This window comes from Pseudomonas sp. P4_B4 (assembly GCF_056402255.1).
Map to the genome: position 1 here is coordinate 57,672 of NZ_JBFUHS010000007.1, position 56,627 is coordinate 114,298.

51 protein-coding genes and 1 pseudogene (2 of these 52 cut by a window edge) are annotated in these 56,627 nt (G+C 60.0%); 27 read left to right on the forward strand and 25 right to left on the reverse strand.

Annotated features, from left to right (window positions below):
* The 6 genes from dibA to AC1DVE_RS10530 form a co-directional block, all read left to right on the forward strand.
* Positions 1-559 carry the final stretch of a phosphodiesterase DibA gene (gene dibA, locus AC1DVE_RS10505; RefSeq protein ID WP_223457269.1) on the forward strand. The gene continues 1,361 nt to the left of window position 1, outside the view, so only the last 559 of its 1,920 coding nucleotides appear in the window; the start codon falls outside the window, past its left edge; the stop codon is at positions 557-559.
* A 225-nt stretch (positions 560-784) separates the two neighbouring features.
* The gene (gene oscA / locus AC1DVE_RS10510) at positions 785-967 is read left to right on the forward strand and encodes a sulfur starvation response protein OscA (RefSeq protein WP_007975618.1); all 183 of its coding nucleotides are present in this window, start codon (positions 785-787) and stop codon (positions 965-967) included.
* Between the two features lie 74 nt (positions 968-1,041).
* Complete coding sequence (locus AC1DVE_RS10515; protein WP_223457271.1) at positions 1,042-2,055, forward strand: sulfate ABC transporter substrate-binding protein; 1,014 nt, start codon at positions 1,042-1,044, stop codon at positions 2,053-2,055.
* Positions 2,056-2,124: 69 nt separating this feature from the next.
* Positions 2,125-2,943 carry a sulfate ABC transporter permease subunit CysT gene (cysT, locus tag AC1DVE_RS10520; RefSeq protein ID WP_007972956.1) on the forward strand — a complete coding sequence of 273 codons (819 nt, stop codon included), beginning with the start codon at positions 2,125-2,127 and terminating at the stop codon, positions 2,941-2,943.
* A 12-nt stretch (positions 2,944-2,955) separates the two neighbouring features.
* On the forward strand, positions 2,956-3,825 hold the full coding sequence (gene cysW, locus AC1DVE_RS10525; RefSeq protein WP_060543939.1) for a sulfate ABC transporter permease subunit CysW: 870 nt from the start codon (positions 2,956-2,958) through the stop codon (positions 3,823-3,825).
* 3 nt (positions 3,826-3,828) lie between these two features.
* Positions 3,829-4,818, forward strand: a complete 990-nt coding sequence (locus tag AC1DVE_RS10530; protein WP_085717793.1) for a sulfate/molybdate ABC transporter ATP-binding protein — start codon at positions 3,829-3,831, stop codon at positions 4,816-4,818.
* A gap of 108 nt (positions 4,819-4,926) precedes the next feature.
* Here AC1DVE_RS10530 and AC1DVE_RS10535 read toward each other — a convergent pair whose 3' ends face one another.
* Positions 4,927-5,451: an Mpo1 family 2-hydroxy fatty acid dioxygenase gene (locus AC1DVE_RS10535; RefSeq protein ID WP_223457273.1), complete on the reverse strand. Its 525-nt coding sequence runs from the start codon at positions 5,449-5,451 to the stop codon at positions 4,927-4,929.
* 83 nt (positions 5,452-5,534) lie between these two features.
* Here AC1DVE_RS10535 and AC1DVE_RS10540 point away from each other — a divergent pair, with 83 nt between their 5' ends.
* The 3 genes from AC1DVE_RS10540 to AC1DVE_RS10550 all read left to right on the forward strand — a co-directional run bounded on the left by AC1DVE_RS10540 (position 5,535) and on the right by AC1DVE_RS10550 (position 7,810).
* Positions 5,535-6,221 carry a Crp/Fnr family transcriptional regulator gene (locus tag AC1DVE_RS10540; RefSeq protein WP_223457275.1) on the forward strand — a complete coding sequence of 229 codons (687 nt, stop codon included), beginning with the start codon at positions 5,535-5,537 and terminating at the stop codon, positions 6,219-6,221.
* A gap of 115 nt (positions 6,222-6,336) precedes the next feature.
* Positions 6,337-6,585: a helix-turn-helix domain-containing protein gene (locus tag AC1DVE_RS10545; protein WP_104450798.1), complete on the forward strand. Its 249-nt coding sequence runs from the start codon at positions 6,337-6,339 to the stop codon at positions 6,583-6,585.
* On the forward strand, positions 6,578-7,810 hold the full coding sequence (locus AC1DVE_RS10550; protein WP_223457277.1) for a type II toxin-antitoxin system HipA family toxin: 1,233 nt from the start codon (positions 6,578-6,580) through the stop codon (positions 7,808-7,810). The genes AC1DVE_RS10545 and AC1DVE_RS10550 overlap by 8 nt, the downstream gene beginning before the upstream one ends.
* Here AC1DVE_RS10550 and AC1DVE_RS10555 read toward each other — a convergent pair whose 3' ends face one another.
* The gene (locus tag AC1DVE_RS10555) at positions 7,811-8,815 is read right to left on the reverse strand and encodes an AraC family transcriptional regulator (RefSeq protein WP_223457279.1); all 1,005 of its coding nucleotides are present in this window, start codon (positions 8,813-8,815) and stop codon (positions 7,811-7,813) included.
* A 100-nt stretch (positions 8,816-8,915) separates the two neighbouring features.
* Here AC1DVE_RS10555 and AC1DVE_RS10560 point away from each other — a divergent pair, with 100 nt between their 5' ends.
* Complete coding sequence (locus tag AC1DVE_RS10560) at positions 8,916-9,989, forward strand: fatty acid desaturase (protein WP_223457281.1); 1,074 nt, start codon at positions 8,916-8,918, stop codon at positions 9,987-9,989.
* 123 nt (positions 9,990-10,112) lie between these two features.
* On the opposite strand, the gene AC1DVE_RS10565 is transcribed toward AC1DVE_RS10560, so the two are convergent.
* Genes AC1DVE_RS10565 through AC1DVE_RS10575 form a run of 3 tightly spaced genes read right to left on the reverse strand, consistent with a single transcriptional unit; the run spans position 10,113 to position 14,148 of the window.
* Complete coding sequence (locus AC1DVE_RS10565; RefSeq protein WP_223457283.1) at positions 10,113-11,723, reverse strand: arylsulfatase; 1,611 nt, start codon at positions 11,721-11,723, stop codon at positions 10,113-10,115.
* Positions 11,724-11,737: 14 nt separating this feature from the next.
* Entirely contained in the window at positions 11,738-12,553 is an 816-nt protein-coding gene (locus tag AC1DVE_RS10570; protein ID WP_223457285.1) for an ABC transporter ATP-binding protein, read from the reverse strand.
* A complete protein-coding gene (locus AC1DVE_RS10575; protein ID WP_223457286.1) occupies positions 12,550-14,148 on the reverse strand; it encodes an ABC transporter permease in 1,599 nt (532 codons plus the stop codon). Before AC1DVE_RS10575 ends, AC1DVE_RS10570 begins: the two co-directional genes overlap by 4 nt.
* A gap of 279 nt (positions 14,149-14,427) precedes the next feature.
* On the opposite strand from AC1DVE_RS10575, the gene AC1DVE_RS10580 reads away from it, so the two are divergent.
* Positions 14,428-15,441: an ABC transporter substrate-binding protein gene (locus AC1DVE_RS10580; RefSeq protein ID WP_223457288.1), complete on the forward strand. Its 1,014-nt coding sequence runs from the start codon at positions 14,428-14,430 to the stop codon at positions 15,439-15,441.
* Positions 15,442-15,564: 123 nt separating this feature from the next.
* Here the strand turns inward: AC1DVE_RS10580 and AC1DVE_RS10585 are convergent, their stop codons facing one another.
* The gene (locus AC1DVE_RS10585; RefSeq protein ID WP_223457290.1) at positions 15,565-16,485 is read right to left on the reverse strand and encodes a LysR family transcriptional regulator; all 921 of its coding nucleotides are present in this window, start codon (positions 16,483-16,485) and stop codon (positions 15,565-15,567) included.
* A 183-nt stretch (positions 16,486-16,668) separates the two neighbouring features.
* Here AC1DVE_RS10585 and AC1DVE_RS10590 point away from each other — a divergent pair, with 183 nt between their 5' ends.
* From AC1DVE_RS10590 to AC1DVE_RS10625, 8 genes are all read left to right on the forward strand, one after another.
* Positions 16,669-17,589 carry a TauD/TfdA dioxygenase family protein gene (locus tag AC1DVE_RS10590; RefSeq protein ID WP_223457292.1) on the forward strand — a complete coding sequence of 307 codons (921 nt, stop codon included), beginning with the start codon at positions 16,669-16,671 and terminating at the stop codon, positions 17,587-17,589.
* Positions 17,590-17,702: 113 nt separating this feature from the next.
* Positions 17,703-20,063 carry a TonB-dependent receptor gene (locus AC1DVE_RS10595; RefSeq protein WP_223457294.1) on the forward strand — a complete coding sequence of 787 codons (2,361 nt, stop codon included), beginning with the start codon at positions 17,703-17,705 and terminating at the stop codon, positions 20,061-20,063.
* Between the two features lie 259 nt (positions 20,064-20,322).
* Positions 20,323-21,132, forward strand: a complete 810-nt coding sequence (locus AC1DVE_RS10600; RefSeq protein ID WP_223457295.1) for an energy transducer TonB — start codon at positions 20,323-20,325, stop codon at positions 21,130-21,132.
* Positions 21,133-21,176: 44 nt separating this feature from the next.
* The gene (locus AC1DVE_RS10605; protein ID WP_223457297.1) at positions 21,177-21,902 is read left to right on the forward strand and encodes a MotA/TolQ/ExbB proton channel family protein; all 726 of its coding nucleotides are present in this window, start codon (positions 21,177-21,179) and stop codon (positions 21,900-21,902) included.
* Position 21,903: 1 nt separating this feature from the next.
* The gene (locus tag AC1DVE_RS10610) at positions 21,904-22,305 is read left to right on the forward strand and encodes an ExbD/TolR family protein (protein WP_007972930.1); all 402 of its coding nucleotides are present in this window, start codon (positions 21,904-21,906) and stop codon (positions 22,303-22,305) included.
* 287 nt (positions 22,306-22,592) lie between these two features.
* Complete coding sequence (locus tag AC1DVE_RS10615) at positions 22,593-23,174, forward strand: alpha/beta hydrolase (RefSeq protein ID WP_223444204.1); 582 nt, start codon at positions 22,593-22,595, stop codon at positions 23,172-23,174.
* A gap of 55 nt (positions 23,175-23,229) precedes the next feature.
* Positions 23,230-24,162 (forward strand): sigma 54-interacting transcriptional regulator, encoded by a 933-nt coding sequence (locus tag AC1DVE_RS10620; protein WP_223457300.1) that lies wholly within the window; start codon positions 23,230-23,232, stop codon positions 24,160-24,162.
* A 162-nt stretch (positions 24,163-24,324) separates the two neighbouring features.
* Positions 24,325-25,107, forward strand: a complete 783-nt coding sequence (locus tag AC1DVE_RS10625) for a MetQ/NlpA family ABC transporter substrate-binding protein (RefSeq protein ID WP_046040746.1) — start codon at positions 24,325-24,327, stop codon at positions 25,105-25,107.
* Positions 25,108-25,609: 502 nt separating this feature from the next.
* On the opposite strand, the gene AC1DVE_RS10630 is transcribed toward AC1DVE_RS10625, so the two are convergent.
* Positions 25,610-26,806 carry an AAA family ATPase gene (locus AC1DVE_RS10630; protein WP_223457302.1) on the reverse strand — a complete coding sequence of 399 codons (1,197 nt, stop codon included), beginning with the start codon at positions 26,804-26,806 and terminating at the stop codon, positions 25,610-25,612.
* A 177-nt stretch (positions 26,807-26,983) separates the two neighbouring features.
* Here AC1DVE_RS10630 and AC1DVE_RS10635 point away from each other — a divergent pair, with 177 nt between their 5' ends.
* Genes AC1DVE_RS10635 through AC1DVE_RS10645 form a run of 3 tightly spaced genes read left to right on the forward strand, consistent with a single transcriptional unit; the run spans position 26,984 to position 32,195 of the window.
* Complete coding sequence (locus AC1DVE_RS10635) at positions 26,984-28,087, forward strand: efflux RND transporter periplasmic adaptor subunit (protein WP_223457304.1); 1,104 nt, start codon at positions 26,984-26,986, stop codon at positions 28,085-28,087.
* Positions 28,084-29,148: an efflux RND transporter periplasmic adaptor subunit gene (locus AC1DVE_RS10640; RefSeq protein WP_223457306.1), complete on the forward strand. Its 1,065-nt coding sequence runs from the start codon at positions 28,084-28,086 to the stop codon at positions 29,146-29,148. The genes AC1DVE_RS10635 and AC1DVE_RS10640 overlap by 4 nt, the downstream gene beginning before the upstream one ends.
* Positions 29,145-32,195: an efflux RND transporter permease subunit gene (locus tag AC1DVE_RS10645; RefSeq protein WP_223457308.1), complete on the forward strand. Its 3,051-nt coding sequence runs from the start codon at positions 29,145-29,147 to the stop codon at positions 32,193-32,195. The genes AC1DVE_RS10640 and AC1DVE_RS10645 overlap by 4 nt, the downstream gene beginning before the upstream one ends.
* A 120-nt stretch (positions 32,196-32,315) precedes the next feature.
* On the opposite strand, the gene AC1DVE_RS10650 is transcribed toward AC1DVE_RS10645, so the two are convergent.
* The 3 genes and pseudogenes from AC1DVE_RS10650 to AC1DVE_RS10660 all read right to left on the reverse strand — a co-directional run.
* The gene (locus AC1DVE_RS10650; protein WP_223457310.1) at positions 32,316-32,942 is read right to left on the reverse strand and encodes a class I SAM-dependent methyltransferase; all 627 of its coding nucleotides are present in this window, start codon (positions 32,940-32,942) and stop codon (positions 32,316-32,318) included.
* Between the two features lie 196 nt (positions 32,943-33,138).
* Positions 33,139-33,495 carry a DUF6124 family protein gene (locus AC1DVE_RS10655; RefSeq protein WP_223457312.1) on the reverse strand — a complete coding sequence of 119 codons (357 nt, stop codon included), beginning with the start codon at positions 33,493-33,495 and terminating at the stop codon, positions 33,139-33,141.
* A 513-nt stretch (positions 33,496-34,008) separates the two neighbouring features.
* Positions 34,009-34,116, reverse strand: a pseudogene (locus AC1DVE_RS10660) (ABC transporter permease); the annotation flags it as partial.
* A 152-nt stretch (positions 34,117-34,268) separates the two neighbouring features.
* Here AC1DVE_RS10660 and AC1DVE_RS10665 point away from each other — a divergent pair.
* Complete coding sequence (locus tag AC1DVE_RS10665) at positions 34,269-36,986, forward strand: RHS repeat domain-containing protein (protein ID WP_477783909.1); 2,718 nt, start codon at positions 34,269-34,271, stop codon at positions 36,984-36,986.
* A 38-nt stretch (positions 36,987-37,024) separates the two neighbouring features.
* On the opposite strand, the gene AC1DVE_RS10670 is transcribed toward AC1DVE_RS10665, so the two are convergent.
* The 11 genes from AC1DVE_RS10670 to AC1DVE_RS10720 all read right to left on the reverse strand — a co-directional run bounded on the left by AC1DVE_RS10670 (position 37,025) and on the right by AC1DVE_RS10720 (position 48,610).
* Entirely contained in the window at positions 37,025-37,669 is a 645-nt protein-coding gene (locus tag AC1DVE_RS10670; RefSeq protein WP_223536341.1) for a methionine ABC transporter permease, read from the reverse strand.
* The gene (locus tag AC1DVE_RS10675) at positions 37,659-38,780 is read right to left on the reverse strand and encodes a methionine ABC transporter ATP-binding protein (protein ID WP_477783910.1); all 1,122 of its coding nucleotides are present in this window, start codon (positions 38,778-38,780) and stop codon (positions 37,659-37,661) included. The genes AC1DVE_RS10670 and AC1DVE_RS10675 overlap by 11 nt, the downstream gene beginning before the upstream one ends.
* Before the next feature lie 2 nt (positions 38,781-38,782).
* A complete protein-coding gene (locus AC1DVE_RS10680) occupies positions 38,783-39,592 on the reverse strand; it encodes a MetQ/NlpA family ABC transporter substrate-binding protein (RefSeq protein WP_223457320.1) in 810 nt (269 codons plus the stop codon).
* A gap of 119 nt (positions 39,593-39,711) precedes the next feature.
* The gene (locus AC1DVE_RS10685; RefSeq protein ID WP_223457322.1) at positions 39,712-41,064 is read right to left on the reverse strand and encodes an LLM class flavin-dependent oxidoreductase; all 1,353 of its coding nucleotides are present in this window, start codon (positions 41,062-41,064) and stop codon (positions 39,712-39,714) included.
* Positions 41,064-42,257 (reverse strand): SfnB family sulfur acquisition oxidoreductase, encoded by a 1,194-nt coding sequence (locus AC1DVE_RS10690; protein WP_223457323.1) that lies wholly within the window; start codon positions 42,255-42,257, stop codon positions 41,064-41,066. Before AC1DVE_RS10690 ends, AC1DVE_RS10685 begins: the two co-directional genes overlap by 1 nt.
* Positions 42,258-42,280: 23 nt before the next feature.
* A complete protein-coding gene (locus AC1DVE_RS10695; protein ID WP_223457325.1) occupies positions 42,281-43,513 on the reverse strand; it encodes an SfnB family sulfur acquisition oxidoreductase in 1,233 nt (410 codons plus the stop codon).
* A 257-nt stretch (positions 43,514-43,770) separates the two neighbouring features.
* Entirely contained in the window at positions 43,771-44,535 is a 765-nt protein-coding gene (locus AC1DVE_RS10700) for a hypothetical protein (RefSeq protein WP_223457327.1), read from the reverse strand.
* Between the two features lie 485 nt (positions 44,536-45,020).
* Positions 45,021-45,776 (reverse strand): L-cystine ABC transporter ATP-binding protein TcyN, encoded by a 756-nt coding sequence (gene tcyN / locus AC1DVE_RS10705; RefSeq protein ID WP_223457335.1) that lies wholly within the window; start codon positions 45,774-45,776, stop codon positions 45,021-45,023.
* A 4-nt stretch (positions 45,777-45,780) separates the two neighbouring features.
* Positions 45,781-46,446 (reverse strand): cystine ABC transporter permease, encoded by a 666-nt coding sequence (gene tcyL, locus AC1DVE_RS10710; protein WP_046040764.1) that lies wholly within the window; start codon positions 46,444-46,446, stop codon positions 45,781-45,783.
* Positions 46,446-47,246, reverse strand: coding sequence for a cystine ABC transporter substrate-binding protein (gene tcyJ, locus AC1DVE_RS10715; RefSeq protein ID WP_223457337.1), 801 nt, complete (start codon positions 47,244-47,246; stop codon positions 46,446-46,448). Before tcyJ ends, tcyL begins: the two co-directional genes overlap by 1 nt.
* Before the next feature lie 365 nt (positions 47,247-47,611).
* A complete protein-coding gene (locus tag AC1DVE_RS10720; RefSeq protein WP_477783911.1) occupies positions 47,612-48,610 on the reverse strand; it encodes a D-cysteine desulfhydrase in 999 nt (332 codons plus the stop codon).
* A 191-nt stretch (positions 48,611-48,801) separates the two neighbouring features.
* Here AC1DVE_RS10720 and epsC point away from each other — a divergent pair, with 191 nt between their 5' ends.
* Positions 48,802-49,728 carry a serine O-acetyltransferase EpsC gene (gene epsC, locus AC1DVE_RS10725; RefSeq protein ID WP_223457340.1) on the forward strand — a complete coding sequence of 309 codons (927 nt, stop codon included), beginning with the start codon at positions 48,802-48,804 and terminating at the stop codon, positions 49,726-49,728.
* 371 nt (positions 49,729-50,099) lie between these two features.
* The gene (gene betT / locus AC1DVE_RS10730) at positions 50,100-52,055 is read left to right on the forward strand and encodes a choline transporter BetT (RefSeq protein WP_223532864.1); all 1,956 of its coding nucleotides are present in this window, start codon (positions 50,100-50,102) and stop codon (positions 52,053-52,055) included.
* Between the two features lie 8 nt (positions 52,056-52,063).
* Here the strand turns inward: betT and AC1DVE_RS10735 are convergent, their stop codons facing one another.
* On the reverse strand, positions 52,064-52,324 hold the full coding sequence (locus AC1DVE_RS10735) for a hypothetical protein (RefSeq protein WP_223457342.1): 261 nt from the start codon (positions 52,322-52,324) through the stop codon (positions 52,064-52,066).
* Positions 52,325-52,389: 65 nt separating this feature from the next.
* A complete protein-coding gene (locus AC1DVE_RS10740) occupies positions 52,390-53,130 on the reverse strand; it encodes an SDR family oxidoreductase (protein ID WP_223457344.1) in 741 nt (246 codons plus the stop codon).
* Between the two features lie 120 nt (positions 53,131-53,250).
* On the opposite strand from AC1DVE_RS10740, the gene AC1DVE_RS10745 reads away from it, so the two are divergent.
* Positions 53,251-54,165: a LysR family transcriptional regulator gene (locus AC1DVE_RS10745; protein WP_223457346.1), complete on the forward strand. Its 915-nt coding sequence runs from the start codon at positions 53,251-53,253 to the stop codon at positions 54,163-54,165.
* 111 nt (positions 54,166-54,276) lie between these two features.
* On the forward strand, positions 54,277-55,314 hold the full coding sequence (mgrA, locus tag AC1DVE_RS10750) for an L-glyceraldehyde 3-phosphate reductase (protein WP_223532859.1): 1,038 nt from the start codon (positions 54,277-54,279) through the stop codon (positions 55,312-55,314).
* A gap of 175 nt (positions 55,315-55,489) precedes the next feature.
* Here the strand turns inward: mgrA and tauD are convergent, their stop codons facing one another.
* Together tauD and tauC are read right to left on the reverse strand one after the other, a co-directional pair.
* Positions 55,490-56,332, reverse strand: coding sequence for a taurine dioxygenase (gene tauD / locus AC1DVE_RS10755; protein ID WP_223532857.1), 843 nt, complete (start codon positions 56,330-56,332; stop codon positions 55,490-55,492).
* A 45-nt stretch (positions 56,333-56,377) separates the two neighbouring features.
* A protein-coding gene (gene tauC / locus AC1DVE_RS10760; protein WP_154910735.1) for a taurine ABC transporter permease TauC crosses the window boundary here: on the reverse strand, positions 56,378-56,627 show its 3' end. It continues 584 nt past the right edge of the window; 250 of the gene's 834 nt are visible here — the last part of the coding sequence; its start codon lies off the right edge, out of view; it ends in the stop codon at positions 56,378-56,380.

Genomic DNA, 56,627 nt, shown 5'->3' on the forward strand with positions numbered 1-56,627 from the left:
CATGGCGCAGGCGTGCCGGCAGATGTGCCAGTGGCAGCAGGGCGGAGTGGTGCTGTCGTTCGTCGCGGTCAACGTTTCTTCGCGCCTGTTCGCCCGTCGTGAGCTGTATCAGCAGGTGGCGCAAGTCCTGCGCGAAACCGGGCTGGAGCCGGCGTTTCTCGAGCTGGAAGTCACCGAAAGCGCGGTGATGGAAGACCCGGAAGTCGCGCTGGAGCAGATGCATCGCCTGCGCGAGCTGGGTGTGCGCCTGGCCATCGACGACTTCGGCACGGGCTATTCATCGCTGCTGCGACTCAAGCGTCTGCCGGTGCAAAAGTTGAAAATCGACCAGGGCTTCGTTGCCGGTTTGCCGTGGGATGAGGACGATGCGGCGATTTCACGGGTGATCATTGCCCTGGCGCAAAGCATGGGCATGCAGGTGCATGCCGAAGGGATCGAGCAGGTCGAACAGGCTGCTTTCCTCCTCGAACAGGGATGTGATCTTGGTCAGGGTTACTGGTTCGGGCGGCCGGTACCAGCGGCGCAGCTGGATTGGGCTCATGCGCCGGTGATTGGATAGGCGCAAACCCTGTGGGAGCAGCCGGTCGACGCTCCCACAGGTTTTTTTGTGTGCTTGAAAGAGGGCTATTCACCTCAAGCCCTTGTCCCTTCAGTTAATCTCTTCTGGTTATATAAACATTCTTAAATAGTCTTTTTAAGAATATCTGTGTCTCTCTAGTATTGCTCTCAAGCCGCAAGCAGTGCCGACACTGCGAGGCAACCTCTCAGTTGAAGGAGCAGCAATATGAGCGCATCCCTGCGTAGCGTCGACGGTCAAGACGAAGCCACCATCCTGCGTGAAATCCAGAGTGCCCTGCGCGACCTGCGCTTTGGCGCCGTGGAAATTACCGTGCACAACGCCCAGGTGGTGCAGATCGAACGCAAAGAAAAATTCCGTTTGCAGCAGCCGGGCAACAAGCCGGGCTGAGGCGAATCAGGCACCGCGATTTCCGATATCCCATAAGAAAAGCCAACACACCAAGAATTCCAGGAGCTTTCACCATGTCGTCGATTCGTCATTTCGCTTTGGCCGCCCTGGCCAGCGCCCTTTTTGCCGGTTCCGCCGTTGCCAAGGACTACGAGCTGCTCAACGTGTCGTACGACCCGACCCGCGAGCTGTACCAGGACTACAATGCTGAGTTCATCAAGTTCTGGCAGAAAGATCACGCCGGCGACACCGTGAAGGTCCAGCAATCCCACGGCGGTTCGGGCAAGCAAGGTCGGGCGGTGATCGATGGCCTGCGTGCCGACGTCGTGACCCTGGCCCTGGCCGGTGATATCGACGAAATCGCCAAGCTCGGCAAAACCCTGCCGGCCGACTGGCAAAAACGCTTGCCGGAAGCGAGCACGCCTTACACCTCGACCATCGTGTTCCTGGTGCGCAAGGGTAACCCTAAAGGCATCAAGGACTGGGGCGACCTGGTCAAGAACGACGTCTCGGTGATCACGCCGAACCCGAAAACCTCCGGCGGTGCACGCTGGAACTTCCTCGCGGCGTGGGCCTATGGCCTGAAAGCCAATGGCGGCGACGAAGCCAAGGCCAAGGAATACGTACAGACCCTGTTCAAGCACGTGCCAGTGCTGGACACCGGCGCTCGCGGTTCGACCATTACCTTCGTCAACAACGGTCAGGGCGACGTATTGCTGGCCTGGGAAAACGAAGCCTTCCTGGCCCTGAAAGAAGAGGGCGGCGCCGACAAGTTCGACATCGTCGTGCCTTCGCTGTCGATTCTCGCCGAGCCACCGGTGGCGGTAGTCGACAAGAACGCCGAGAAAAAGGGCAACGAGCAGATCGCCGAAGCCTACCTCAAGCACCTGTACAGCCCGGCCGGCCAGGAAATCGCGGCGAAGAACTTCTATCGTCCACGTGACAAGGACGTGGCCGCCAAGTACGCCCAGCAGTTCCCGAAACTGGAACTGGTGAGCATCGACAAGGACTTCGGCGGCTGGAAAACCGCTCAGCCGAAATTCTTCAATGACGGGGGCGTGTTCGACCAGATCTACCAGGCGCAGTAATCTTAAATAGCCATCAACGAGCCCCGGATTTATCTCCGGGGCTTATTGCGTTCTCAACCAAGGACTTTTATGTCGCGTCGTATCTCCCCCGTCATACCCGGCTTCGGGCTGACGCTGGGCTACACCTTGGTGTACCTCAGCCTGATTGTGCTCATACCACTGGCGGCGATGTTCGTGCATGCCGCTCAACTCACCTGGGATCAGTTCTGGGCAATCATCTCGGCGCCACGGGTGCTGGCCGCGTTGAAGCTCAGCTTCGGCACGGCGCTTTGTGCCGCGATCATCAACGGCATCATCGGCACGCTGCTGGCCTGGGTATTAGTGCGCTATACCTTCCCTGGACGAAAAGTGATCGATGCAATGATCGACCTGCCATTCGCATTGCCCACGGCGGTGGCCGGTATTGCGCTGACGGCGTTGTACACCCCCACCGGTCTAGTCGGTCAATTTGCAGCGGATCTGGGTTTCAAGATCGCCTACACCCCTCTGGGCATCACCCTTGCCCTCACTTTTGTGACACTTCCATTCGTAGTACGTACCGTACAGCCAGTATTGGCGGATATCCCCCGTGAAGTGGAAGAAGCGGCAGCGTGCCTGGGAGCAAAGCCCTTGCAGGTTTTCCGCCATATCCTGTTGCCGGCACTGCTTCCGGCATGGCTGACCGGTTTCGCTCTGGCCTTTGCCCGTGGGGTCGGCGAGTACGGTTCGGTGATTTTCATCGCCGGCAACATGCCGATGAAAACCGAGATTCTGCCGCTGCTGATCATGGTCAAGCTCGACCAATACGATTACACCGGCGCTACCTCCATTGGTGTACTGATGCTGGTGGTTTCCTTCGTCTTGTTGCTGCTGATCAACTTGTTGCAGCGGCGCATCGAAACCCCATAAGGAGGCGCACCCATGTCCCAATCATCTATTGCTGCCGCTTCCTCGAACGCTGCCCGCCGTGGCAGTGCGACTTCGCGGCGAATCCTGATCGGCCTTGGCTGGCTGATTTTTGCGCTGTTCCTGTTGTTGCCGCTGTTCATCGTGGTGTCCCAGGGACTGAAGCTCGGCCTCGGGGCGTTTTTCACCGCGATCTTTGAACCGGACGCGCTGTCGGCGCTGAAGCTCACGGTCATCGCCGTATTGATTTCGGTGCCGCTGAATCTGGTATTTGGCGTCAGCGCCGCGTGGTGCGTGAGCAAGTACTCGTTCCGCGGCAAGAGCATGCTGGTGACCCTGATCGACCTGCCGTTCTCGGTGTCGCCGGTGATCGCGGGCCTGGTCTATGTGTTGATGTTCGGCGCCCAGGGTCTGTTCGGGCCGTGGTTGCAAGATCACGACATCCAGATCGTCTTTGCCCTGCCGGGCATCGTGCTGGCGACGATCTTCGTCACCGTGCCGTTCGTGGCCCGTGAACTGATCCCGCTGATGCAGGAGCAAGGCACTCAGGAAGAGGAGGCCGCGCGCCTGCTCGGGGCCAACGGCTGGCAGATGTTCTGGCACGTCACTGTGCCCAACATCAAATGGGGCCTGATCTACGGCGTGGTGTTGTGCACCGCGCGGGCCATGGGGGAGTTCGGTGCGGTGTCGGTGGTTTCCGGGCACATTCGCGGGGTGACCAACACCCTGCCGTTGCACGTCGAGATCCTCTACAACGAATACAACCACGTGGCCGCGTTCGCCGTGGCGAGCCTGTTGCTGATCCTGGCGCTCTTCATCCTGCTGCTCAAGCAGTGGAGCGAAAACCGTATTAACCGCCTGCGCACCAGCGCCGCGGAGGAATAATTCATGTCGATCGAAGTGCGTAACGTCAGCAAGAACTTCCATGCCTTCAAGGCGCTGGACAACATCAGCCTGGACATCCAGAGCGGCGAACTCGTCGCACTGCTCGGTCCGTCGGGCTGCGGCAAGACCACGCTGCTGCGGATCATCGCAGGCCTGGAAACTCCGGATCAGGGCAACATCGTGTTCCACGGTGAAGACGTTTCCGGCCATGACGTGCGTGATCGCAACGTCGGTTTTGTGTTCCAGCACTACGCCTTGTTCCGCCACATGACGGTGTTCGACAACGTCGCGTTCGGCCTGCGCATGAAACCGAAAAACCAGCGCCCGAGCGAAAGCCAGATCGCAACCAAAGTCCACGAACTGCTGAACATGGTGCAACTGGACTGGTTGTCGGATCGCTACCCGGAGCAACTCTCCGGCGGTCAGCGCCAGCGCATTGCCCTGGCCCGAGCGCTGGCGGTGGAGCCGAAAGTGCTGCTGCTCGACGAACCTTTCGGCGCCCTCGACGCCAAGGTCCGTAAAGAACTGCGCCGCTGGTTGGCGCGTCTGCACGAAGACATCAACCTGACCTCGGTGTTCGTGACCCACGACCAGGAAGAAGCCATGGAAGTCGCCGACCGTATCGTGGTGATGAACAAGGGTGTGATCGAGCAGATCGGTTCACCGGGGGACGTGTACGAAAACCCGGCCAGCGATTTCGTCTATCACTTCCTAGGTGATTCGAACCGTCTGCACCTGGGCGAAGACAAGCACGTGCTGTTCCGCCCGCACGAGGTGTCGCTGTCGCGCCATGAACTGGAAGACCACCACGCGGCTGAAGTGCGCGATATTCGTCCGCTGGGCGCGACGACGCGGGTGACGTTGAAGGTCGAGGGGCAGAGCGATCTGATCGAAGCCGAAGTGGTAAAGGATCACGATAGCCTGATCGGGTTGGCGAAGGGAGAGACGCTGTTCTTCAAGCCGAAGGTCTGGCAGAAGGTCGCGAACATTTAAAATCAAAAGCTTCGCGAGCAAGCCCGCTCCCACAGAGGATCGGTGTTGAGCACAAAACTTGTGGCCAACCTCAAAACCTGTAGGAGCGGGCTTGCCCGCGAATGTGATCTAAACAGCAGCACGCTTCGGATTGACTCGCACCCCACCCGCCCGCGCCTCGATCTGCTCTTTCAGGTCATGCCGCATCCCCAGCATGAACGCCAACTCGGCCACCACGAACAACGGCCCGACAATCAACCCGGTCACGTCATCGACAAATGCCGGTTTTCGCCCTTCGTAGTGATGGCCGACAAACTGGATCGCCCAACCGATCACGAACATTGCCACGCCGCTGCCTAGCCAGACCAGCGTGCCTTGCTGCGCCAGCGCATGACCTGCCCACAGGGACAGCCCGAGCAACACGGTCATCAACACGCCCAGGCGCAACTCCAGGCGCAGGTAAAACCATGCCGATGCCAGCGAGACGAGCACCGCCGGTGACATCCATACGCCGCCCAGCGACCACTGCGGCCGCGACAGCAACACCGCGACGGCCACCACGATCAGCGGAATGCCGATAAAGTGCGAGGCGATGTTGCGCGGGTCACGGTGATAGGCGGCGTATTGACTGAGGTGGTCGACGAGGCTTTTCATTGTTGTTCTCCTGTGGAGTGATTGATCATGCCCCGGGGTCACTTCCCGCTCTGTCAGCCAGGCGACAATCTCTAGGAGTTTTCATGGATATGCAGGTCTGGCGTCCACGCCTGATGAGCGGTCAGTGGTTCAGCCATTTGCCTGATTCCCTACAGGATAGACTGCTGTCGGCGGCCAGGCTGCGGCGGCTGTCGCCGGGCCAGCGGCTGTTCAAACGTGGCGATCCGCCCTGTGGCCTGTACGCGGTGCTTGAAGGCGCGGTGCGCGTCGGTGCCGTGAGCGAGCAGGGCAAGGAAGCGTTGCTGAGCCTGGTGGAGCCGCCGCACTGGTTCGGCGAAATCTGCCTGTTCGACGGCCAGCCACGCACCCACGATGCCTACGGCGTGGGCCAGTGCGCGCTGCTGCACATCCCCCAGAACACCTTGCTGGCGCTGCTCGACGAGCATCCGCAGCACTGGCGGCAACTGGCGTTGCTGATGAGCCAGAAGCTGCGCATGACCTTCATCAATCTCGAACAATTGAGTCTGTTGCCGGCCCCGGCCAGGCTGGCGCACCGCTTGCTGATGATCGCCGAAGGCTATGGCGAGACCGCTCCACCGCGCCGCGTCCTGCAACTGCCCCAGGAGCAGCTTGCCGCCATGTTGTCGCTGTCGCGCCAGACCACCAACCAGATCCTCAAGGAGTTGCAGGGGCAGGGGGTCATCGGGTTGAGTTACGGCGAAATCGAAATCCTCGATGCCGAGCGGTTGCGGGTGTTGGCGATGGTTTGATGATTGAAATGGGCGTCAGCAAATGTAGCTGGACTTCAGTCAGTATCTGCACTAAATACAATGCATAACCATTAATCTAACAAATTATGCACTGTATACGATGCATGGCGGTGAAATGGAAAACCTTGGCAAGTTGATCCGAACGTTACGCAAGGAAAGAAAACTCTCCCAGCAGGCATTGGCACAGCAGTACGGAATGAGCCGGGCGACGATCTCCGGTATCGAAAACAACACCCTCTCCGAAATTGGTCTGCGCAAGGTCGAGGCGATCCTCAATGGCTTCGGTTATGAACTGACAGCAGTGCCGCGACAGTCGAAGCGGCCAACGCTGGACACCCTCAAAAAGGTGGATTTCCATGGATGAGCCGCAGGAGAAGGATCGACTGGCTATCAGCGTTTCCAACAGTGCGGTGGGAGTCCTTGGTCGTGGCCAGCCTCCCATCGACACCGTGTTTGCCTACGCCGAAAACGCGTCAGAACAAAACGCCGTCTCGTTGACCATGCCGGTGCGGCTGGAGAGTTACGCGTGGGAACCAGGTGTTCCACCGGTTTTTGAAATGAATTTGCCAGAGGGAGCCCTGCGCGATGAACTGACTCGTCGCTTCAGCAAGGCCGTCCGGGGGTTTGACGATTTTTCGATGCTTGCCATAGTCGGCCCGCACCAGCTCGGAAGAGTCGGCATTTCAAAGGCCCCGGGGCCGGTCGACCAGCCACCTGAAACCAGCCTGGCGGAGCTTCTTGTACATGACGGCGCGCAAGGTCTGTTCGAAGGCCTCTTGCAGACCTATGGCCAGTATTCAGGCGTTTCCGGTGTGCAACCGAAGGTACTGGTGCGTGACAGCGCGTCAACCATCGATCGGCTGTCCCATCGGGGGGCCACGCATCTGGTCAAAGCCTTTCGTCCAGAGCAATACCCGGAACTCGCTGGCAATGAATACTTCTGCATGCGGGCGGCGTTGCATTCGGGTCTTGAGGTGCCGAAGTTTGAACTCAGTGAGCACGGCAAGTTTTTGATCGTTGAACGCTTCGACTTGAATGAAAAAGGTTACCTGGGGTTCGAGGACTTCTGCGTGCTCAATGCCTGGCCATCAAAAGCCAAATACGATGGTTCGTACGAAGGTGCGGCCAAGCAGATCAAGGCCTTTGTTTCTCCGCCTTTGCTCAATCAGGCACTGGAGTCGTTTTTCAAAATCGTCGCGCTGTCATCGGGTTTGAAGAATGGCGACGCGCACCTGAAAAACTTCGGTGTTCTGTACGAAGACTGTGGTGTCGATGCACCAATCAGCCTGGCACCTGCCTACGACATCATCACCACGTCGGTCTACATCAAGACCGATAGCATGGCGTTGCTATTGGGCGGATCGAAGGCGTGGCCCAAGTACAAAATGCTGATGCGGTTTGGCCGCTCCGCCTGCAATTTGACCGAGGGACGCTGCAACGAATTGCTGCAACAAGTCATCCATGGGATGGCAATGGCGATGGGCGAGATGGGCCAACACATAAAGGCAAACAGTGCCTTTGCCGAGGTTGGAGAGGCGATGCTGGAACAGTGGAACGAGGGTATGGCGCGCAGCCTGGTCAAAGGCTGATCAGCGCAACCCATCCCGAAACTGCCCCGGTGTCATCCCCGTCCAGCGCTTGAAGGCGCGGCTGAAGCTGCTGGTGTCGGCAAACCCGAGCAGATAACTGATCTCGCTCAACGAACATTGCGGGTCACGCAAGTGCAGCAGCGCCAGGTTTTCACGACTTTCATTGAGCAGCGTATCGAACCGGCAGCCTTCATCGGCCAAGTGCCGTTGCAGGCTGCGCAGGCTCAGGTGCAGGGCCTTGGCGATGTGTTCGGCGCTGGGTTCGCCTTCGGGCAGTTGTTCTTCAATCGCATCGCGGACCTTGCGTTCCCACGTCAGCAACTTGAGTTGCGCCAGGGTGCGCTTGAGCACGGTTTCATTGTGTTCGGCCAGCTCCGGATTGGCATCGTCCAGGTGGCTGTCGAAATCGACGAGGGCGAATTCCAGCCGATCCTCGTCGGCGCCGAAGTGCACGGGCGAGCGAAAGACTTTATGCCATTGATGCGCGTCTGCCGGCTCCGGGCGGCGCAGGTAGGTCGCCAGCGGCGCGTAGTCGCGACCCAGGCGATTGCGGCAGGTGCGCACGTAAATCGCCATGAACGCATCAATGGCCTCGAGGGCCGGGGCCGGGTTGCCGGAAGGGATTTTCAGGCGGAAACAGTAGCGATCCTCGGCGCGGGTCAGTTCCAGTTCCAGGGCATCGCTGACCACCTGGTGATAGCGCACGATGCGCTCGAACACTTCCCGCAGGCTGCCGCTGGCCACCAGCGCATAACCCAGCGCGTGGAAGGTAGTCGGGCTGACGAAACGCGACACCCGCAAACCGATCGCCGGATCACCGCTGGCCTGCACCGCCAGATTCCACAGGTGCGTGGTGCCCGACAGCGGGTAGCGCGCATTCGGGTCGTCCATCAGTTGTGGGTCGAGCCCCGATTGCTGGCACAGGGCGGTGCTGTCGATGCCCAAGGCATCGAGTTGCTTGCGCAGGGCGCGGGTCCAGCTGGCGAGGGAGGTCGGTTCAGTCATGCTGATTGGCGCTTCCAGTCAACAGGTTGGCGTTCTCGGCTACCGCGTTGCGAGGGTTCGCAAGGCAGGATGCAACCATCAATAACCAGAGGATGGAAGCATGGACCGTACTTCTGCAAGCCCCCAACGACTGAATGCAGCCCAACGATCGGCCCATATCCGTGAAGTGGTGCTGGCCAGAGGCGTCGAGCTGCGCGAGCAATACCCGATTCTCAAGCATCAGGACGCCCTCGGCGCGGGCATTCTGGCCTTCGCCCTGGCCGGCATGATCGGTTCGGCGGCGCTCTATATGAGCGGGCACATGGCGTGGTGGGCGTGCCTGCTGCTCAACGCGTTTTTCGCCTCGGTGACCCATGAGCTGGAACACGACCTGATCCACAGCATGTACTTCCGCAAGCAGAAGGTGCCGCACAACCTGATGATGGGGTTGGTGTGGCTGGCACGGCCGAGCACCATCAACCCGTGGATTCGCCGCCATCTGCACCTCAATCACCATAAGGTGTCGGGTTCTGAAACCGACATGGAAGAACGCGCCATCACCAACGGCGAGCCATGGGGCATCGCACGATTCTTGATGATTGGCGACAACATGATGTCGTCATTCATCCGCATGCTGCGGGCCAAGACCTGGGCGCAAAAGATCAGCATCGTCCAGCGCACCCTGAAGGTCTACGCACCGCTGGCGCTGATGCATTGGGGCGCGTGGTACGTGCTTCTCGGTTTCCACGCAGCGAACGGCATTGCGCATCTGATGGGCGCACCGATCGAGTGGTCGGCGACCACGTTGTCGGTGATGCAGGTGATCGACATCGCGGCGGTGGTGATCATCGGTCCGAATGTGTTGCGCACGTTCTGCCTGCACTTCATCAGCTCGAACATGCATTACTACGGCGATGTGGAACCGGGCAACGTGATGCAGCAGTGCCAGGTACTCAATGCCCCGTGGCTGTGGCCGTTGCAGGCGTTCTGCTTCAACTTCGGCAGCAGCCACGGCATCCATCACTTTGTGGTGAAGGAGCCGTTCTACATCCGCCAGTTGACCGTGCCGGTGGGGCATAGGGTAATGCGTGAGATGGGCGTGCGGTTCAATGATTTCGGCACGTTTGCGCGGGCTAACCGGTTTGAGCGCAAGGAAGAGGCGGTAGGTGTTAGGACACAAACCGCTCAAGTCTGACTCGTACTTGTGGCGAGGGGGCTTGCTCCCGTTGGGCTGCGCAGCAGCTCCCTTCGTTTTCGGGATAAGGGGGCCGCTTCGCGACCCAGCGGGAGGAAGCTCCCTCGCCACAGGGGGTAATGTTTAGTCTGGCTGAAACGGCGACTCACTCAGAATCACCCCAGTCTCATCCACATACCGCTGCCAATGCTCGATCAAGGCACCAAGCTTCTGCGGTTGGCTCGACGCCAGGTCATGAATCTCCCCCGGATCATTGCCCAGGTCATACAGCTGCCAGGTCGCCGGCCCCACCGGTCCCGGGATGTACACCGCCTTCCATTGCCCCTGTCGAATGGCGCGCCGACCGAACAGTTCCCACCCGGTGACGGTGTGCTCGTCATGCACTTGCGCCGTCTCGCCCGACAGGAACCCAAGCCACGACTTCCCGCGAACTTCCGCCACGGGTTTGCCGTGCCATTGCTTGCCCGGATGGCGCACACCGGCAAGATCCAGAATGGTTGGCGTGATGTCCATCACCGTGCCAAACCCGTGGCTGATCTGGCCCTTGAGCGGCAGCTGCGGATAGTGCACCAGCGCCGGAACACGGATCCCGCCTTCGGTGGTGAAGGCTTTGAACAGCCGCGACGGCGCGGTCGCCACTTGCGCCCAGTTCGGCCCGTACCAGACGTAGGAGTTGGCGCGGCCGATGTTGTCCAGGCTGTTGTCGTAATGCTGGTTGAGGTAGGTCAGCAACTGCGGGCCGAATTTCGGAAAGGCCTCCAGCAACGCCCCTTCGGCACCGTTATCGGACATGAACAGGATGAAGGTGTTGTCCAGTTGCCCTTGCTGGCGCAAGTAATCGACGACGCGCCCGATGTTCCAGTCCATGCGCTCGACCATCGCCGCATAAACTTCCATGGCCCGCGCGGAGATCTGTCGTTGCTCGTCGCTCAGGGCATCCCATTGTGCGGTCAGCTGGATCAACGGATGCGGCTCGACATCGGCCTCGATCAGCCCCAGTTTTTTGAGTTTTTCCAGGCGCTCAAGTCGCAGCACTTCAGGGCCGGCGTCATAACGCCCGCGGTATTTTTCCACCACCTCGGCCGGCGCCTGCAATGGCCAGTGGGGTGCGGAAAACGGCAGGTAGGCGAAGAACGGCCGGGTCTGGTCGCGCTCCTTGAGGTATTGCAGCAGCTTGTCGCCAAAGGCATCGGAGGAATAGAAATCCTTCGGTAGTTCATCGATGAATTGGTCGTCTTCGATGTACAGCGCCGGGGTGGATTTCAGTAGCCGTGGCGTCGTTTCATCGTAGGTCGGCTCGAAGCCGTAATGGTTGGCGGCACCGGGCAGCAGCGAAAACGAACGCTCGAAACCCCGGGCGTGGGGCGCCAGTTCGGCGGTCAGGCCCAGGTGCCATTTGCCGCTCATCAAGGTCTGGTAACCGGCCTCGCGAAGCAGCTCGGGCAGGGCGACCACGCGATCGTTCAGGTGCCCTTCGTAACCCGGTTTGCCGATCAGGTCCGGGGTCAATGCTTCGGCCATGGTGCCGATGCCGGCGATGTGGTGGTCGGTGCCGGTCAGGAGCATCGAACGGGTCGGCGAGCAGGTCGGCGCGGTGTGAAAATCGGTCAGGCGCAGGCCATTGCTGGCCAACGCATCGAGGTTCGGCGTGTTGATTTCGCCACCGAAGGCGCCGAGGTCGGAAAAGCCCAGGTCATCGGCCAGGATCACTAGAAAGTTGGGACGTTGCGGCATCAAGAATTTCCTTTTCAGTAGGCAATGAAGGACAGCGGCAGATCGCGGACCTGCACCGGCACGGGGGGCTGGTAGTGATCGTCGCTGGTGAGTTCGTGAAGCAGTTCTTCGCGCAATTGGTGGAAGTCGAAACTGCTGCGCTGGCGCGGATGGGGCAGGGCAATGTCGACCACTTGCTTGATCCGCCCCGGACGGGGCTCCATCACCACCACGCGGTCGGCGAGGAAGATCGCTTCCTCGACATCGTGGGTGACCAGCACGGTGGTGATTTTTGCCCTGGCGCGGATCGCCAACAGTTCGTCCTGCATTTGCTGGCGGGTCAGCGCATCGAGGGCCCCGAAGGGTTCGTCCAGCAGCAGAATACGTGGGCTGGCCACCAGGCCGCGGGCGATGGCTACGCGCTGCGCCATGCCGCCGGAGAGTTGGTGCGGATAGGCGCGGGCGAAGTCGCTCAAGCCCACCAATTCGATAAAATCGCTGATGCGCTTGTGCTTTTGTGCAGCGCTGAGTGGCTCGTTGACCAGGCCCAGGCCGATGTTGTCGGCCACGCTCAGCCACGGGAACAAGCGGTGTTCCTGGAAGACGATGCCGCGCTCGCCGCCGATGCCGGTGACGGCTTTTCCGTCCACACTGATCTGCCCGCGAAATTGCGTATCGAGGCCCACCAGCAGCCGCAGCAATGTTGATTTGCCGCAACCGCTGGAGCCGACGATGGCGACGAACTCGCCCTCGGCGATGTCCAGATTGAATTCGCGAATGGCCTCCAGTTCGAAGCCGTCGACGTCGAAGGTTTTGCCCACGTGATTGAAGCTGACAATCGGTGCGTTCATGCGTGTCTCCAGCGAGTGGCGCGGATTTCCAGGCGTTGGCCAATGAGGTTGAGCAGGGCACCGGTCAGGCCCACCAGCAGCATGCCGGCCATGATCAGGTCCATGCGCAGCAGTTGCTGGGCGCCGATCATCTGGCTGCCGATGCCGCCGTTGGACGGCATGAAATATTCAGCGCCGATGGTGCCGAGCCAGGCGTAGATCAGGCTCAGCCGAAGCCCTGCAAAAATTCCCGGCGCCGCGCCCGGTAGCACCAGTCGACCAAGGCGCTGGCGCAGATTGAGGCGCAACACCTGCGCGGCCTCGTTGAGTTGCGGCGACAGGTGGGCGACGCTGCGTTGGGTGGCGATAAACAGCGGGAAAAAGGCGGCGAGGGCAACGAACACCCACTTGGCCAACTCCCCCAGACCGAACCACGCGGTGAGCAGCGGCACCCAGGCGAAAATGGCGATCTGGCGGACGGCGGCGAGGGTTGGGCCGAGCACGCGTTCACTGGTGCGCGACAACCCCAGCAGCAACCCCAAGGCAAACCCGAGCCCGCCACCGAGCAGCAATCCGCCAAGGGTTCGGCCCAGGCTCAGGGCCATGCCGCCAAGCAGCGTGCCGTCGAGCAGGCCATTCCAGGTGGTGTGCAGGACGGCCAGCGGGCTGACCAGAATGTTCGCGTCAATCCATTGCTGATCCGAGGTCAGTTGCCACAACGCCAGGAGCGCCAGCGGCAGCAGCCACGGTTGCAATCGCTGCCAACCGTGATAACGCGGCCCGCGACGGATTTCGGCAGTGGCCGGGTGCGGCCAGTGCACCAGTTTCCTGTCCAGCAGACCGATGCCGCGATCCATCGCCACGCCGATCAAGCCGATCACCACGATGCACACGAACACGATGTCGAGCATGAACAGCTGACGCGCCCAGACCATCAGGTATCCGATGCCTTCGCTGGAAGCGAGCAGTTCGACAGCGAGCAGTGAAGTCCAGCCGGCGGCCAGCGCGAGGCGCACACCGGCCATGAATGCCGGCAGCGCGGCAGGTAGCACCAAGCGCCGGATCAACAGGTGCCTGGGCAGGCGCAACACCGCGGCGGCTTCGCGCAGCTTGGGTTGTGCATCGCGCACACCGACCAGCGTATGCAGGGTTACCGGCACTACGATGGCCTTGATCAGCACCACCAGTTTCAGCACTTCGCCAATGCCGAAAAACACCATGAACAATGGAATCCAGGCCAGCGTCGGGACTTGGGCCAGCCCGGCGAAGGTCGGAAACACCAGGTGCTCCAGTCGACGACTGAAACCCAGTGCCGCACCCAAAACAGCACCAGCGCTGATCCCGGCCAGCAGCCCCCAGAACAAGCGTTGCAGGCTGATCCACAAATGGCTCCACAACTCGCCTTGGGACAATTCCACCGCGCTGTTCCAGACCAGGGGCGGCGCCGGCAGGATCTGCTCGCTCATCCAGTGATTGCGGCTGGCGAGACACCAGAGCGTGAACAGGGTGATCGGCAGCAACCAAGGCAACAGCCGACGATTCAGACTGGGCCAAAGGCGCTGGTTTTCCAGTGGTGGCGCGGCCAACGGCAGGCTGAGAAGAGAAACACGGGTCATGGATGACCTCCGTTGTCGGTGTATGCAAAAACGATCTATAAAAAATAAAATCAATGCTATTGAGAGATAAGCAAAGCCATTTAAGGCCCCCAGCTCAGCTGCATCCAATGCATTCGAAGAATATTTTCGATGCCGTTCCTGCATACTTGGCCAAGAGCCCCGGATGCGCTGATATAGATCTAAACGATCTAAAAATGTGAATTTATAGTATTTAAGTGTTGGTTCAACTTCGGCCTACTTTCGGCTCCTCAACGCCCGTTGCCCCAAGGAGCCGCACCCATGAACCTTCCCTTCAAACGTGTCATCAGTCTGTTCGCCGCACCGGCCTTGGCGGGGCTGCTGGCTTTCACGGCCAACGCCGGTGAACTCAAGGAAATCCGCATCGCCGTGCCGGACCTGAGTGCCGGGCCCCTGCACAGTGGTGGCGGTGTCGTGGATGTGCTGCGTGATCAACAGATCTTCGAAAAGGCTTTCGCCGATCAAGGCATCAAGATTCAGTGGAGCTTCTTCAAGGGCGCAGGTCCGGTGATCAACGAGGCGTTCGCCAACGGTCAAGTGGACCTGGCCTACCTCGGCGATCTGGCGGCCATCATCGGCAAGTCCAATGGTCTGGATACGCGACTGCTCAGTGCCTCGGCGCGGGGGGTGAAGCATTACCTCGGCGTGGTGCCGGGTTCGGGGATCAAGACCCTGCAGGACCTCAAGGGCAAACGCGTGGCCATCTTCCGTGGCACCGCCAGCCAGCTGTCCTTCGATGCGGCGCTGGCCAGCCAGGGGTTGAGCGAGAAGGATGTGAAAGTCATCAATCTCGACTTCAACGCGGCGGTCGCAGCACTGGCGGCGAAGCAGATCGATGCCTCGTGGGGCGGTTCCGGGCTGACGGCGTTGCAAGCCAAGGGGTTGGCCGAGTTGCCGCTCAATACCAAGGATCTGGGTGGCGCCGGCAGCGTGCAGGCGGTGCTGATAGGGACCGGGAAATTTGTCGACGAGCATCCGGAGGCGGTGGCGAAACTGCTCAAGGCCCAGCAGCAGGCCGTGGAGTGGCTGACCCAGGACAGCAACAAGGACGCCTACATTCAGTTGGTGTCGGGGCTGGCGAGTTATCCACCGGTAATTCTTTCTCAGGATTTGAAGGATCAGAAACTGAGCGAGGTGTTCCCCTCGACGCTCGACCCGGTATTCCTTGGCAAATTGCAGGATGCCGTGGACCTGGCGTCGCAGCAGAAGCTGATTCGCAAGTCGTTCAAGGTCAGTGATTGGGTGGCGCCGGAGTTGGTTGCGGCGAAGCTTTGAATCTCAAGCGTCTATGCGGACGCTTTCGCGAGCAAGCCCGCTCCCACGCTGGTTCTGCGGCGTACACAAATTTTGTGTTCGCTGGAAATCAAATGTGGGAGCGGGCTTGCTCGCGAAGAGGCCCTAAACCGCGACGCTGATCTGCTGCCTGTCCACCGCCACCAACGTCTCGATCATCGCCCGCGCCGCCGGTGACAAGCGGAACCCGGTGCGACTGACGATCCCGCACCGTGCATTCATGCTCTCGATGTTCTGCGGAAGGTTGCGCCAGTGCAGCAGCGCCAGCGAGCCCTGTGCGATGTCTTCAACAAACGCTTCTTCAGTCCCCACACCAATCGCATTCGATTGCAGCACCACTTTCACCAGCGCCGGGAAATGTTCGGTCTCGATGGTCGGCGAAAAATCCACCCGTCCACTGAGGTTCGCCAGCAGTTTGCGAATGCCTGGCGGGATCATCGTGGTTGCCAGCGGGTAATCGAACATGTCGTTGGTCGACAGGCTCTCCTTGGCCAGCAGCGGGTGCCCCGGCCGGCAGAAAAACACACCGCGCTTGGGTGTCAGGGCCTGGGTCTGGAAGTTCGGGTCGGACTCGAAATGACGGATGTCGGCGATGAAGAATTCGATCTCCTCACGGCTCAGCGCACGGCTGAGTTTCTCCCAGTTATCCACCTCGAAACAGGTGCGCACTTTTGGATGCGCATTGATGAATTGCGCCACCGCATCCGGCACCAGTTTCACCGCCGGTGCCGGGCCGCAGCCGAAGCGCAGCTCACCGGCATCGAGCTTGGTCATCTGCGTCACTTCGCAGCTGAGCAACGCAGCACCCTGCACCAGGCTGCGGGCATGTTGCAGCACCACCAGGCCTTCGGGGGTGGGGCGCAAATCCTTGTTGCCACGGTCCACCAGGACGCAGCCGAACTCGTGTTCGAGCCCCTGAATGCTGCGGCTGAAGGCAGGCTGGGTAATGCCCATGGCCTCGGCCGCACGCACGAAACTGCGGTGTTCGTCGAGGGCGATGAAGTAACGCAACTGGCGAAGATCCATATGCTTTTCCGGCATCCTAAAAATAGCTCGAAGGCATTTGCGACGAGGGTTGACTGAGGTTTTAAATGTAACCTCTTATTCCGTCAACGAAGCATGTAGATATCTATTAGATCTAAATAGAATATATATAGAGCAGTGTTTCGCGGCCGGTTCAACCGCAAGCAGTCTGATGAGGGTCTACCCATGAGCAATGCCGCTTTCGCAGTACAACCCGCTGTTCACACGCTTGAAATCCATCCGGTGGCCGGTCGCATCGGTGCCGAAATTCGTGGCGTACAGCTTTCGGGCGAGCTGGATGCCGCCACTGTTGAAGCCATTCAACAGGCACTGCTGCAATACAAAGTGATCTTCTTCCGCGAGCAGACCCAGCTCGACGATCAGCGCCAGGAGGCGTTCGCCCACCTGCTCGGTGAACCTGTGGCACACCCGACCGTACCGGTGCGCGAAGGCACGCGTTTTCTGCTGGAACTGGACGGTGCCGAGGGCCAGCGCGCCAGCTCCTGGCACACCGACGTGACCTTCGTCGAGGCCTACCCCAAAGCCTCGATCCTGCGCTCGGTGGTGGCCCCGGCTTTCGGCGGCGACACCCTGTGGGCCAACACCGCCACTGCCTATGACGGGTTGTCGGTGGAGCTGCGTGAGCTGGCCGACAAACTGGTCGCCGTGCACAGCAACGAATACGACTACGCCGGCACCAGGCCTGACGTCTCGGCCGAGAAGCTCGAGCGCTATCGCAAGATCTTCACCTCGACTGTCTACGAGACCGAGCACCCGGTGGTCCGCGTGCACCCAATCAGCGGTGAGAAGAGCCTGTTGTTGGGGCATTTCGTCAAACGCATCAAGGGCTATTCCCAGGCCGATTCGGCGCACCTGTTCGGCTTGCTGCAAAGCCATGTGATCCGCCAGGAAAACATCGTGCGCTGGCGCTGGAGGGCCGGTGATGTGGCGATCTGGGACAACCGCTCCACCCAGCATTACGCGGTGGATGACTACGGGACCCAGGACCGCATCGTGCGGCGAGTGACGCTCAAGGGTGAAGTACCGGTGGGTGTGAACGGGCAGGTCAGCCAGACGGTGAAAGGGCCGGATATCGACGGCGTCTGAGCCGACGCTATCGCGAGCAGGCTCGCTCCCCCACTGACCGAGTGAACACAGATCAACCACTGTGCGAGCCTGACAAGCAATAAAGCATTTATTTTGATCGGGAACCCCGCCTTATGAGTCCGTTGCACGTCGCTTCAACCTCTTCACCCCAACGGCTCAAACGCCTGCCACTGGCCTTGTTGCTGGCAGGCACTGCCAGTTGGACCCAAGGCTATGCGGCCGACAGCACCACCCCTGAAACCACCTCCGCAAAAACCGCCACGGCCGACAGTGCGCAACTGGAAACCGTGACGGTCACCACTCGCCGTCGCGAAGAAAGTTCGCAGGATGTGCCGACACCGATGAGCGTGGTCAGCGGCCAGACCCTGGAAATCCAGCGGGTTTATCGCATCCAGGATCTGCAACAGTTGGTGCCTAGCGTCAACGTCGCCTACATGCATGCGCGCCAGTCCAGCGTGTCGATCCGTGGCCTGGGCAACAACCCGGCCAGCGATGGCCTGGAAGGCAGTGTCGGCCTGTACATCGACAACGTTTACCTCGGCCGCCCCGGCATGGCCGTATTCGATCTGATGGACATCGAGCAGCTCGAAGTGCTGCGCGGTCCGCAAGGCACCTTGTTCGGCAAGAACACCACCGCCGGCGTGATCAACATCAGCACCCGCGCGCCGACCTTTACCCCCGAACGCAGCATCGAATCTTCGGTGGGCGAGGACGGATACTTCCAGACCAAGGGCACGATTTCCGGCCCGCTGAATGACGAACTCGCCGGACGCTTTTCTGCGTATCGCACCCGCAGCGACGGCGATATCAAGAACGAATTCGATGGCCACGATTTGAACGGCGGCTCGCGCGATGGCTTCCGTGGCCAGTTGCTGTTCAAGCCCAACGAGTCGTTCAACCTGCGCTGGATCGGCGACTACAACGAAGAGGATTCCAGCGCCGGCACCCGGGTGTTGTTCAACACCGGGCCGACCATCAATGGCTTCAATCTCTATCAATCGCGGGCCAATGCGGCGGGCGCGACACTGGTCGACGGCACGCACCGCAAGGTCAACCTGAACAACGACCAGCACGTCACCGTGCATCAGGGCGGCACGTCGGTCGAGGCCAACTGGACGCTGCCGAGCGACTTCACCCTGACCTCCATCAGCTCCTATCGCTGGTGGAATTTCACCCCGCGTAATGATGACGGCCTGAACGTCTCCACCTTCTTCAACGCCGGCGTTTCGGTGGAGGATAAGCAGTATTCCCAGGAGTTTCGCCTGGCGTCGCCTAGCGGTGGATTCTTCGATTACGTGCTCGGCGCCTACTACTTCGGTTCCGACCTGGACAACAAATCCTTCACCTTTTACGGCCCGCAAGCGGACATCTGGAACGGCACGCCCAACGGTGCATTGAACAACATCGACAGTGTCGGTAACGGTCATATCGAAACCAACAGTTTCGCGCTGTTCGCTCAAGGCACCTGGCACCTGACTGAGCGCCTGGATTTCACCGCCGGCCTGCGCGGTACCTATGAAGAGAAAAACGCCAGGGTGACCCGTGATGCACCCGTTGGTGGTGCCGCGGTCGCCGGTGCGGCGGCCGCGGCACGACGCGCCCGTGCGGGGGCCTTCGATTCCGGCGATCTGAACCAGTACAGCTCCAGTCCCTCGGGCCTGTTGAACCTCAGCTACCGCCTCACCGACGACCTGCTCACTTACGCCACGTTGTCCCACGGCGAAAAATCCGGCGGGATCAATCTGGCCGTCGGCACGGCGCCGGTGGCCGGTGCCGATTCGCTGCTGATCGGCACCGAGCGCGCCAACAACGCCGAACTCGGTTTCAAGAGCACCCTGTGGGACCGTCGCCTGCAACTCAATGCCAACCTGTTCTGGACCCAGGTTAACGGCTATCAGACCAACGCCTTCGACGACGTCAACCGCGTGCAGTTCCTGACCAACGCCGGCTCGGTGCGCTCACGCGGCGTGGAGTTAGAAAGCACCCTGATCCCGCTGCGTGGCCTGACGCTGAACATCAATGGCTCGTACAACGACGTCAGCTACCTCTCCTACAAGGATGCGCCGTGCCCGCCGGAAGTCAGCCTGGCGCCGGGTGCTCCAGCGTCCTGCGACCTCAGCGGCCATCAAGTAGTCGGTGCTTCGAAATGGATCGGTAACGCCAACGGCGAATACAAATGGAACCTGAGCAACGGCTTTGAAGAGTACGTCACCGCCAGCTATGCGTTCCGCTCCAAGGCGGTGGGCACGGTAGAGGATTCAGACTTCGGGCAGATCCCGAGTTATGCGGTGGTCAACCTGTCCACCGGCCTTCGCGGCGACTTCAACCAAGGGCAGTGGGACGTTTCGTTGTGGCTGAAAAACGCCTTCGACAAAACCTACTACACGACGCTGTGGACGGCCGCCAATGGCGGTTATGAAGGCTTGCTCGGCACACCGCGAACGCTGGGCGTGACCGGTCGATACGACTTCTGACGGCGAAAAACCATGCCTTGGATGAATACTTTCAATGCGGGAAAGGCATCGGTTTTTTTCCGCTACGCCGGAGCCCTTGAACGGCGGGCTCTGGCGGTGGGTTGTTGGTTTTATATATTCGATTTGGGTCTAAACATAACTTTAAACATTGCTTTAAGAGCTAATCGTTCAAGCCAATGATTGCTCTACCAGGACGTCGTCGGGGGATGTTCAGTACGACGTTCCGGTAATCCGCAAAGAGACCGCAGGGAGTTAAACAATGGGCAATGTCCAGATCGCCGCCGGTGCACATGAGGTGCTGTGGCGCCAGGCACCCGGTGGTGAGTTGGTCGACCTCGGCCGACCGCACCGGGTGCCCTTGGGCCAGTTGCGTTTGCAGCGTACGCCCAAGGGCGTCCTTCGCCGACGGGAAGCGATCGTGCTGGGCGTGCTGGCGTTGCTGGTGCATGGCGCGGTGATCTATTGGGTCAATCAGCAACCGACCACCGTGCTGCCCATCGTGCCGCCGGAGATACCGCCGATGACCATCGAGTTTTCGCGTCCGGCGCCACCGGTGGTCGAGCCGCCGCCACCGCAACCTGTCCAGCCCGTGGTGGAGCCGCCTGCGCCCGTGGAAGACGAACTGGCGGTGAAACCACCTCCACCGAAGCCGGTTCCCAAGCCCAAGCCGGTGGCCAAACCGGTAGCGAAACCGGCGCCAAAAGCCGTTGAACAACCACCTGCGCCGCCACAACCGGCAGCGCCTGTCGCGGCCCCGGCGCCACCTGCACCGCCGGCGCCCGCGCCTGTGACACCAGCCTCGGCCACCGCCGGTTACTTGAAAAACCCGGCGCCGGAATACCCGTCGCTGGCCCAGCGTCGCGGCTGGGAAGGCACGGTGTTGTTGCGCGTGCATGTGCTGGCCAGCGGCAAGCCCGGCGAGATCCAGCTCCAGAAAAGCAGCGGTCGCGATGCACTGGACGAAGCCGCGCTGAACGCGGTGAAACGCTGGAGTTTCGTGCCGGCCAAGCAAGGTGATGTCGCCCGGGACGGCTGGGTCAGCGTGCCCATCGATTTCAAGATTCATTAAACCGAAACCAAATTCGCGCGAAACGTTTACACGAGGAATACACCATGACGTTACTGGCATCTCCACTTGAATCCATCGAAAGCGCGGTGATCTGGCTGCTGGTGGTTTTTTCCGTCGCGACCTGGGGTCTGGCATTGCTCAAGGGCGTGCAGTTCGGTCGCCTCAAGGCACAGGATCGAAAGTTTCATCAACAGTTCTGGGCCGCTTCGAGCCTCGACTCGGCGGCCGAACTGAGCGAAACCCGGCCCGGTGCCGCGGCCCGTGTCGCACAGGCCGGTTATGCGGCAATCCAGGTGGGCGAGGCGCCACAGGCGGCGGACTTGAGCCAGGCGATCAATCATCAGGATCGTCTGGAGCGTGCCTTGCGTCAGCAGATCGTGCGTGAGCGCCGGTCGCTGGAAACCGGGTTGGCGGTGCTCGCGAGCATTGGCAGCACCTCGCCGTTCATTGGTTTGTTCGGCACGGTGTGGGGAATCATGGAAGCGTTGAAAGGCATCAGCGCGGCGGGCTCGGCAAGCCTTGAAACGGTCGCAGGACCGATTGGTGCGGCACTGGTCGCCACCGGCGTAGGGATCGCCGTCGCCGTGCCGGCGGTGCTGGTTTACAACTATTTTTTGCGTCGTTTGAAACTGACGGCGGCGGACCTGGATGATTTCGCCCACGACTTCTACAGCCTGGCGCAGAAGAGTTCGTTCCGTGTGCTGATCCACCCGACGGCGCACAAGGCGGTAGCCCATGGCAATGCGCAGAAAGTGAAGGAGGCGTCCTGATATGGCCTTCTCCACGCAAGACACTGATGAGGTGCTCAGCGAGATCAATGTGACGCCGCTGGTGGATGTGATGCTGGTGTTGCTGGTGGTGTTCATCGTCACCGCGCCACTGCTGACCAACGCCATTCCGATCAACCTGCCCAAGACCGAAGCGGTGGCGCCGGTGGAACAGAAAGACCCGTTGGTGGTGAGCATCGACGGTGCCGGCAAATTGTTTATCAACAAGGACGAGATACAGCCGGACTTGCTGGAGTTCAACCTCAAGTCGGCGAAGGCCAAGGACCCCGAGGTGCGCGTGCAGTTGCAGGCGGACGATGGGGTGAATTACGGCGAAGTGGCGCGGGCCATGGCGTCGATTGAGCGGGCAGGGATTACCAAGTTGTCGGTGATTACTGCGCGTTAACAGATTTTCGTTTTCCGGGGCCGTCTCCTTGGCAGGGTGCGGCCCTTTTTTTGCCTCGATTTTCGCAACGCCGCAGTACCCCGGTGGGAGCGAGCCTGCTCGCGAAGACGTCTTCAAATTCAACATCAAGGGTGGCTGATCCACCGTTATCGCGAGCAGGCTCGCTCCCACAGGGATTTGTTTTATATTCGATATAGATCTTAATAAATAGCTTCTTATTCCTTAACGAATATAAATCCTCTCCCTATACTCGACCGGGAACAGACACGCAGCAGGAGAGCTCCCCCATGCGCAACGAATCAATTCGCTACCTGATTGTGCCGGGCTGGCAAGGATCGCCAGAAGATCATTGGCAAAGCCACTGGCAGAACAGTCTGCCGAACAGCGCACGGGTGGAACAGGCCGACTGGCTGACACCGCGCCGTGAAGACTGGGTCGCGGCGCTGGCCGAGGCGATTGCCGCCGACAGCACGCCGGTGATTCTCATTGCCCACAGCCTGGGTTGCATCACCGTCGCCCATTGGGCCGCGAGCGCCCCCGTGCAGTTTTTGCGTCAAGTGCGCGGCGCCTTGCTCGTAGCGCCGGCCGATGTCGAACGCCCGGCTTGCGCGCCGGCCTTGCGCAACTTCGCACCGATCCCGACGGACCTGCTGCCATTCCCCAGCCAGATCGTCAGCTCCGACAACGACAGCGCCGTCAGTGCACCGCGAGCCCTGGAACTGGCGCGCCACTGGGGCGCCGAGGCGGGGATTCTGGCGGGGGCAGGGCATATCAACGTGAAGTCCGGTCACCAGCGTTGGGAGCAGGGTTTTGCCTATCTCTATCGCCTGCAAAACCGCATGGAACACCACGCCCTGCGCCGCGCTTGAACACTTTTTTTATTTAACGCCCCCGTCTCCCGGCGGTTTTGGGCGGGAGTCTGCCATGAGTTTTGAAACCTTCGGTCAGCCGCTGCTGACCTTTCCCGATGCCGAAAAAAGTCCCCTGAGCATTCGCGCCAAGGCGCTGGTGTTTGTCGATCCACGTTCACGGAAATTACGTGAAGACCTTGAGCAACTGGCCACGCGTTCAGTGTCAGTGCTGATCCGTGGCGAAACCGGCACCGGCAAGGAATTGCTGGCCCGCCATATCCACCGCGCCAGTGATCGCGGCGGGTTGTTCGTGTCGGTCAACTGCGGCGCCATCAGCCCGACCTACGCCGACGCCGAGTTGTTCGGCTATGCGGCGGGCAGTTACAGCGGCTCGGCGAGCAGTCGTGCCGGGTGGTTCGGTTCGGCCAACGGCGGCACGCTGTACCTGGACGAAATCGGCGACCTGCCGCTGCCGATCCAGACCAAACTGCTCGCTGCGCTGGAAAACCACGAAGTCACCCGCGTCGGTGCCCAGCAGCCGAGCCCGGTGGATGTGCGGCTGGTGGCGGCCACCAGCATCGATCTGGCCCAGGCGGTCGCCGCCGGAAAATTCCATGAACGGCTCTATCACTACCTCAGCGAAGGCCAGCTCGAACTGCCGGCACTGCGCGAGCGCACGGGTGACATCCTGTCGCTGGCCGAATACTTCCTCGGGATCTACAGCCAGCGCCTCGACTTGCCAGTGCCGCTGATCAGCGAAGCGGCGCAGCTTGTGCTGGAACGTCACAGTTGGCCGGGCAATACCCGGGAGCTGGAAAACATCATTCACTTTGCGCTGCTGGTGAGTACGGGCGACGAAATTTTGCCGGAGCATCTGAACCTGCCGGAGCCCTCGATTTCGCTGGAAAAAATCGAGCAACACATTGTTTATACAAGCAAAAATGGCACTGCTGGCGAGCGTTCGGCACTCAAGCGCTTGCTGGAAAGCCTGACGCAGACGCTTTAACGCTCTGTATGAACAAAATGGAATATGAAGCTGAATAAACGTTATTGTTCGGGAATAAAAAATCCCGGTATTGTCCGCTTCACGCCAGCGATAGCACTTCACTGGCACTCTCATATTCAAGCCGTCGCCACAAGCGACTGTGATTCTCGATAAGGACACTGCATGAAAAAGGTTCTGTTGTTCACCGCACTGGCGGCTGCCCTGACCACGGGCCTGGCCCAGGCTGGCGAGAAACTGGTGGTTGCCGCGACCCCGGTTCCACACGCCGAGATTCTCGAGCTGATCAAGCCAACCCTCGCCAAAGAAGGCGTGGACCTGGAAATCAAGGTGTTCACCGACTACGTTCAACCGAACGTGCAGGTCGACCAGAAGCGTCTGGACGCCAACTACTTCCAGACCCTGCCGTACCTGAAGAGCTTCAACGAAGGCAAAGGCACTCACCTGGAAACCGTGATCGGTGTTCACGTTGAACCCTTCGGTGGCTACTCGAAGAAAGTCAAAACCCTGGCTGAGCTGAAAGACGGCGCGACCATCGCCATCCCGAACGAAGGCAGCAACAGCGGCCGTGCCCTGATCCTGCTGCAGAAAGCTGGCCTGATCGAGTTGAAAGACCCGAAAAACGCCCTGGCCACGCCGAAAGACATCGCCAAGAACCCGCACAACTTCAAGTTCAAGGAGCTTGAGTCCGCGATGTTGCCGCGCGTGCTGGATCAGGTCGACCTGGACATGATCAACACCAACTACGCACTGGAAGCGGGTCTGAACCCGGCTAAAGACGCCCTGGTGATCGAAGGTGCCGATTCGCCTTACGTGAACTTCCTGGTGGCCCGTCCGGACAATAAGGACAGCGTTGCCATCCAGAAACTGGCCAAAGCCCTGACCAGCCCGGAAGTGAAAGCCTTCATCGAGAAGAAGTACAGCGGCGCGGTACTGCCGGCGTTCTGATTCGCGAAGCAAACCCCTTCAAGGTTTCAAACGCCGACGGCTGATTTAGCGTCGGCGTTTTTTTTGGCGTTCGATTTACTTGTAGCGAGGGCGCTCTTGTGGCGAGGGAGCTCGCTCCCGTTCGGCTGCGCAGCAGTCGCAAATACCGGCAAAGCGGTGTGTCTGGATCTGGAAGAGTCTGATCGCAGGTTTTGGGGTTGCTCCGCAACCCAGCGGGAGCAAGCTCCCTCGCCACAAAAAAACAACTCCAGAACCTGCTGAAAACCTTCAAACCGGCCCGGCCTTCAACGCCCTGCGCAACGCCATCAATAATTTCAGAATGTCCTGCGGATCCAGCCGTTGCGGCGTTGGTTCGTCTGCCATGTTCTCGTCCCTGTGAGATTTTGCCCGGGAGTCTGGCCAAAAGTGGTTCGTCCTTGGCGCTGTGTTTCGAAAAAAAGATCCTTCCTGCGGTGCAAGGGAAAATAGACGTCTTCCATTGCCTCGGCAAATCAGGCTCCGCTCAATCCGGCCAATACCATGCCGGCTCATCCAGCATGCGCTGGCCCAGGATCCCGGTCTGGCCAAGATTTTTCTCCAGCACGATGCAGTTGCAGTCGGGGTCCTGCTGCAAGGCCGAAATCAAACGCCGGGCATGGGACACCACCCACACCTGGCACTGCTCGGAGGCGCGGATGATCAAGCGTGCCAACGCCGGCAGCAGGTCCGGATGCAGGCTGGTTTCCGGTTCGTTCAATACCATCAGCGTCGGCGGCCGTGGCGTCAGCAGCGCCGCGACCAACAGTAGGTAGCGCAACGTTCCGTCCGACAACTCGGCGGCCGACAGCGGCCGCAACAAACCTTCCTGAAAGAACTCGATGGCGAAGCGCCCGCCCGGCAGTGGTTCGATGTTCAGTCGTGCGCCGGGGAAGGCGTCGCTGATCGCCGCCCGCAAAGCCTCGGGGTCGCCAATTTCGATGATTGTCTGCAAGGCCGCCGCCAGATCGCGTCCGTCGTGGTGCAGCACCGGCGTGCGGGTGCCCAGTTGCGGTTGCCGCGCCGGGGCGTCGGCATCGCTGCGAAAGTGATCGTAGAAGCGCCAGCGGCGGATGAACTCGCGTATCTCCAGCACTTCCGGCGAACCGCGCAGGCTACCGACCTGATCGAACAGGCTGTCGAAAGTCGGCGTGTGTTGCGCCAATACATCCCAGCGGCGATCGGCGCGGGCACGGATCATTGGGCCGTCACGATCGACCAGCAGACTGGCTGGGCGATAGAACACCCCGGCCCAGAGGCATTCGCGTTTGATCTGCGGGTCGAGGCTGAAATAAGACGGTGTCGGCGTGCTGCGTCCGGGCAGCATGAAATGGCCATTGGAATCGGGCAGGCCGAGGCTGATCGAGTAGCCGAAATCCTCTCCCGCGAACCCCAGGCGCAGGCGTTTGACGCCCTGGCGCACGGTGGGCTCGATGGCGACTTCGCCGGTGCGCATACGCCGGGAGAGGGTTTCCGGGCCGGCCCAGAAGGTCGAATCCAGGCCACCTTCACGGGCCAGGGCATTGACCACGCCGCCGTGGGCGGTTTCCGCCAGCAGGCGCAGCGCGCGATACAGGTTGGATTTGCCGCTGCCGTTGGGGCCGGTGATCAGATTCAGCCGGCCCAGCGGGATCACCAGTTTGTTGATCGAGCGGTAATTGGCCACCGCGAGAGTTTTGAGCATGTGGGTTCCTGAGGCGGGATCGACCGGGGCTCATTGTCAGGCATGCGCAGGCGTCTATGGCAAGTGTTTGAGGGCCAAAATGGTGCGGATTTTTTCTTCATAAGACGCTCGTGCAAGGTTTAGATCCTGTTCTAAGCTCTCTGTCGTGTTGTACATGGAAAAGGCCAAGGAGTTTGCATGGTGGTTCCCGGATTGAAAGTAGTAATGGCCTTGAGTGTCGTCACCCTGCTGACGGCTTGCGACGAGAAAAAACCCGTGCAGGAATACCTGCCCCGGGTGTTCGTACAAGTCGTCAAACCAGCGGATTACGCGGCCTCGGTTACCCTCACCGGTGATATCCAGGCGCGGATACAGACGGAGCTGTCTTTTCGTGTGGGTGGCAAGATCATCCAGCGTTCGGTTGACGTCGGTGATCGAGTGACAGCCAAGCAAGTGCTGGCCCGGCTCGACCCGAAGGATTTGCAGACCAGTGTCGATTCGGCCCAGGCGCAAGTCGTCGCCGAACAGGCGCGGGTGACGCAGAGTGCGGCGGCGTTCGTGCGTCAGCAAAAATTGCTGCCCAAGGGCTATACCAGCCAGAGCGAATACGATTCGGCCCAGGCCGCCTTGCACAGTAGTCAGAGTGCCCTGAGCGCCGCCCAGGCGCAGTTGGCCAACGCCAAGGATCAGCTGAGCTATACGGCGCTGATCGCCGATGCGCCGGGGATCATTACCGAGCGTCAGGCCGAAGTCGGCCAGGTGGTGCAGGCGACCATGCCGGTCTTCAGCCTGGCCCGTGACGGCGACCGGGATGCGGTGTTCAACGTCTATGAATCACTGCTGGCCGAGAAGCCGAAAGATCAAACCATCGTCCTCAGCCTGCTCGACAACCCGGCGATCAAAACCACCGGCACCGTGCGCGAAGTCACCCCCTCTGTATCGGCGCAATCCGGCACCGTGCAGGTCAAGGTCGGCCTCGACAAACTGCCCGACGGCATGCAGTTGGGCTCGGTGGTGAGTGCCACGGCCAGGGGATCGGGCAAGTCGGTCATCGAGTTGCCGTGGTCGGCGCTGACCAAAAACATCAGTGCCCCCGCTGTCTGGATTGTCGACGACAAGGGCAAGGCCCAATTGCATTCGGTCACGGTCAGCCGCTACCTGACCGGCAAGGTCATCATCAGCGACGGCTTGAAGGACGGGGACAAAGTCATCATCGCGGGCGGACAACTCTTGCACCCGGACATGGAAGTCGAAATTGCCGAAAACACTTACAAGGATCTGACGTGGGGAGCCAAGCCATGAAGCCTTTATGGGCGTTGTCCATCGGGCTGGTGCTGAGCGCCTGTTCCAAAAGCGAACCGCCGCCGGCACCGGTACGGCCGGTGCTGTCGATCAAGGTCCAGACCTTGAACGAAGAGGACCTGGGCCGCTTCGCCGGCAGCATCCAGGCGCGCTATGAAACCGATACCGGCTTCCGTGTGGGCGGGCGAATCGCCAGCCGTAACGTCGATGTCGGCACCGAGGTGGAGAAGGGTACGCTGCTCGCCACCCTCGATCCTTCCGACCAGCAGAACCAATTGCGCTCGGCCCAGGGCGACCTGGCGAAAATCCAGGCGCAACTGATCAACGCCAAGGCCACGGCCCAGCGTCAGCAAGCCTTGTTTGACCGCGGGGTTGGCGCGCAAGCGCAACTCGACGAGGCCAACACGGACCTGAAAACCACCCAGGCCTCACTCGATCAGGCCCGGGCGGCCGTCAACCAGAGCAAGGACCAATTGGGCTACACCGAGCTGCGCGCAGACCATAAAGCGGTGGTCACCCAGTGGAGCGCCGAGGCCGGGCAAGTGGTGTCGGCCGGTCAGCAAGTGGTGACACTGGCGCAACCGGACATCAAGGAAGCGGTGATCGACCTGCCGGATACCCTGGTCGATCAACTGCCCAGCGATGTGGTGTTCCTGGTCGCTGCGCAACTTGATCCGAGCATCAATACCACCGCCATCATCCGTGAGATCGAACCTAAGGCTCAAAGTGCCACACGCACCCGTCGCGCCCGCCTGACCCTGGCCGAAACGCCGCCCGGCTTTCGCCTGGGTACGGCCATCAGCGTCACCCTGAGCTCGGCGATCAAGCCGCGCATCGAGTTGCCTGTCACCGCGCTGCAGGAGGTCGATGGCAAGCCACGCATCTGGGTGATCGATGCACAGAGTAAAACCGTCTCCCCCCGTGACGTCACCGTGATCAGCCGAACCGACAGCACTGTGGTGCTGGCCGACGGCGTGAAGAACGGCGAGCGGGTGGTCAGTGCCGGTGTGAACAGCCTCAAACCGGGGCAACAAGTGAAAATCGACGAGGACAGTCAATGAAAGGGCCTTTCAACCTCTCGGAATGGGCCCTCAAGCATCAGTCGTTCATCTGGTATCTGATGTTCGTCGCATTGCTGATGGGTGTGTTCTCGTACTTCAACCTGGGGCGCGAAGAAGACCCTTCGTTCACCATCAAAACCATGGTGATCCAGAGCAAATGGCCGGGGGCGACCCAGGAGGAAACCCTCAAGCAGATCACCGACCGGATCGAGAAAAAGCTCGAAGAACTTGACTCCCTCGACTACGTGAAAAGCTACACGCGCCCCGGTGAATCCACGGTGTACGTGTACCTGCGCGACACCACCAGCTCCAAGGACATCCCGGAGATCTGGTACCAGGTACGCAAGAAGATCAACGACATCAAATACCAGTTCCCGCAAGGCATACAGGGGCCGTCGTTCAACGACGAGTTCGGCGACGTCTTCGGCTCGATCTACGCCTTCACCGCCGACGGCCTGACCCTGCGTCAGTTGCGCGACTACGTGGAACAGGCGCGCATGGAAATTCGCGGCGTGCCGGGGCTGGGTAAGATCGAAATGGTCGGCCAGCAGGACGAAGTGCTGTACCTGAACTTCTCCACACGCAAACTCGCAGCGCTGGGCATCGATGAGCGTCAGGTGGTGCAGAGCCTGCAAAGCCAGAACGCCGTGACCCCGGCGGGTGTCATCGAGGCCGGGCCGGAGCGGATTTCGGTGCGCACTTCAGGGAAGTTCGCTTCGGAGAAAGACCTGGCCGAGGTCAACCTCAAGCTCAACGACCGCTACTATCGTCTGGCCGACATTGCCGAAATCAGTCGCGGCTATGTCGATCCGGCCTCGCCGGAATTCCGCTACAACGGCAAACAGGCCATCGGCCTGGCGATTGCCATGCAAAAGGGTGGCAACGTCCAGGCGTTCGGCAAGGCCTTGCACGCCCGTATGGACCAGTTGACCGCCGACCTGCCGGTGGGGGTCGGCATTCACAACGTCTCCGACCAGGCCGTGGTGGTGGAAGAGGCCGTCGGCGGCTTTACCAGTGCCTTGTTCGAGGCAGTGGTGATCGTGCTGCTGGTCAGCTTCGTCAGCCTTGGCGTGCGCGCCGGTTTGGTGGTGGCGTGCTCGATCCCGTTGGTGCTGGCGATGGTGTTCGTGTTCATGGAATACAGCGGCATCACCATGCAGCGGATTTCCCTCGGTGCACTGATCATCGCCCTCGGCCTGCTGGTGGACGATGCGATGATCACCGTGGAAATGATGGTCACCCGTCTGGAATTGGGCGAGACCAAGGAGCAGGCGGCGACCTTCGCCTACACCTCCACGGCGTTCCCGATGCTCACCGGTACGCTGGTCACCGTGGCGGGCTTCGTGCCGATCGGCTTGAACGCCAGCTCCGCCGGCGAATACACCTACACCCTGTTTGCGGTGATCGCCTGCGCGATGTTGGTCTCATGGGTGGTGGCGGTTCTGTTTGCGCCGGTGATCGGCGTGCACATCCTCAGCACCAACGTGAAACCCCACGAAGGCGAACCCGGGCGCATCGGCAAAGCGTTCAACGGCGGGCTGTTGTGGTGCATGCGCAATCGCTGGTGGGCCATTGGCATCACCGTGCTGTGCTTTGTACTGGCGCTATTTAGCATGCGCTATGTGCAGAACCAGTTCTTCCCGTCTTCGGATCGCCCGGAAATCCTGGTGGACCTGAACCTGCCGCAAAACGCCTCGCTCGACGAAACCCGCCGGGCCGTCGATCGCCTCGAAGCCACGCTCAAGGACGATCCGGACATCGTGCGCTGGAGCACCTACGTCGGTCAGGGCGCGATCCGTTTCTATCTGCCACTGGACCAACAACTGCAAAACCCGTTCTACGCGCAGTTGGTGATCGTCAGCAAAGGCCATACCCGTGAAGCCATGATGCAGAAGCTTCGTGAGCGCTTGCGCAACGACTTCGTCGGCATCGGCAGTTATGTCCAGGCACTGGAAATGGGCCCGCCGGTAGGGCGTCCGATCCAGTACCGGGTCAGCGGCAAGGACATCGACCAGGTGCGCCGACATGCCATCGACCTGGCCACGGAGCTGGACAAGAACCCGCACATTGGCGAGATCATCTACGACTGGAACGAACCTGGCAAAGTCCTGCGCATCGACATCGCCCAGGACAAGGCGCGGCAGTTGGGGCTGTCTTCCGAGGATGTGGCCAACCTGATGAACGGCATCGTCAGCGGCCAGACGGTGACCCAGGTCGATGACGACATTTACCTGATCAACGTGGTCGGTCGTGCGGTGGATTCCGAACGCGGTACGCCGGAAACCCTGCAGAACCTGCAAATCGTCACGCCGAGCGGCACGTCGATTCCGCTGCTGGCATTCGCCACGGTGCGCTACGAACTGGAGCAGCCGTTGGTATGGCGTAGGGATCGCCTGCCGACCATCACCATCAAGGCGGCGATTCGTGACGAGATCCAGCCGACGGACCTGGTGAAAATCCTCAAGCCATCCATCGACGCTTTCGCTGCCAAACTGCCGGCGGGCTACAAGGTCGCCACCGGTGGTACGGTGGAGGAAAGCGGCAAGGCCCAGGGCCCGATTGCCAAGGTGGTGCCGCTGATGCTGTTCATGATGGCGACCTTCCTGATGATCCAGCTGCACAGCGTGCAGAAGCTGTTCCTGGTAGCCAGCGTTGCGCCGCTGGGGCTGATCGGCGTGGTGATCGCGCTGGTGCCGACGGGCACGCCGATGGGCTTCGTGGCGATCCTCGGGATTCTGGCGCTGATCGGTATCATCATCCGTAACTCGGTGATCCTGGTGACCCAGATCGAAGAGTACGAGCAGAAGGGCTACGCGCCGTGGGATGCGGTGGTACAGGCCACCGAACATCGACGTCGGCCGATCCTGCTGACCGCGGCGGCGGCGAGCATGGGGATGATCCCGATTGCCCGGGAAGTGTTCTGGGGGCCGATGGCCTACGCAATGATCGGCGGGATCGTCATCGCCACCTTGCTGACGCTGCTGTTTTTGCCGGCGCTGTATGTGGCCTGGTACAAGATTCGCGAGCCGAAGAAAGAGGCTGTTTAAAAAGCGAGCGCTTCGCGCTCTATTCGCGGGCAAGCCCGCTCCCACAGGGATTGCGCTGAACCCTGTGGGAGCGGGCTTGCCCGCGAAGGCGTCAGAACAAACGCTGCAAATTTGTTGGCATTACACCTTGCGCCAAACACTCGCCAACCAAGGCTGCTGCTCCCGCGGCAGCCCTGCCGGCCGGTAGTAATGCTCCAGCTCCACAAACCCCGCCTCGATCAACAATTGCTGCCAGGCCGCCAGGTCGTGATACGACCCAAAACGCGACCCGTTCCAGCCTTCCTGATTCTCGCCACGGGGATTGGAACTGAACAACACCCCACCCGGTTTCAGCGCTCCCCACAACTGCTTCAACACCCGCGGTAATTCCTGACGCGGAACATGAAACAGCACCGCATTGGCAAAAATCCCGTCGAAACGTTCGGCCGGCAGATCAAGCTTCAAGAAGTCCTGCTGCCACACCTCGCACCCGCTGTCTTCACGGGCCATCTGCGCGAACTTTTCCGAACCGTCGAGGCCGACTGCCTTGTGGCCCATGCGGGTGAACGTCTGCAGATCACGCCCCGGCCCGCAGCCAAAATCGAGAATGTCGAAAGGCGCCTCGCCCTGAATGTGCCGCAGCAGGGCATCGATGTTCTGGCTGACATCGTGATCGCGCGTCCCTTCACGAAAGTCTTCGGCGACCGCGTTGTAATGACCGAGGGTCGTGGAGGTGATCTGATCGAGGTCGTCGGGTGATTGCTTCATGGTCGGCTGCGCAGGCAATTTGGATTTACCGAATATACGCCATCAGGTTGGGGGCTGCTTCGCAGCCATTCGCGAGCAAGCCCGCTCCCACATTTAACCGCGTCGAACAATTGGTTTGTGTTCGCCAGAGATCAAATGTGGGAGCGGGCTTGCTCGCGAAAGCTGCATCACTGACAACGGATTACTAAAGCCGGACTCAATTTTTTTTCATACCCAAACACTCAATGGAGTGATCCACCATCGCCTTGGCAATCTCCAGCAAATGCCAGATCGAGTACACCATCGCCCGGTCGGCGCCCTTGAGTTGATCGCCACACTGATACGCCGTGACCGAAGCACAACGCAGCAGGTCGGCGACATAGAGCTGGGTGTCTTCAAAGCTCACGTCTTTGCTGACGTTGTAGAAGCGCATTTCATCGGGTGGTGCGGGTTGTTTGCCGGTGAGGTAGAAATCAATGGCCCGGTAGAGCGCTGATCGATCCCTGAGAGGGTCTTCAGTTCCGGTTTCGTTGGTGGGATTTTCAGGTGGTGGATCGGGGACAGATCTTTTCATTGGTAAAACTCCGATGTAGTTGGAGCCAACCGATATCGCGACTAAACGAATAGGGGGTGGCGGCTGCACGCAGGTTAGTCGACCGGACACCGGGAACCGGCGCACCCGAAGGTGCCCTGCGCACAGCCACCATAGATTTCAGGCGATAAAAAATACCTGAATATGGGTAGCACTATGCGTCCGGTCCGGGCGACTAAACCCGATCACTGATAAGCAGTGACGGACCGAGACTAGCCACGGAATTTGGCGGGCGCAAGCGAGCGAAATGATCTAGGAAATGTCCTGCAAAAGAAAGGGAACAGGCCTGCAAAACCGCTGATTTTCCTGTACGAAAACTTCCCTCTGGAAGTCTGTGATCACCTGTGGCGAGGGGGCTTGCCCCCGTTGGGACGCGAAGCGGCCCCAAAAACCGTTCAATGAGGTGTGTCAGAAAAACAAGGTCGCAGGTTTTGCGACTGCTGCGCAGTCGAACGGGGGCAAGCCCCCTCGCCACAAAGGGTGTTCGCAATGTGCTTAGCGCTTGTTCAACCCCCGCGCCAACCGGTCCCCACCCAACTGAATCACCGCCACCAACACCTCAATCACCGTCAACATGATCTGGCTGACAAACCACGGATATCCATTCGGCGCGATTCATTGTGGGAGCGAGCTTGCTCCGGGCGGCGTTCCGACGATGGCGATTTCACAGGCGCCGACCTGTTACTTCTTACAGTTTCGCCCCTGCCAAAAAAAGCCCAGTCTTTCCTCAGTCAAAGCGAAGGACCGTCAATGCCGTGAACGCTTATCACCACACCGCGACACCAACACTCTCGGTCATCGATCCACGCGCCCTGACGGTTCGCAGCGTCGGCTATTGCCGTCATCCCGACAGCCCGGAGATTGACCCGCGCATCACCCGGCAACGCTTCGACGCGGCAGGCCGCTTGGTCGAGTCGTGGGACCCACGGTTGTGGGGCACGGCGCCGAAGCCGAACCTGACCACGATTTACGGCTTGAACGATCAACCGTTGCTGACGGACAGCGTCGATGCCGGGTGGCAGTTGAGTGTGCTGGATCAGGCGGGTTCGCCCTGTTCACTCTGGGATGCACGAGGCAGTCAGCGTCATACCGAGTTTGACGAACAACAGCGGCCCATCACCGTCACGGAACAGGCCGCGGGGGAACGACTTCGTGTGGTGGAACGCTTGAGCTACGGAGATTCCGATCCTGCTTTCGCCGAACACAACCAGTGCGGGCAGTTGATCCGTCATGACCATCCGGCGGGGACACAATGGGCTGCTGGCTACGGGCTCGCCGGTTCGGTGTTGGTTGAAGAGCAACGTTTCCTCCTCGAACTTGAAACACCCGACTGGCCAATCGAAATCGATGCCAGAGATGAGTACCTGGAAGCTCAATCATTCATCACCCGCCACACCTTCAATCCCGACGGTGAGCTTCAGGAACAAACCGATGCCATGGGCAACGTCAGAACCTTTGGCTACGACGTGGCAGGAAAATCGAGTGAGGTCTGGCTGCAATTGGCCGGAGTAGGACAGTCGCCGCAATCCTTGGTCAGCGACATCCGCTACAACGCCCAGGATCAGGTCGAACGCGAAACCGCCGGCAATGGCGTGCTGACCCACGCCGAATACGCTGCCGAAGACGGCCGGCTGATCCGGCTGGTAGCGGCATTGGGAAATCAGAAGCCCTCGCAGGACCTGAACTACGTCTACGACCCGGCGGGCAATATCGTCAAACTGCACGACCAGTCCCAAGCTGTCAGCCATTTCAACAACCAGCGCATCGAGCCGATCAACCGCTACCGCTACGACAGCCTGTATCAACTGGTCGAAGCCCGGGGCTGGGAGGTCAGCCAGCCGAGCCATGGCCCGGCTCTGCCGACACTGCTGCCCACGCCGCTGGACCCCAATCAGCGGCGCAATTACACCCAGCGCTTCGAGTACGACCGGGGCGGGAATTTGATCACCCGCCAGCACAGTGATGCGCTCGGGTTTTCGATGTTTACCTCGGCGCGAAGCAACCGCAGCCTGGCGCAACGGGACGACGGCTCACTGCCCGGCGAGCCCGAAGTCGCGTCGGGTTTCGATGCCTGTGGCAACCAGTTGGAACTGCAACGCGGGCAAGCCATGCTCTGGGACAACCGCAATCAATTGAGCCGCGTGACGTTGGTCAAACGCGAAACCGAGCCCGACGACTACGAATGCTACCGCTACGACCGCCCCGGCCATCGCTTGCGCAAAACGGGATTCGCCCACAGCAGCGGCCGCACCCTGCGCAGCGAAGTTCGTTACCTCCCCGGTCTGGAAATCCACCGTCAGGCCGACGGCGAAGAACACCACGTCATCAGCGTCGAAGCCGGGCGCAGTAACGTGCGGGCGCTGCACTGGCCCGAAGGTGCGCACAGTGACCAACTGCGTTACAGACTCAGTGATCACCTCGGTTCCAGCACCCTGGAACTGGATGACGAGGCGGGCGTACTGACCCAGGAACACTATTACCCGTTTGGTGGCACGGCGTGCTGGGCGGGTAAAAGTACGCTGGGGGCGCAGTACAAGACTATTCGCTACTCGGGTAAAGAGCGGGATGCGACCGGGCTTTATTACTATGGCTACCGGTATTACGCGCCGTGGTTGCAGCGCTGGATCAGTACTGATCCAGCCGGAAGTATTGATGGTTTAAATTTTTATTGTTTTTGTACCAATAACCCAATTAACCATCGTGATGAATTTGGGTTGGTAAGGGGGCGTGGCGATAGATTTGAAATTGCCCAAAGGATTAAAGGCGTAAAGTTTCTCGCTCGGGGCATTGACGAGATAAAGAGCAAAAGCCCTGAAAAGGGTCAGCGGTTAACTGAAGGTCTAGAAATAGTCTCTCGGTGGTCGACAAAAGCCGTCAATGCTCTGGAAATGCCAACAGTCGATGAATGGGTAAAAAAATTAGTTTCCATTGTGTTTGTCGGAGATGTACCTGTGTCAGTTTTGTTGCCAAAAATCAGTCTTATGGACTCAGCGATTAAGGAATACGCTACAGGTGAAAGAGATATTATTATGTTCAAATCAAGGAGCAATGCTGAACTGGCGCACACTACACCAATTGATCCTCACAGGCGTATTTTCATTTCTGAAGACTTGCTGGATAAATCACCTGAAACAGTTGCATGGTCGATATATCATGAAGGAACTCATTTTAAAACATTCGATGAAAAAGGTGGGTTAAGTAGTCTTGATTTCGCATATCTAGACTTCAGGAGCGTGGTAGTAGACGAATCTGCATCAAACCAAAAAATGATGAAAAAAGAGTTGTTAGAGGCGCACATAGCTCGACAATCCGTGGAATCTCTTTCAAAGGGCAAGCGGGAAAAATTTTTCAAAACATCGAAGGAAGAAGGCATCCGGGAAGCACTGAATAAAAGTCCTGAACTGACGACAAGCGTGTTGTTAAACAACGCCGATTCCTATGCGATGCTCGTTGCATCTATTGGGCTCAGATAGTTTTTTGCGTGATCCATTGAGTGAGGGTTTCCTCCGGTTCAGCGCTTGTTCAACCCCCGAGCCAACCGATCCCCACCCAACTGAATCACCGCCACCAACACCACCAGCAGCACAATCACCGTCAGCATGATCTGGCTATCAAACCGCTGATACCCATACCGGTAGGCAATGTCCCCCAACCCACCAGCGCCAATCGCCCCGGCCATGGCGGAAGAATTGATCATGGTCACCAAGGTAATGGTGAACCCGCCGACAATCCCCGGCAGCGCTTCGGGCAACAACACATGCCAAACGATGTGCCAGCGCCGGCAGCCCATCGCCTGCGCCGCTTCGACCAACCCATGATCGACCTCGCGCAAGCTGACCTCGGCAATGCGCGCAAAGAACGGTGTGGCAGCGATGGTCAGCGGCACTACGGCTGCCCATACGCCGTAGGTGGTGCCGACGATCAATCGGGTGAACGGAATCAGTGCCACCATCAAAATCAGAAACGGAATAGAGCGGAACAAATTCACGAATGCACCCAGTGCGCGGTTCAGCGCCGGGGCTTGGTAGATGCCGCCCTTGGAGCTGGTGACCAGGATCACCGCCAGCGGAATGCCCGCCAACAGCGCGATCAACGACGACACGCCGACCATCAAGAACGTATCGATGAAACCCTGCAGCAAGCGATCAAACCACATAACCCAGTACCTCCACTTGTTGCGCCCAATGGCCGGCGCATTGACGCAATTGCTCGGCACCGAGAGTCGAGCCGGTCACTGACAGCAGCAGTTGCCCGAGGGCATGGCCCTGAATCCGTTCCACGCCGCCTTGGAGCAATCGCACACGGCCTCCGAGGGCGCTGAACAGTGCCGCCAGGTCCGGCTCGTCGCGTTGGCTGCCGGTGAACTGCAAGCGCAGGACCACGGCGGCGTCCGGGGAATCTGGCTGCGCCTGCAAACGGCTTTGCAGCTCTTTGGGCAATGCGTGTTGCAACGGCGCCAGCAATGTCTTGCTAACCTCATGCTGCGGATTGCCGAATACTTCCCAGACCGGTCCCTGCTCGACGATGCGCCCGTGTTCGAGCACGACCACGCGATCACAGATCTCACGGATCACCGCCATCTCGTGGGTGATCAGCACAATGGTCAGGCCCAGGCGCTGATTGATCTCGCGCAGCAGGCCGAGGATCGACTGCGTGGTCTCTGGGTCGAGCGCCGAGGTGGCTTCGTCGCACAGCAGAATTTCCGGGTCATGCACCAGCGCCCGGGCAATGCCCACGCGCTGTTTCTGCCCGCCGGACAACTGTGCCGGGTAAGCCTTGTGTTTGGCCTGCAAGCCCACCAGCTCCAGCAGTTCACGGACCTTCTGTTCGCGTTGTTCCTTGGGCACGCCGGCGACTTTCAAGGGCAGCTCGACGTTTTGCCAAACGGTCTTGGCCGACATCAGATTGAAGTGCTGGAAGATCATGCCGACGCGCCGACGCAACGCCACCAGGCGGTCTTCGTCGAACTCACCGATGTCCACTTGATCGATCAGCACCCGACCGCTGCTCGGCTGTTCCAGACGATTGATGGTGCGGATCAGCGACGACTTGCCGGCGCCGCTGCGGCCGATGATGCCGAACACTTCGCCGCGCTGGATCGCCAGGTCGATGCCGTGCAACGCGGCCACCGGGCCTTGCTGGCCGTTGTAGGTTTTACCGAGATTGATGAAGCGCACATGAGCACGATTGAGCTCGGGATACAGCACGGTTTGTTCAGCGCGTTGAGGCTCTGGAAGCTCCAGTCGTCGTTGGATGGCGGCGGTCATGTTCAGCTTTCCCAACCGGCTTGATAGAGCTTGCCGTGAGCTTTATCCAGTGCGGCGCGCACAGCGGGTGAGTGCTGGTAGATGTCGACGAACTTGATCAGGCGCGGGTCGGTTTTGCTCTTGGGCTGGATCACGAACTGAATCACGTACTCCTTATGATCGAGGCCGTCGAACAGCAGCGCGGAGCCCGCATCGAAGGTTTTCGACAAGCGAATGTAAGCCGGATAGCCCTGCACCAGATCGGCATCGTCATAGGCGCGTACCAGTTGCACGGCTTCGACCTGGAGGATCTTGATGTGCTTCGGGTTGGCGATGATGTCTTCTTCGGTGGCCTTGTAGCCGACGCCGGGCTTGAGGGTGATCAGACCGGCCTTGGCCAGCAACTGCAAGCCACGACCGCTGTTGATCGGATCGTTGGCGATGGCCACGCTGGCGCCTTGCGGCAGTTCGTCGAAGCTTTTGTATTTCTTCGAGTAGAGGCCGACGTTGTTGATGATGCCCGGTGCGAACGGCACCAGATCGAAACCGGATGCTGCCTTGGCGTTTTCCAGGAACGGGATGTGCTGGAAGTAGTTCACGTCGATGTCGCCGGCTGCGAGGCTGACGTTCGGCGCGATCCAGTCGGTGAACTCCACCAGCTCGACTTTCAGGCCTTGTTTGGAGGCTTCTTCGACGGCTGCTTCAAGGGGAATGGCGAAAGCGGCGGTGGTGCCGATTTTCAGTGGGGCGTCGGCGGCGAAGGTCACCGAGCTGAACAGGCCGAGGGCCAGGGCCAGTGCTTTGACTGGGTGGGAGAGGTAGTTCTTTTTCATGATGAGTTATCCAGTCAGTGCATTAATTTTTTGGTGTCTGGTGGGGCCTCTTCGCGAGCAAGCCCGCTCCCACATTTGGAATGCATTCCCCTGTGGGAGCGGGCTTGCTCGCGAAGCTTTTAGCGGCGGTAAGCCGAACCGGTATGTTGCTCAGGCAAATGCGCCTCCCGCTGAAACAGCTTTTCGCGCATGGTGCCGCTGTCGTACGCCGTCTTGTACGAGCCCCGCCGTTGCAACTCGGGAATCACCAGCTCGATGAAATCCTCATAGCTTTCCGGTGTGACGATGCGGGTCAGGTTGAAACCATCGAGACCGGTTTCGGCGATCCAGGATTCCAGTTCATCAGCCACTTGCTGCGGTGAGCCGACTACGGTGATGTAACGCCCGCCGAGGGCGTGTTGTTCCAGCAGTTTGCGTCGGGTCCAGTCGTTGTTTTGCAGGTGTTTGGTGGCGGACTGGATCGCGTTGCTCTTCACGTACTGGATCGGCTCGTCGATTTCATATTGGGAAAAATCGATCCCGGTGGACGCCGAGAAGTGCGCCACGCCGGCCTCGGCACTGGCGTAGCTCAGGTATTCGGCGTGCTTGGCCCAGGCCAGCTCTTCGGTGGCGTCAACGATCACGTTCAGCCCCATGAACACCTTGATGTCCTCGGGATTGCGCCCGGCTTCGACGGCGCTGGCGCGCACCTTGTCCACCTGCACCTTGGTCGATGCCTTGGTCTGGCCGCTGATGAACACGCACTCGGCATGTCGCCCGGCGAACAGCAAACCGCGATCCGAACTGCCGGCCTGGAACAGCACCGGCGTGCGTTGCGGCGAGGGTTCACAGAGGTGATAACCCTCGACCTGATAGAACTCGCCCTTGTGCTGGACCTTGTGCACTTTGTCTGGCTGCACGTAGATCCGTTGCCGTGGATCGTTGAGCACAGCGCCGTTTTCCCAACTGCCTTCCAGGAGTTTGTAGAGCACCTCCAGGTACTCATCGGCCTGGTCATAGCGACGGTCATGCTCGACCTGTTCGCTCAGGCCCATGGCCTTGGCGGCGCTGTCCAGGTAGCCGGTGACGATGTTCCAGCCGACCCGCCCACGGCTCAGGTGATCCAGCGTCGACAGGCGGCGGGCGAACAGATACGGCGCTTCGTAGGTGAGGTTGGCGGTCAGGCCGAAACCGAGGTTTTTCGTCACCGCCGCCATCGCTGAAACCAGCAACAGCGGGTCATTGACCGGCAACTGGATCGACTCTTTCAGCGGTACGTCCACCGAGTTCTGGTAGACGTCGTAGACCCCGACGATGTCGGCGATGAACAGACCGTCGAACAGCCCGCGCTCTAGCAGTTGCGCCAGTTCGGTCCAGTATTCGAGGGTGTTGTATTGGGTGGATGTGTCGCGCGGGTGCGTCCACAAACCGTGGTTGATGTGCCCGATGCAATTCATGTTGAAGGCATTGAGCAGAATTTTCTTCTTGGCCATCAGATGGTCCCCCGCAGCGGCGGGTTTTCATCGTTGAGGTAGTAATTGCCGACGGCGTGGTACTTCCAGCGCACCGGGTCGTGCAGGGTGTGCACCCGGGCGTTGCGCCAGTGGCGGTCGAGGCCGTGTTCGATCAAGGTCGCCTGGCTGCCGGCCAGTTCGAACAGCGTGCTGCCGGCGGCCAGGGAAATTTCGGTGCTGAGGGCACGGGCTTCGGCGACGGCAATCGACGCAGCCGCGACGGTCTGTGCATGGGTGTCGGCCTGGGCCTGGTCGAGGTATTCACCGGCACGCTCCAGCAGTGCCTCGGTGGCATGCAGGCGAATGCTCAGGTGGCCGAAGCTCTTGAGGGTCAGTGGATCGTCCGTGGCTTTTTCGTGGGTGGCGTCGATCCACGGCCGGGTTTTGGTACGCACGAAGTGCAGCGCATCTTCATACGCGGCGCGGGCGATGCCGGTGTCGATGGCGGCATGGAGAATCTGCGCCAGCGGGCCGACCGGAGTCGGGCGCTCGAAAGCGCTTTGAAAGGGGATGACATCTTCGGCGGCGACGTAGACATCTTCGAACACCACCGAACCGCTGCCGGTGGTGCGCTGGCCGAAGCCGCTCCAGTCGTCGATCACGCTCAGGCCCTTGCTGTTGCGCGGGACGAACGCCAGTTGCTGCACGCCGTTTTCATCCACCACCGAGGTGGGAATGCGCTGGGCGTAGATCGCGCCCGTGGCGTAGAACTTGCGACCATTGATGCGATAGCCGCAGCCGTCGCGAGTCAGGCTGGTGACGCGATCGTGTGCGGTTTTGGTGCCGAGTTCGGCCAACGCATTGCCGAAGCGCTGGCCGGCCAAAACCTCGGCATACAGGCGTCTCTTCTGCTCGTGGCTGCCGTTCACCCGCAGTACTTCGAGGGCGTAGAAATGGTTCTGCGGGATCTGCCCCAGGGAGCCGTCGGCCCGGGCGATAAAGGCGATGACCTTGGCCAGGGTGACGTTGGAAACACCGGCGCCGCCGTATTCCTTTGGCACGCTGATGCCCCACAGGCCCGAGCGGGAGAACACCTCCAGTTCCGGGTGTGGCAAACGGCGCTCGCGGTCGCGTGTGGCGCTGTCGCGTTTGAAGTCTTCGGCAAGGTCGCTGGCGACGATCAGGGCTTGTTCATCGCTGGTGATGACCGCGACGTGGTGAGAACGTGTCATATGTTTCTCCAGATGTCTGGTCGTCAGATCCAGGAATGGCGATTAGGCAGCGTGCCGTTGAGGCGATAGGCGCCGACCGCGTGATACTTCCAGCGCACCGGATCGTGCAGGGTGTGCACCCGGGCGTTGCGCCAGTGGCGGTCGAGGTTGAATTCGGCGAGGGTCGCGCGGCTGCCGGCCAGTTCGAGCAGCTTTTCGCTGGCCAGCAACGAAATCTCGGTGGTCAGTACTTTGGCTTCGGCCACGGCAATCGAGGCGCGGGCGGCGGACTCGGCGGTGAAGGGTGCGGCACTGACGTCATCGAGCACTTGCCCGGCCTTGCGCAGCAGCGCTTCGGCGGCGTGCAATTCGATTTTCAACTTGCCGATATCGGCGATCACGTAGAGGTCATCGCTGGCCCGTTCGACCTTGGCGTCGATCCACGGCCGGGCGCGGGTTTTCACGAAGTCGATGGCGTCGTCGATGGCGCCTCGGGCGATACCGGCGTCGATGGCCGCTTGAATCAGCTGCGAGACGGCACCCTGGATGTTCGGCGTGTCGTTGATCCGCCAGTTATCCACCACCAGTTCGGGATCGGCCTGCACGTTGTTGAGCAAAATCGTGCCGCTGGCGGTGGTGCGCTGACCAAAACCGGACCAGTCATCGACGATGCGCAATCCCGGTGTGCCGCGCCGGATAAACGCCAGCACTTGTTTGCCGTCATCGTTCAGCACTTTGACCGCGACCCAATGGGCGAACAGTGCGCCAGTGGAATAGAACTTCTGGCCGTTGAGGACGCCGTCAGCGGTGATGCGAGCCTTCAGTTCCAGGGTGTTTTTGGTGCCGCGTTCCGGTCCGGCATTGCCGATGCGCCAGCCATCCAGGACGCTTTTGAACAGCAGATTTTTCTGTGCTTCGGTGGCGCTGCCGAGTACCAGGTTCAGAATGCCGAACTGGTTTTGCGGGATCTGCCCAAGCGCCGGGTCGGCCGCGGAAATAATCGCGAAAACCTCGGCCAGGGTAACGAACGAAACCTGCGGGCCACCGTACTCGCGGGGAATGAAAATGCTGCCCAGGCCGCTGCGGGTGAACTGTTCGATTTCCGCCCACGGCAGCTTGCGCTGCCGGTCACGTTTGGCCGCATGCAGACGGGCGACTTGCGCCAGTTCGTGGGCCGCCTTGATGGCTTGAGCGTCATTGCGCAAGACTTTTGCGGGCAACAACAGCGGGGCGATGTCCAGGTCACTCTGGACGATTGCATCTGCCAGACTAGACATCAGTGCCGCTCCTTGGCTGCACGCAATGCCCTGGCGATCTGCACTGGGGTGATTGTGTTCCGGACCATACCTACCTCACATCTTATGGAAGCGCCGCTTGTGGCCGCGCATGAAAACAAGGATGTCCGGTGGTCCGGTGTATATACCCTAAACGTGTATAAATATTTTATGAACTAACTTTTAGGAATATACATAGAAGGGTGTTCTCGGGGGTGGCGCAATCCCTGTGGCAAGCCCCTTCGCCACAGGGGTTGTGATCATTTTTCGCGGGGTTCAGCAGCCTTGAGGGGCTGCTTCTTCGGGACTTTCAGATAGGTATTTGCACAACCAATCTTCAGCGTACGGGCCGGCGCCCAGCGGGAGTTGTTGCCCACCCGGTCGAGAATGCAGTACGTCACTTCCAGCCGCAGATCTTCGCCGGCTTCGAGGATGATGGCCGGCGGTATCCAGACCTGAATCGGTTGACCCACATCGGCGGACTTGAGCCGTGGCAGATCCATGCGCACATCGCCCCAGCGCAGGGTGATTTCGTCGTCGACGGCCATGTTCAGGTACGGCTCGATGGTCAAGGGCACACCGCGTTTGACCTGGCTCGGATTGACCCCCTGACGGCGAATCGCCTCGGGAATGCTCACCGGTGCCAGGCACTGGTTTTCATCGCCGCACAGCGCGGAGGGTTGGCCGCCAGGGCAGTCGAGTTTGATCTGCACGTTTCGACTGGCCGAAACCACCGGGTCTCGACCAATCTGCATGACCCGGTAGTAAATGCGCGAAGTACCGTTGGCGACAAAACTTTCAGGCACGCGCAACTGCACCGATCGATCGACATCGCTGGCCGTCAGCACGCGGGAGGCCACGTAGCAGTTGTCCCAGAACAGTTCGATCAGGTCGCCTTCGTCCATGGCGGGGTAGGGCGCTACCTCGATCAGCAAGTGAGCCGCACAAGTGACGTTGATGCCGGTCTTGTTGGATTGCGCCAGGGTCGGGGCCACAAGCCCGGATTTGTTCGAGGTGCTTTTCATGAAGTCTCCTTGAGGTCTTGCAACGAAGTCCGTTTCTGGAATATCAAAAAACTAATAGTCGAACAGAAAACCGTTCATTACTTTGAGTTTAAATAATGATTGAAGCGTGATGAGTATCGCTGGCTGGAGACTAGATAAGAGCCAGGAAGATCAGGTGTCAATAAGATTTGTTAGTTGTGGGTGGTGTGTGGTGCTATTCAGAAAGTTCCTACGATCACAAGTAAGTAAACCACGCCGTTGCGTCGAATTTATCTGCTGAAATCGGGGGGATATGGGCGGGTTTGTGCAAGTCACAAGCACTGTCTTGCGATGGGTGATCTGATTGGATTAGAGCTTTTTAATTGTGGAGATGCATATGTATGTGCCGCGTGCGCGCACAAGATATGCATCTCGAATAGATAAGTTTAGTTTGATGTTAATGACGCGTATTTCGAGGGGGTAGGTAACTTCCATCCGTGGAAGATTACCGTTGTTGCGCAGGATTATTAGTTGTGAGCGTTATTCAGGAACTTGCTCAGGAACTGTTTGGTTCGTTCTTCTTTCGGGTTGGCAAACAACGCCTTCGCTTCGCCTTGCTCGACGATCACACCCTTGTCGAAAAACACCACACGGTTGGCCACGTCCCGGGCAAAGCCCATTTCGTGGGTGACGATCACCATGGTGCGCTTCTCTTCGGCCAGGCCGCGGATGGTTGCCAATACCTCGCCCACCAGTTCCGGGTCGAGGGCCGAGGTCGGCTCATCGAACAGGATCACTTCCGGCTCCATCGCCAGCGCCCGGGCAATCGCCACGCGCTGTTGCTGGCCACCGGAGAGGCGACGCGGGTAAGCGTCCTCCTTGCCCGCCAGACCGACCTTGGCCAACAGTTTTTTACCCAGGGCAACGGCTTCGGCATGTGGGGTCTTCTTGACCACGATCGGGCCTTCGATGACGTTTTCCAGGGCGGTGCGATGGGGGAACAGGTTGAAGTTCTGGAACACGAAACCTACGTGCTGGCGCAAACGCCGCACCAGGCTCTGCTGCTGGTTCAGGGGACGGCTGGTATCGACTTCGATATCGCCGACCTTGATCCGGCCGCTGGTGGGTTCTTCCAGAAAATTCAGGCAGCGCAGGAAGGTGGTCTTGCCCGAACCGCTAGGGCCGATGATCGCGACCACCTCGCCTTCCTTTACCTCAAGATCGATGCCGTTGAGCACGACTTGACCCTTGAACTGCTTTGTCAGTTTTTCCACGACAATCATCGGGTCAGGACTCCTGGTCGTGCCGATTGACCCGCGCTTCCAGCTGGTTCTGCAGGTGCGAAAGCACCGTGGCCAGGACCCAGTAGATCAGTGCGGCGGCAAGATACATGGTGAAGATTTCGAAGGTGCGGGCGGTGATCAGCTGTGCCTGACGGAACAGTTCCGGCACCTGGATGGTAGCGGCCAGCGCGGTGTCCTTGACCAGCGAAATGAAGCTGTTGCCCAGCGGCGGCAATGCGGTACGCATCGCCTGCGGCAGGATGGCCCGGCGCAGGGTTTGCGCGCGGGTCATGCCGATACTGGCAGCCGCTTCCCACTGGCCGCGCTCGATGGAGCTGATCGCGGCACGCAGGATTTCACAGGCGTAGGCGGCCATGTTCAGCGAGAAGCCGATCAGGGCCGCCGGCAGCGGATCCAGTTCCAGACCCAATTGCGGCAAGCCGTAGTAGATCACGAACAGTTGCACCAGCAACGGCGTGCCGCGAAAGAACGACACGTAGATGCGGGCGATCCAGCTCACCAGTTTGAAGCGCGACAGGCGCATCAGCGCCAGGCCGAACCCCATCACCAGGCCGAAGAACATCCCGCCCAGGCTGAGAATGACCGTGTAATACGCGCCCTTGAGCAGAAAGGGCGCGGAGTCCAGTGCGAGTTGGAAAGCTTCTCCCATTATTGAGTGACGTCAGCGTTGAAGTATTTTTCCGAGAGCTTTTTCAGGGTGCCGTCGGCGCGCAGCTTATCGATTGCCTTGTTCACCGCGGCCAGCAGTTCAGGCTCGCCTTTACGCAGGGCGATGCCGGCTTCCTGACGGGAGAACGCATCACCGGCGGCGGTGGTGTCCTTGGCCTTCTTGGCGTATTCGAGCGCGGCCAGGCGGTCGATCAGAATGGCGTCAATACGGCCGACACGCAGGTCCTGGAACTTGGTCGGATCATCTTCGTAGGTGCGGATGTCAGCGGTCGGCACATTAGCCTTCACCCACTCTTCGTAGTTGGTGCCCAGGCCTACGCCGACTTTCTTGCCAGACAGGTCAGCGGCGGACTTGATGTTCAGCTCGGCGGCCTTCTTCGTCAGCACCAGCGCCTGAATCCCGGAAACGGTGTATGGCTCGGAGAAGTCATACTTCTTCTTGCGCTCTTCGGAGATGGTCACCTGGTTGATCACTGCGTCCAGACGCTTGGATTCCAGGGCCGCGAGGATGCCGTCCCATTTGGTCGGTTGCAGCTTGACTTTCACGCCCAACTCTTTGGCCAGGGCTTCAGAGAACTCGACTTCGAAGCCGGTCAGTTTGCCGTCGGCGTCGACGAAACTGAACGGTGGGTAAGTGCCTTCCAGGCCAACGTTGATCACGCCGGCGTCTTTGATTTTTTGCAGTTGCTCACCGGCAACCGCCTGGCCAATCAGGCCGGCGCTCAGTGCCAGGCCCAGCGAGCCCACCAGCAGATTGCGACGTAATGCGGAAAAATTCATGACAAGCCCCTGTGTTTTCTTATGGAAGACGCTTTAGGAAAGTTGGCAAATTCGGGATTTGGACGACTGCGATATCCTGCCCTAATGCAGCTTATGCGTCTCGCTGCAAATTCGCCTGCGGCGTGACTATAAGATGATGCCTTTAGATAGGAAAATAATAAATATACTATTTGTTATTCTTATATTGAATATGTCTCGATCCATTTGTGGCGAGGGAGCTTGCTCCCGCTCGGTTGCGCAGCAGCCGTAAAAACCTGCCATTGCGATTTAACTGAAATACCGCATCGCAGGTTTTAGGGGCGCTTCGCACCCCAGCGGGAGCAAGCTCCCTCGCCACAGGCAAGCTCTCCTGCCACGCAAGCGCGTCAACCCGTCAGATAATCCTTATAGGCAAACAAAGCCGGCGCCCCGCCGGTGTGCAGGAAGATAATCGGACCCTCGTCGAAACGCTGACGGCCGATCCCGTCCAGCAAGCCCGCCATGGCCTTGCCAGTGTAGACCGGGTCCAGCAGCAAGCCTTCCTGACTCGCCAGCAGCTTCACCGCCGCCAGTGTGCCGGCATTCGGCTCGCCATAACGCGGGGCGAAATACTCATCCCACAGCTCGACCTTGAAAGCCTCCGGCAGATTCACGCCCAGCAACTCGGCGGTGCGTTCGGCCAGGCCTTGAACCTTTGGCCGCTGATCTTCATCGCTGCGCGAAACCGTCACGCCGATCACTGGCAGATCCGGCAGCGCTTCACTCAAGGCCAGTGCCAGGCCGCTGTGGGTGCCGGCGCTGCCCGAGGCCAGGACCACGGCGGCGAAAGTCAGGCCGGTGTCCTTGATCTGCTCGGCCAGTTCCAGCCCGGCGCGCACGTAGCCCAAGGCGCCCAGCGCATTGGAACCACCGATCGGCACCAGGTACGGCTTCTTGCCGTTGCTGCGCAGTCGGTTGGCCAGGGCTTGCAGTTGCTCGTCGGCGTTGTCGAGGTTTTCCACCAGTTCGACCTTGGCATCGAACAGGTCGAGCAGCAGCCGGTTGCCGTTGCCGGTGTAATTGCTGTCGTCAGTGCCGAGAGGGTTTTCCAGAAGGGCTACACAGCCCAGACCCAACTTGGCGGCAATGGCGGCTGTCTGGCGCACATGGTTCGATTGCAGTGCGCCCGCCGTGATCAAGGTGTCGGCGCCCTGGGCCAAGGCATCGGCGGCCAGGTATTCGAGTTTGCGCAGCTTGTTGCCGCCCATTGCCAGCGGCGTCAGATCATCGCGCTTGACGTACAGGTCGCGGCCCAGCCAGGTCGACAGGCGTTCGAGTTTTTCCAGGGCGGTGGGCTGACCGAGCAGGTCGAGGCGGTTAAAGCGGGCGAGCTGTTGTTTGATCATGAGTCCGTACTGGCGGTTGAAGATCTCAGGACTATAGGCACGCCAAAAAGTTGGGGCAACCGCCAATCGCTTATAGCCAATCGAACTGAGCACAGCACTATTGGTTCTTAATTTGCCTCGCGACCCTTGCCGTAAAGTAATCGCGGTCAGTGCGGCCAGACAGTCCGGCCGCCCGTGAGGAGTTTTTTACCGTGAGTGAGCGTTCCAGCCATTGGCAATTGCAGACCATCGTCAGCCAGCTGCGCACGGCACGTGAACAGTGGCGAGCACAAAACGGCCGGGCCAGCGGCGAGCAGGGCGGACGCGAATTGCCGTCCCGCGCAGCCATGGCGGACATTCTTGAAGCCCTGTGCGGTGCGTTGTTCCCTATGCGCCTGGGGCCGGTGGATTTGCGTGAAGAGAGCGAAGACTTCTACGTCGGCCACACCCTGGATGTGGCGCTGAATGCGCTGTTGGCCCAGGCACGGCTCGAATTGCGCTACGCCGCGCGCCACAGTGCCCAGGCCGAGACTGAAGTCGAAGCCCGGACCATCCAGATCATTCAGGACTTCGCCCTCGCTTTGCCCGGGTTGCGCAGCCTGTTGGACACCGACGTATTGGCCGCCTATCACGGCGACCCGGCGGCCCGCAGTGTCGATGAAGTGTTGTTGTGCTATCCGGGGATTCTGGCGGTGATTCACCATCGTCTGGCCCACCATTTGTATCGCGCCGGGTTGCCGCTGCTGGCGCGGATCAGCGCGGAAATCGCTCACTCGGCCACCGGCATCGACATTCACCCCGGTGCGCAGATCGGCCGCAGTTTCTTCATCGACCACGGGACGGGTGTGGTGATTGGCGAAACCGCGATCATCGGCGAGCGTGTACGGATTTATCAGGCCGTGACCTTGGGGGCCAAGCGCTTCCCGGCGGACGAAGACGGTCAACTGCAGAAAGGCCAGCCTCGGCATCCGATTGTCGAGGATGACGTAGTGATTTATGCCGGGGCGACGATTCTCGGGCGGATCACCATCGGCCAGGGCTCGACCATTGGCGGCAACGTCTGGCTGACCCGTAGCGTGCCGGCGGGCAGCAACCTGACCCAGGCGAATCTGCAGCATGATGATGGGGCGCAGAAGTAGTCTCCTGAATCTTCGCTGACTGTTCTGGCCTCTTCGCGAGCAGGCTCGCTCCCACAATGGATCTCTGGTGCACACAACGTTGTGGCCAACCAAGAACCCTGTGGGAGCGAGCCTGCTCGCGAAGCTTTTAAATCCTACTTACTTCCTCCCTTGAGCTAGCGTAAGAACACCACCGCCGAGCCCTGCGATTAGTCCTTAGCCCCCTATCCATGTTTAACTTGAACGTTCATTCAAGTTAAACCGGCGGTTCGCTGCCCGCTCACAACAGGAGGCTTGCCTTTGCTGAGTCCGATTTCTACAGCCACGTTTTACCCCTTCGAGGTGCACCGAACATGAGTGCATCGTCCATCCCTCCAAGCGGCCTGATCCGCATGAATCCGCCGGTGTTCTGGTTCTCGGCGAGTTTCATCCTGTTGTTTGGTGTCGTTGTCATCGCCATGCCCGAGCAGGCCGGTGCCTGGTTGCTGGCGGCGCAAAACTGGGCGGCCAATACGGTCGGCTGGTATTACCTGCTGGCGATGACCCTGTATCTGGTCTTCGTGGTGGTCACCGCCTTATCCGGCTACGGCAAGATCAAGCTCGGTGCCGACCACGACGAACCCGAATTCAGTTATTTGTCCTGGGCCGGCATGCTGTTCGCCGCCGGGATCAGCATCACCCTGTTTTTCTTCTGCGTGTCCGAGCCGCTGACCCACATGCTGCAACCGCCCCAGGGTGAGGCCGGTACGGCGGATGCGGCGCGTCAGGCGATGCAGATTCTGTTTCTGCACTGGGGCCTGCATGGCTGGGGCGTGTTCGCCTTTGTCGGCATGGCGCTGGCCTACTTCGCCTACCGGCATAACTTGCCACTGGCCCTGCGCTCGGCGCTGTACCCGCTGATCGGCAAGCGCATCAATGGCCCCATCGGCTACGCGGTGGATGGCTTCGGCATCATCGCCACGGTGTTCGGCCTCGGTGCCGATATGGGCTTCGGTGTGTTGCACCTCAACTCGGGCCTGGACTACCTGTTCGGCATCGCCCACACCCAATGGATTCAGGTCGGCCTGATCACCTTGATGATGGGGGCTGCGATCATCGTTGCGGTCTCCGGCGTCGACAAGGGCGTGCGGGTCATGTCCGACATCAACATGCTGCTGGCCTGCGCGCTGCTGCTGTTCGTATTGTTCGCCGGCCCCACGCAGCACTTGCTCAACACCCTGATCCAGAACCTCGGCGACTACCTCGGCGCCTTGCCGATGAAGAGTTTCGACCTCTACGCCTACGACAAACCCAGCGACTGGCTGGGGGGCTGGACGGTGTTCTACTGGGCCTGGTGGATTGCATGGTCGCCGTTCGTGGGCTTGTTCATCGCACGGATTTCCCGTGGTCGCACCATTCGCGAGTTCGTCTTCGGCGTGCTGTTGATTCCGCTCGGCTTCACCCTGGCGTGGATGTCGATCTTCGGTAACAGCGCCATCGATCAAGTACTCAACCATGGCATGAGCGCGCTCGGCATGTCGGCCATCGACAATCCGTCGATGACGCTCTACCTGCTGCTGGAAACCTACCCGTGGAGCAAAACCGTCATTGCGGTCACGGTGTTCATCAGCTTCGTGTTCTTCGTCACCTCCGCCGACTCCGGCACCGTGGTGCTGTCGACGCTGTCCGCCAAGGGCGGCAACCCGGATGAAGACGGGCCGAAATGGCTGCGAGTGTTCTGGGGCGCGATGACCGCATTGGTGACCAGCGCGCTGCTGTTTTCCGGCAGCATCGATGCGTTGAAGTCGGCGGTGGTCCTGACCTCGCTGCCGTTCTCGCTAATCTTGCTGTTGATGATGTGGGGGCTGCACAAGGCGTTTTATCTGGAATCGCAGAAGCAGATTGCGCAGATGCATTCCTTGGCACCGGTGTCGGGTTCACGGCGGGGCGGTTGGCGTCAGCGTTTGAGTCAGGCGGTGCATTTCCCGTCGCGGGATGAGGTCTATCGCTTCCTCGATACGACGGTGCGCCCGGCGATTGAAGAAGTGTCTGCCGTGTTCATCGAAAAGGGTTTGCACGTAGCGACACACCCGGACCCGGCCAATGACAGCGTCAGCCTGGAAATCGGCCACGGCGACCAGCATCCGTTCGTGTATCAGGTGCAGATGCGCGGCTATTTCACGCCGTCGTTTGCCCGTGGCGGCATGGGTTCCAAGCAACTCAACAATCGCCGCTACTACCGGGCCGAAGTGCATTTGAGCGAGGGCAGTCAGGATTACGATCTGGTGGGCTACACCAAGGAGCAGATCATCAACGACATCCTCGACCAGTACGAACGGCACATGCAGTTCCTGCATCTGGTGCGTTGATCAGACCCTCACGTCTCGGTGGTCAACACCATGAACAATACCAGCGCCGCCACCGGGACACCGAACACGGCGCTACCGACCACCAGTTCGGTGCTCAACGGCTGGCCGGCATGCACTATGCCGACTGCGCCATTGATCAGCGTCAGCGCCAGCCACAGCACGATAAAACTGTAGGCCAGGGTTTGGCGGGTGAAGCCGATGTTCTCGCCGATGTAGACCATCAGCGCCAGGAGGATCAGGCCGAAGGTGATGATGATGGTGGTGTGCATGGTGTGTGCTTCCCATGGATTTTTTTGCCTGACAAACCGCTATCGCGGTGTCTGTCTGAGCATAGTTAAACCAACCCACCATTGACCCGCAAAATCTGCCCATTGACCCACGTCGAATCCGGCCCGGCGAGGAAGGACACGACACGGGCAATGTCTTCTGGCTGAGCCAGGCGTTCCAGTGGCGCCATCCTGGCGAAGGTCTGGATCTGTTCTTCGCTCTTGCCGTGCAGGAACAAGTCGGTGGCCACGGGGCCCGGGGCTACGGCGTTGACGGTGATGTTGCGGCCGCGCATTTCCTTGGCGAACACCTGGGTCAGGGATTCCACTGCCGCTTTGCTGGCGATGTACACCGCGTAGCCCGGCAGATTCATGCCGACGGTGCTGCTGGAGAAGTTGATGATCCGGCCACCGCTGTTCAGGCGAGTTGCCGCTTCACGCAGGGTATTGAAGGTACCGCGAGCGTGGATGTTGAAGTTCTGCTCGAACAGTTCGTCGCTGTGTTGCGCCAGTGGCAGCACCTTGAGGATGCCGGCGTTGTTCACCAAAACATCGACCTTGCCGAACTGGGTTTCAACCTCGTCGAACATCCGGCGCACGTCGTCGGCATTGGCCACATCGGCCTTGATCGCTATGGCCTGGTGGCCGGCCTGACGCAACTCCACCACCCGTTTCGAGGCTTCGGTGGCGCTGCTGGCGTAGTTGATGGCAACGGCGAAACCTTCGCTGGCCAATTGTTTGGCGATGACCGCGCCGATGCCGCGGGAGGCGCCGGTCACGATGGCAACTTTCAGAGTTTGATGAGCCATGTTGGTGTTCCTGTTGATGGGGTGTGAAGCCAATTTCACATGTTTACTCAGGTCGATAAATGCACGAGAGTTGCCTTGACTGTTCAATAATCGCCAACAATTGAATGCCTGGAGTGAGCTGTGGACCAAGTCAAAGCGATGAAGGTTTTTGTGCGGATCTACGAGCGCAGCAGCTTCACGTTGGCGGCCGATGACCTGAACCTGCCACGCGCGACGCTGACCCACACCTTGAATCAGTTCGAGGCCTGGCTGGGTACGCGTTTGTTGGAGCGCAGCACGCGTAAAGTGCGTCCGACGCTGGATGGCGAGGCCTACTACCTGCGTTGCGTGCAACTGCTGGCAGAGCTGGAAGAAGCGGAATTGGCGTTTCGCGGCGTGGCACCGAAGGGGCGGTTGCGGGTGGACTTGCACGGGACATTGGCCAAGCACTTCGTGGTCCCGGCATTGCCGCAATTCATGGCGCGTTATCCCGACATCGAACTGTCCATCAGCGAGGCTGACCGCCAGGTCGACCTGATCACCGAAGGTATCGATTGCGTGTTGCGGGCAGGAACATTGGGTGACTCCACGCTGATCGGCAAGCGTGTCGCCAACCTGCGTCAGATCACCTGCGCCAGCCCCGCCTATTTGCGCAAATACGGCGAACCGAAAAGCCTCGCCGACCTGAGTCAGCACCGGGCGGTGAACTACGTTTCGCGCACGACGGCCAAGTTGTTCCCGTTTGAATTCATGGTGGACGGTGAACTCAAGGAAGTGGCCATCGACGGTGCGATCTCGGTGTTCGGCGCAGAAATCTACGCCGCCTCGGCGATTGCCGGCCTGGGCCTGATCCAGTGCCCGCATTACCGGATGGAAACGCAAATTGCCCAAGGGTTGATCAAGGAAATCCTCACCGACACCCCACCGCCATCAATGCCGGTTTCAGTGCTGTACCCGCACAACCGACACATGTCGCCCAGGGTCCGGGTGTTTGTGGATTGGTTGGGGGAGGTGTTTGCGGAGGGCACGGTAGCTTGTCAGCCGGGAAATATATGAAACGTTTCAGCAATTAGTCGAGTCCGGGGTTTTCTGGCGTTTGTCTGAGCGTATGCTGGGCGACTGGCGAAGCAGTCGATACCAGATTCAAGACAGACAAGAGAGGATTCGATGACATACACCGCTGCCGAAAACCGCTACGACTCCATCCCTTACCGCCGCGTGGGCCGCAGTGGCCTGGTGCTGCCGGCGCTGTCGTTGGGCCTGTGGCACAACTTCGGCGACAGCACGCCGATCGATACCCAGCGCGCGTTGTTGCGCACGGCATTCGACCTGGGCATCAACCACTTCGACCTGGCCAACAACTATGGCCCGCCGTACGGCAGCGCCGAGATCAACTTCGGCCGTTTACTGCGTGAAGACTTCAAGCAGTACCGCGACGAGTTGATCATTTCCAGCAAGGCCGGTTGGGACATGTGGCCCGGCCCTTACGGACAGGGCGGCGGTTCGCGCAAGTACGTGCTGGCCAGCCTCGACCAGAGCCTGCAACGCCTGGGCGTGGATTATGTGGACATCTTCTACTCCCACCGTTTCGATCCGGACACCCCGCTGGAAGAGACCGCCAGCGCACTCGCCACAGCGGTGCAGCAGGGCAAGGCGTTGTACATCGGCATCTCTTCGTACTCCGGAGTGAAAACCCGTGAAATGGCGGCGCTGCTCAAGGAGTGGAAAGTCCCGTTGTTGATTCACCAGCCGGCCTACAACCTGCTCAATCGCTGGGTGGAAAAAGACCTGCTGGATACCACCGACGAACTCGGCACCGGCGTGATTGCCTTTACCCCGCTGGCCCAGGGTTTGCTGACCGACAAATACCTCAACGGCGTGCCGTCGGATGCGCGGGTCAACCGTCCGGGCGGTGGTTCGTTGCAGGCGTCGCATTTGTCCGAGGCCAACATTGCCCAGGTGCGGGCACTCAACGAAATCGCCAAGCGTCGTGGCCAGAGCCTGGCGCAACTGGCACTGGCCTGGACCCTGCGTGATCCTCGGGTCACTTCTGCCTTGATTGGCGCGAGCCGGCCGGAGCAGATCATCGAGAATGTCGGGGCGTTGAAGAACCTGAGCTTCAGTGCAGAGGAGCTGGCGGAAATTGACCGGTTTGCCCAGGAGGGCGGAATCAATCTTTGGGAGAAGCCTTCTACTGCGCAATAAGTGATCGGCACTGGATTTCTGGTGCCTGCTCCGGCCTCTTCGCGGGCAAGTCGAATCGTCGCACCGCCGCTCCCACAGGTTCGGCGGTGTTCACAGATTATGTATACGACTCGAACACTGTAGGAGCGGGCTTACCCGCGAAGGGGCCATCAGCGTCACTACAAAAACAGGCGGTTCAGCGAAAAAAAGGCGCATCCCCCAACACCGTCGCCCGCTGCATCACCCGCCGCGCCGGGCGGTAATCGTCCACCGCGTAATGCTGGGTCACGCGGTTGTCCCAGAACGCGATGTCGTCCTGCTGCCAGCGCCAGCGAATGGTGAATTCCGGTCGCGTTGAATGGGCGAACAGGAACTTCAGAATCGCCTCGCTCTCGGTTTCCGACAGCTCGTTGATCTTCGAGGTGAAACCTTCGTTGACGAACAGCGAGCGGCGCCCGCTCACCGGGTGCGTGCGGATCACCGGGTGCGACAGCGGCGGATTCTTGCGCCGTGCTTCTTCCCATTGGGCCAGTGCTTCAGGCGTGTTGCCATAGCGCTCCAGCGGGAACGAACGGGTGAAATCGTGGGTGGCGGTCAGACCTTCGAGCAAGGTTTTCATCGGCGTCGACAGGGCTTCATACGCCGCAATCCCGCTGGCCCACAACGTGTCGCCGCCGAACTCCGGCAGCAGCTTGGCGCTGAGCACCGCACCCATGGCCGGGGTCGGCAGGAAGGTGACGTCGGTGTGCCAGATCGCGTTATCGCGCACGTCGGTGACGGCGGTGTCGAGGATCAGCACTTCGGGTTGCTCCGGCACATTCGGGTAGATCGGGTGAATGTGCAGGTCGCCGAAATTCGCGGCGAATCGCGCCTGTTGTTGTGGCGTGATCGGCTGGTTGCGGAAGAACAGGACTTGATGCTTGAGCAGGGCCTGTTCGATGGTATCGCGCTGCTCCAGGTTCAGCGGCTGGCTGATGTCGATGCCACTGATTTGTGCGCCGAGGGCGGAGCTTAGGGGGACGATGGTCAAGTCACTCATGGTGGTTCTCTTCAATCTGGAGGTGCCAACTGTGGGAGCGAGTATTCAGTGGGCCTGGCCATGCCATGGCACCAGTTTGCGCTGCAGGGCACGCAGGCCCAACTCCATCGCGAAGGCGATCAGTGCAATCACCAGAATCCCCAGTACCACCACATCGGTGACCAAAAACTGCGCGGCCGATTGCACCATGAAGCCCAGACCGCTGGTGGCGGCGATCAATTCGGCGGCGACCAGCGTCGACCAACCCACGCCCAGGCCAATGCGCACACCGGTCAGAATGTCCGGCAAGGCACTC

Bases quoted from the DNA above. Each gene is read 5' to 3' on its own strand.
- oscA (WP_007975618.1), top strand. From the start codon at position 785: ATGAGCGCATCCCTGCGTAGCGTCGACGGTCAAGACGAAGCCACCATC.
- AC1DVE_RS10515 (WP_223457271.1), top strand. From the start codon at position 1,042: ATGTCGTCGATTCGTCATTTCGCTTTGGCCGCCCTGGCCAGCGCCCTT.
- cysT (WP_007972956.1), top strand. From the start codon at position 2,125: ATGTCGCGTCGTATCTCCCCCGTCATACCCGGCTTCGGGCTGACGCTG.
- cysW (WP_060543939.1), top strand. From the start codon at position 2,956: ATGTCCCAATCATCTATTGCTGCCGCTTCCTCGAACGCTGCCCGCCGT.
- AC1DVE_RS10530 (WP_085717793.1), top strand. From the start codon at position 3,829: ATGTCGATCGAAGTGCGTAACGTCAGCAAGAACTTCCATGCCTTCAAG.
- AC1DVE_RS10535 (WP_223457273.1), bottom strand. From the start codon at position 5,451: ATGAAAAGCCTCGTCGACCACCTCAGTCAATACGCCGCCTATCACCGT.
- AC1DVE_RS10540 (WP_223457275.1), top strand. From the start codon at position 5,535: ATGGATATGCAGGTCTGGCGTCCACGCCTGATGAGCGGTCAGTGGTTC.
- AC1DVE_RS10545 (WP_104450798.1), top strand. From the start codon at position 6,337: ATGGAAAACCTTGGCAAGTTGATCCGAACGTTACGCAAGGAAAGAAAA.
- AC1DVE_RS10550 (WP_223457277.1), top strand. From the start codon at position 6,578: ATGGATGAGCCGCAGGAGAAGGATCGACTGGCTATCAGCGTTTCCAAC.
- AC1DVE_RS10555 (WP_223457279.1), bottom strand. From the start codon at position 8,815: ATGACTGAACCGACCTCCCTCGCCAGCTGGACCCGCGCCCTGCGCAAG.
- AC1DVE_RS10560 (WP_223457281.1), top strand. From the start codon at position 8,916: ATGGACCGTACTTCTGCAAGCCCCCAACGACTGAATGCAGCCCAACGA.
- AC1DVE_RS10565 (WP_223457283.1), bottom strand. From the start codon at position 11,723: ATGCCGCAACGTCCCAACTTTCTAGTGATCCTGGCCGATGACCTGGGC.
- AC1DVE_RS10570 (WP_223457285.1), bottom strand. From the start codon at position 12,553: ATGAACGCACCGATTGTCAGCTTCAATCACGTGGGCAAAACCTTCGAC.
- AC1DVE_RS10575 (WP_223457286.1), bottom strand. From the start codon at position 14,148: ATGACCCGTGTTTCTCTTCTCAGCCTGCCGTTGGCCGCGCCACCACTG.
- AC1DVE_RS10580 (WP_223457288.1), top strand. From the start codon at position 14,428: ATGAACCTTCCCTTCAAACGTGTCATCAGTCTGTTCGCCGCACCGGCC.
- AC1DVE_RS10585 (WP_223457290.1), bottom strand. From the start codon at position 16,485: ATGGATCTTCGCCAGTTGCGTTACTTCATCGCCCTCGACGAACACCGC.
- AC1DVE_RS10590 (WP_223457292.1), top strand. From the start codon at position 16,669: ATGAGCAATGCCGCTTTCGCAGTACAACCCGCTGTTCACACGCTTGAA.
- AC1DVE_RS10595 (WP_223457294.1), top strand. From the start codon at position 17,703: ATGAGTCCGTTGCACGTCGCTTCAACCTCTTCACCCCAACGGCTCAAA.
- AC1DVE_RS10600 (WP_223457295.1), top strand. From the start codon at position 20,323: ATGGGCAATGTCCAGATCGCCGCCGGTGCACATGAGGTGCTGTGGCGC.
- AC1DVE_RS10605 (WP_223457297.1), top strand. From the start codon at position 21,177: ATGACGTTACTGGCATCTCCACTTGAATCCATCGAAAGCGCGGTGATC.
- AC1DVE_RS10610 (WP_007972930.1), top strand. From the start codon at position 21,904: ATGGCCTTCTCCACGCAAGACACTGATGAGGTGCTCAGCGAGATCAAT.
- AC1DVE_RS10615 (WP_223444204.1), top strand. From the start codon at position 22,593: ATGCGCAACGAATCAATTCGCTACCTGATTGTGCCGGGCTGGCAAGGA.
- AC1DVE_RS10620 (WP_223457300.1), top strand. From the start codon at position 23,230: ATGAGTTTTGAAACCTTCGGTCAGCCGCTGCTGACCTTTCCCGATGCC.
- AC1DVE_RS10625 (WP_046040746.1), top strand. From the start codon at position 24,325: ATGAAAAAGGTTCTGTTGTTCACCGCACTGGCGGCTGCCCTGACCACG.
- AC1DVE_RS10630 (WP_223457302.1), bottom strand. From the start codon at position 26,806: ATGCTCAAAACTCTCGCGGTGGCCAATTACCGCTCGATCAACAAACTG.
- AC1DVE_RS10635 (WP_223457304.1), top strand. From the start codon at position 26,984: ATGGTGGTTCCCGGATTGAAAGTAGTAATGGCCTTGAGTGTCGTCACC.
- AC1DVE_RS10640 (WP_223457306.1), top strand. From the start codon at position 28,084: ATGAAGCCTTTATGGGCGTTGTCCATCGGGCTGGTGCTGAGCGCCTGT.
- AC1DVE_RS10645 (WP_223457308.1), top strand. From the start codon at position 29,145: ATGAAAGGGCCTTTCAACCTCTCGGAATGGGCCCTCAAGCATCAGTCG.
- AC1DVE_RS10650 (WP_223457310.1), bottom strand. From the start codon at position 32,942: ATGAAGCAATCACCCGACGACCTCGATCAGATCACCTCCACGACCCTC.
- AC1DVE_RS10655 (WP_223457312.1), bottom strand. From the start codon at position 33,495: ATGAAAAGATCTGTCCCCGATCCACCACCTGAAAATCCCACCAACGAA.
- AC1DVE_RS10670 (WP_223536341.1), bottom strand. From the start codon at position 37,669: ATGTGGTTTGATCGCTTGCTGCAGGGTTTCATCGATACGTTCTTGATG.
- AC1DVE_RS10675 (WP_477783910.1), bottom strand. From the start codon at position 38,780: ATGACCGCCGCCATCCAACGACGACTGGAGCTTCCAGAGCCTCAACGC.
- AC1DVE_RS10680 (WP_223457320.1), bottom strand. From the start codon at position 39,592: ATGAAAAAGAACTACCTCTCCCACCCAGTCAAAGCACTGGCCCTGGCC.
- AC1DVE_RS10685 (WP_223457322.1), bottom strand. From the start codon at position 41,064: ATGGCCAAGAAGAAAATTCTGCTCAATGCCTTCAACATGAATTGCATC.
- AC1DVE_RS10690 (WP_223457323.1), bottom strand. From the start codon at position 42,257: ATGACACGTTCTCACCACGTCGCGGTCATCACCAGCGATGAACAAGCC.
- AC1DVE_RS10695 (WP_223457325.1), bottom strand. From the start codon at position 43,513: ATGTCTAGTCTGGCAGATGCAATCGTCCAGAGTGACCTGGACATCGCC.
- AC1DVE_RS10700 (WP_223457327.1), bottom strand. From the start codon at position 44,535: ATGAAAAGCACCTCGAACAAATCCGGGCTTGTGGCCCCGACCCTGGCG.
- tcyN (WP_223457335.1), bottom strand. From the start codon at position 45,776: ATGATTGTCGTGGAAAAACTGACAAAGCAGTTCAAGGGTCAAGTCGTG.
- tcyL (WP_046040764.1), bottom strand. From the start codon at position 46,446: ATGGGAGAAGCTTTCCAACTCGCACTGGACTCCGCGCCCTTTCTGCTC.
- tcyJ (WP_223457337.1), bottom strand. From the start codon at position 47,246: ATGAATTTTTCCGCATTACGTCGCAATCTGCTGGTGGGCTCGCTGGGC.
- AC1DVE_RS10720 (WP_477783911.1), bottom strand. From the start codon at position 48,610: ATGATCAAACAACAGCTCGCCCGCTTTAACCGCCTCGACCTGCTCGGT.
- betT (WP_223532864.1), top strand. From the start codon at position 50,100: ATGAATCCGCCGGTGTTCTGGTTCTCGGCGAGTTTCATCCTGTTGTTT.
- AC1DVE_RS10735 (WP_223457342.1), bottom strand. From the start codon at position 52,324: ATGCACACCACCATCATCATCACCTTCGGCCTGATCCTCCTGGCGCTG.
- AC1DVE_RS10740 (WP_223457344.1), bottom strand. From the start codon at position 53,130: ATGGCTCATCAAACTCTGAAAGTTGCCATCGTGACCGGCGCCTCCCGC.
- mgrA (WP_223532859.1), top strand. From the start codon at position 54,277: ATGACATACACCGCTGCCGAAAACCGCTACGACTCCATCCCTTACCGC.
- tauD (WP_223532857.1), bottom strand. From the start codon at position 56,332: ATGAGTGACTTGACCATCGTCCCCCTAAGCTCCGCCCTCGGCGCACAA.